Annotated in this window: 48 protein-coding genes and 3 pseudogenes (2 of these 51 cut by a window edge); 18 read left to right on the top strand and 33 right to left on the bottom strand. The window is 65.6% G+C overall.

Annotated features, from left to right (window positions below):
- On the top strand, positions 1-28 hold the 3' end of the coding sequence (locus M2437_RS02710) for a DUF4344 domain-containing metallopeptidase (RefSeq protein ID WP_253389301.1). The gene continues 854 nt to the left of window position 1, outside the view; the window shows 28 of its 882 coding nt (coding positions 855-882); the start codon falls outside the window, past its left edge; its stop codon occupies positions 26-28.
- 231 nt (positions 29-259) lie between these two features.
- On the opposite strand, the gene M2437_RS02705 is transcribed toward M2437_RS02710, so the two are convergent.
- From M2437_RS02705 to M2437_RS02695, 3 genes are all read right to left on the bottom strand, one after another.
- Complete coding sequence (locus tag M2437_RS02705; protein WP_253389300.1) at positions 260-1165, bottom strand: adenylate/guanylate cyclase domain-containing protein; 906 nt, start codon at positions 1163-1165, stop codon at positions 260-262.
- Positions 1166-1700: 535 nt separating this feature from the next.
- Positions 1701-2141, bottom strand: coding sequence for a Ros/MucR family transcriptional regulator (locus M2437_RS02700; protein ID WP_253389299.1), 441 nt, complete (start codon positions 2139-2141; stop codon positions 1701-1703).
- 385 nt (positions 2142-2526) lie between these two features.
- On the bottom strand, positions 2527-2880 hold the full coding sequence (locus tag M2437_RS02695; protein WP_253389298.1) for a hypothetical protein: 354 nt from the start codon (positions 2878-2880) through the stop codon (positions 2527-2529).
- A 215-nt stretch (positions 2881-3095) separates the two neighbouring features.
- Here M2437_RS02695 and M2437_RS02690 point away from each other — a divergent pair, with 215 nt between their 5' ends.
- The 4 genes from M2437_RS02690 to M2437_RS02675 all read left to right on the top strand — a co-directional run bounded on the left by M2437_RS02690 (position 3096) and on the right by M2437_RS02675 (position 9883).
- Entirely contained in the window at positions 3096-4157 is a 1062-nt protein-coding gene (locus tag M2437_RS02690) for an AraC family transcriptional regulator (RefSeq protein ID WP_253389297.1), read from the top strand.
- Positions 4158-4741: 584 nt separating this feature from the next.
- Positions 4742-5749: a 2-hydroxyacid dehydrogenase gene (locus M2437_RS02685; protein WP_015950068.1), complete on the top strand. Its 1008-nt coding sequence runs from the start codon at positions 4742-4744 to the stop codon at positions 5747-5749.
- A 3-nt stretch (positions 5750-5752) separates the two neighbouring features.
- A complete protein-coding gene (locus M2437_RS02680; protein WP_253389296.1) occupies positions 5753-8125 on the top strand; it encodes a glycoside hydrolase family 65 protein in 2373 nt (790 codons plus the stop codon).
- A 162-nt stretch (positions 8126-8287) separates the two neighbouring features.
- A complete protein-coding gene (locus M2437_RS02675; protein ID WP_056502821.1) occupies positions 8288-9883 on the top strand; it encodes an aspartate:alanine exchanger family transporter in 1596 nt (531 codons plus the stop codon).
- A 297-nt stretch (positions 9884-10180) separates the two neighbouring features.
- Here the strand turns inward: M2437_RS02675 and M2437_RS02670 are convergent, their stop codons facing one another.
- From M2437_RS02670 to M2437_RS02635, 8 genes are all read right to left on the bottom strand, one after another.
- Positions 10181-12466, bottom strand: a complete 2286-nt coding sequence (locus M2437_RS02670) for a glycoside hydrolase family 65 protein (RefSeq protein WP_253389295.1) — start codon at positions 12464-12466, stop codon at positions 10181-10183.
- Positions 12459-13187, bottom strand: coding sequence for an HAD family hydrolase (locus M2437_RS02665; protein ID WP_253389294.1), 729 nt, complete (start codon positions 13185-13187; stop codon positions 12459-12461). The genes M2437_RS02670 and M2437_RS02665 overlap by 8 nt, the downstream gene beginning before the upstream one ends.
- Before the next feature lie 30 nt (positions 13188-13217).
- Entirely contained in the window at positions 13218-15653 is a 2436-nt protein-coding gene (locus M2437_RS02660; RefSeq protein ID WP_253389293.1) for a phosphoketolase family protein, read from the bottom strand.
- Positions 15654-15794: 141 nt separating this feature from the next.
- On the bottom strand, positions 15795-16310 hold the full coding sequence (locus M2437_RS02655; protein WP_253389292.1) for a hypothetical protein: 516 nt from the start codon (positions 16308-16310) through the stop codon (positions 15795-15797).
- 194 nt (positions 16311-16504) lie between these two features.
- Positions 16505-16738, bottom strand: a complete 234-nt coding sequence (locus M2437_RS02650; RefSeq protein ID WP_015950075.1) for a hypothetical protein — start codon at positions 16736-16738, stop codon at positions 16505-16507.
- A gap of 264 nt (positions 16739-17002) precedes the next feature.
- Positions 17003-18085, bottom strand: a complete 1083-nt coding sequence (locus M2437_RS02645) for an AraC family transcriptional regulator (RefSeq protein ID WP_253389291.1) — start codon at positions 18083-18085, stop codon at positions 17003-17005.
- A 542-nt stretch (positions 18086-18627) separates the two neighbouring features.
- Positions 18628-19056 (bottom strand): hypothetical protein, encoded by a 429-nt coding sequence (locus tag M2437_RS02640; RefSeq protein WP_253389290.1) that lies wholly within the window; start codon positions 19054-19056, stop codon positions 18628-18630.
- A gap of 20 nt (positions 19057-19076) precedes the next feature.
- A complete protein-coding gene (locus M2437_RS02635) occupies positions 19077-20165 on the bottom strand; it encodes an AraC family transcriptional regulator (RefSeq protein WP_253389686.1) in 1089 nt (362 codons plus the stop codon).
- Positions 20166-20314: 149 nt separating this feature from the next.
- On the opposite strand from M2437_RS02635, the gene M2437_RS02630 reads away from it, so the two are divergent.
- The 3 genes from M2437_RS02630 (at position 20315) to M2437_RS02620 (ending at position 22153) form a co-directional block, all read left to right on the top strand.
- On the top strand, positions 20315-20653 hold the full coding sequence (locus M2437_RS02630) for a hypothetical protein (RefSeq protein ID WP_253389289.1): 339 nt from the start codon (positions 20315-20317) through the stop codon (positions 20651-20653).
- A 302-nt stretch (positions 20654-20955) separates the two neighbouring features.
- Positions 20956-21387, top strand: a complete 432-nt coding sequence (locus tag M2437_RS02625; protein WP_015950079.1) for a phospholipase A2 family protein — start codon at positions 20956-20958, stop codon at positions 21385-21387.
- 226 nt (positions 21388-21613) lie between these two features.
- Positions 21614-22153: a hypothetical protein gene (locus M2437_RS02620; protein WP_277570199.1), complete on the top strand. Its 540-nt coding sequence runs from the start codon at positions 21614-21616 to the stop codon at positions 22151-22153.
- Positions 22154-22364: 211 nt separating this feature from the next.
- Here M2437_RS02620 and M2437_RS02615 read toward each other — a convergent pair whose 3' ends face one another.
- The gene (locus M2437_RS02615) at positions 22365-24035 is read right to left on the bottom strand and encodes a SulP family inorganic anion transporter (RefSeq protein WP_253389287.1); all 1671 of its coding nucleotides are present in this window, start codon (positions 24033-24035) and stop codon (positions 22365-22367) included.
- Between the two features lie 514 nt (positions 24036-24549).
- Here M2437_RS02615 and M2437_RS02610 point away from each other — a divergent pair.
- Positions 24550-24976 (top strand): annotated as a pseudogene (locus tag M2437_RS02610) (hypothetical protein).
- Positions 24977-25155: 179 nt separating this feature from the next.
- Here M2437_RS02610 and M2437_RS02605 read toward each other — a convergent pair.
- Complete coding sequence (locus M2437_RS02605; protein ID WP_085856899.1) at positions 25156-25677, bottom strand: GNAT family N-acetyltransferase; 522 nt, start codon at positions 25675-25677, stop codon at positions 25156-25158.
- A gap of 431 nt (positions 25678-26108) precedes the next feature.
- Between M2437_RS02605 and M2437_RS02600 the strand changes: the two genes are divergently transcribed.
- The 3 genes from M2437_RS02600 to M2437_RS02590 are packed head-to-tail and all read left to right on the top strand — an operon-like array spanning position 26109 to position 28806.
- Complete coding sequence (locus M2437_RS02600) at positions 26109-27083, top strand: phosphate acetyltransferase (protein ID WP_253389285.1); 975 nt, start codon at positions 26109-26111, stop codon at positions 27081-27083.
- A gap of 3 nt (positions 27084-27086) precedes the next feature.
- On the top strand, positions 27087-28295 hold the full coding sequence (locus M2437_RS02595) for an acetate/propionate family kinase (RefSeq protein ID WP_253389284.1): 1209 nt from the start codon (positions 27087-27089) through the stop codon (positions 28293-28295).
- Between the two features lie 16 nt (positions 28296-28311).
- Positions 28312-28806, top strand: a complete 495-nt coding sequence (locus M2437_RS02590; RefSeq protein ID WP_015950086.1) for a hypothetical protein — start codon at positions 28312-28314, stop codon at positions 28804-28806.
- Positions 28807-29181: 375 nt separating this feature from the next.
- Here M2437_RS02590 and ppk2 read toward each other — a convergent pair whose 3' ends face one another.
- From ppk2 to M2437_RS02560, 6 genes and pseudogenes are all read right to left on the bottom strand, one after another.
- Positions 29182-30024 (bottom strand): polyphosphate kinase 2, encoded by an 843-nt coding sequence (gene ppk2 / locus M2437_RS02585; RefSeq protein ID WP_253389685.1) that lies wholly within the window; start codon positions 30022-30024, stop codon positions 29182-29184.
- Positions 30025-30065: 41 nt separating this feature from the next.
- A complete protein-coding gene (locus M2437_RS02580) occupies positions 30066-33257 on the bottom strand; it encodes an efflux RND transporter permease subunit (RefSeq protein ID WP_253389283.1) in 3192 nt (1063 codons plus the stop codon).
- A 5-nt stretch (positions 33258-33262) separates the two neighbouring features.
- The gene (locus M2437_RS02575; RefSeq protein WP_253389282.1) at positions 33263-34381 is read right to left on the bottom strand and encodes an efflux RND transporter periplasmic adaptor subunit; all 1119 of its coding nucleotides are present in this window, start codon (positions 34379-34381) and stop codon (positions 33263-33265) included.
- A gap of 259 nt (positions 34382-34640) precedes the next feature.
- A pseudogene (locus M2437_RS02570) lies at positions 34641-34840 on the bottom strand (hypothetical protein); the annotation flags it as partial.
- Positions 34840-35289: a DUF6691 family protein gene (locus M2437_RS02565; RefSeq protein ID WP_253389281.1), complete on the bottom strand. Its 450-nt coding sequence runs from the start codon at positions 35287-35289 to the stop codon at positions 34840-34842. The gene M2437_RS02565 and the pseudogene M2437_RS02570, both read right to left, overlap by 1 nt.
- A 3-nt stretch (positions 35290-35292) precedes the next feature.
- Entirely contained in the window at positions 35293-35718 is a 426-nt protein-coding gene (locus tag M2437_RS02560; protein WP_182569859.1) for a YeeE/YedE family protein, read from the bottom strand.
- A gap of 204 nt (positions 35719-35922) precedes the next feature.
- On the opposite strand from M2437_RS02560, the gene M2437_RS02555 reads away from it, so the two are divergent.
- Positions 35923-36129: a hypothetical protein gene (locus M2437_RS02555; RefSeq protein WP_253389280.1), complete on the top strand. Its 207-nt coding sequence runs from the start codon at positions 35923-35925 to the stop codon at positions 36127-36129.
- A gap of 9 nt (positions 36130-36138) precedes the next feature.
- Positions 36139-38079, top strand: a complete 1941-nt coding sequence (locus M2437_RS02550) for a heavy metal translocating P-type ATPase (protein WP_253389279.1) — start codon at positions 36139-36141, stop codon at positions 38077-38079.
- A 107-nt stretch (positions 38080-38186) separates the two neighbouring features.
- On the opposite strand, the gene M2437_RS02545 is transcribed toward M2437_RS02550, so the two are convergent.
- The 9 genes and pseudogenes from M2437_RS02545 to M2437_RS02505 form a co-directional block, all read right to left on the bottom strand.
- Positions 38187-38510: an ArsR/SmtB family transcription factor gene (locus M2437_RS02545; protein ID WP_253389684.1), complete on the bottom strand. Its 324-nt coding sequence runs from the start codon at positions 38508-38510 to the stop codon at positions 38187-38189.
- 428 nt (positions 38511-38938) lie between these two features.
- Positions 38939-39919: an ABC transporter ATP-binding protein gene (locus M2437_RS02540; protein ID WP_253389278.1), complete on the bottom strand. Its 981-nt coding sequence runs from the start codon at positions 39917-39919 to the stop codon at positions 38939-38941.
- Between the two features lie 8 nt (positions 39920-39927).
- Entirely contained in the window at positions 39928-40767 is an 840-nt protein-coding gene (gene ntrB, locus M2437_RS02535) for a nitrate ABC transporter permease (protein WP_003599381.1), read from the bottom strand.
- A gap of 4 nt (positions 40768-40771) precedes the next feature.
- Positions 40772-42133: a CmpA/NrtA family ABC transporter substrate-binding protein gene (locus M2437_RS02530; RefSeq protein ID WP_076640609.1), complete on the bottom strand. Its 1362-nt coding sequence runs from the start codon at positions 42131-42133 to the stop codon at positions 40772-40774.
- 165 nt (positions 42134-42298) lie between these two features.
- Positions 42299-43633 carry an FAD-dependent oxidoreductase gene (locus M2437_RS02525; protein WP_253389277.1) on the bottom strand — a complete coding sequence of 445 codons (1335 nt, stop codon included), beginning with the start codon at positions 43631-43633 and terminating at the stop codon, positions 42299-42301.
- The gene (locus tag M2437_RS02520) at positions 43630-44823 is read right to left on the bottom strand and encodes an acyl-CoA dehydrogenase family protein (RefSeq protein ID WP_253389276.1); all 1194 of its coding nucleotides are present in this window, start codon (positions 44821-44823) and stop codon (positions 43630-43632) included. The genes M2437_RS02525 and M2437_RS02520 overlap by 4 nt, the downstream gene beginning before the upstream one ends.
- A gap of 60 nt (positions 44824-44883) precedes the next feature.
- A pseudogene (locus tag M2437_RS02515) lies at positions 44884-45436 on the bottom strand (OsmC family protein).
- A gap of 212 nt (positions 45437-45648) precedes the next feature.
- Positions 45649-47253 carry a sigma-54 interaction domain-containing protein gene (locus M2437_RS02510; protein WP_253389274.1) on the bottom strand — a complete coding sequence of 535 codons (1605 nt, stop codon included), beginning with the start codon at positions 47251-47253 and terminating at the stop codon, positions 45649-45651.
- A 355-nt stretch (positions 47254-47608) separates the two neighbouring features.
- Positions 47609-48625: a GlxA family transcriptional regulator gene (locus tag M2437_RS02505; protein WP_253389273.1), complete on the bottom strand. Its 1017-nt coding sequence runs from the start codon at positions 48623-48625 to the stop codon at positions 47609-47611.
- A 50-nt stretch (positions 48626-48675) separates the two neighbouring features.
- Between M2437_RS02505 and M2437_RS02500 the strand changes: the two genes are divergently transcribed.
- Positions 48676-49380 (top strand): DJ-1/PfpI family protein, encoded by a 705-nt coding sequence (locus M2437_RS02500; protein ID WP_015821797.1) that lies wholly within the window; start codon positions 48676-48678, stop codon positions 49378-49380.
- Between the two features lie 74 nt (positions 49381-49454).
- Here M2437_RS02500 and M2437_RS02495 read toward each other — a convergent pair whose 3' ends face one another.
- The 4 genes from M2437_RS02495 to M2437_RS02480 form a co-directional block, all read right to left on the bottom strand.
- Positions 49455-51023, bottom strand: a complete 1569-nt coding sequence (locus M2437_RS02495) for a solute symporter family protein (protein WP_253389272.1) — start codon at positions 51021-51023, stop codon at positions 49455-49457.
- Positions 51024-51033: 10 nt separating this feature from the next.
- Complete coding sequence (locus M2437_RS02490; protein ID WP_277570198.1) at positions 51034-51330, bottom strand: DUF485 domain-containing protein; 297 nt, start codon at positions 51328-51330, stop codon at positions 51034-51036.
- 105 nt (positions 51331-51435) lie between these two features.
- Complete coding sequence (locus tag M2437_RS02485; RefSeq protein WP_253389270.1) at positions 51436-52545, bottom strand: carbon-nitrogen hydrolase family protein; 1110 nt, start codon at positions 52543-52545, stop codon at positions 51436-51438.
- 102 nt (positions 52546-52647) lie between these two features.
- Positions 52648-53544 (bottom strand): LysR family transcriptional regulator, encoded by an 897-nt coding sequence (locus M2437_RS02480; protein WP_253389269.1) that lies wholly within the window; start codon positions 53542-53544, stop codon positions 52648-52650.
- Between the two features lie 665 nt (positions 53545-54209).
- Here M2437_RS02480 and M2437_RS02475 point away from each other — a divergent pair.
- Positions 54210-54914, top strand: coding sequence for a sigma-70 family RNA polymerase sigma factor (locus tag M2437_RS02475; protein ID WP_182569945.1), 705 nt, complete (start codon positions 54210-54212; stop codon positions 54912-54914).
- 214 nt (positions 54915-55128) lie between these two features.
- A complete protein-coding gene (locus M2437_RS02470; protein ID WP_015950104.1) occupies positions 55129-55338 on the top strand; it encodes a hypothetical protein in 210 nt (69 codons plus the stop codon).
- Between the two features lie 61 nt (positions 55339-55399).
- On the opposite strand, the gene M2437_RS02465 is transcribed toward M2437_RS02470, so the two are convergent.
- Entirely contained in the window at positions 55400-55696 is a 297-nt protein-coding gene (locus tag M2437_RS02465) for a helix-turn-helix domain-containing protein (RefSeq protein ID WP_012252820.1), read from the bottom strand.
- Positions 55697-56055: 359 nt separating this feature from the next.
- Here M2437_RS02465 and M2437_RS02460 point away from each other — a divergent pair, with 359 nt between their 5' ends.
- Positions 56056-57230 carry the 5' portion of a type I secretion system permease/ATPase gene (locus M2437_RS02460; RefSeq protein ID WP_253389268.1) on the top strand. It continues 589 nt past the right edge of the window, so the window shows 1175 of its 1764 coding nt (coding positions 1-1175); its start codon is at positions 56056-56058; the stop codon falls past the right edge of the window.

The raw sequence follows: 57230 nt of genomic DNA, 5'->3' as shown, positions 1-57230 counted from the left end.
GGCCTTCCGGTCTGCGTTCAAGTCCTGAGGAGCGCGGCGATGCCCTTCATCGACCCCTTCACCTGAATCTTCCTAGAGCCGTATCTGACCCCATTGCATCAGGACGGCGGCTCTCGGTCTTTGTTTCAACGCGCATTCTTTCGACGAATCGGTGACCACTTCATCGGAATGCGTTCTGGAGCCAATGCAGATCAGGTTGGATCATATGCATCGAAGTGTGCTTTGCTACGCGGCGCTGAAACACGGGTCATGTCGCCCCTTAATCTTCACCGATCGACCGGTGCAGCCCCACAACTTCCAGCGCCTCGCCACGTCCGCGCAGAGAGTGCCGTCCGAGGTTGGTGACCGTTACGCCCTCGGGTAGCGGCCCGAGGCGGGCGAGAAGTTCGGCCGAGACGACGACAGGCTCATCGAGCGCTTTTGCCAGGCTCTCAAGTCTGGACGTCGTATTGATAACATCGCCGAAGTACGTGATTTTGTGCCGGTCTACGCCAATCTCACCCGTCATCACCGGCCCGCAGTGAAGCGCGGCGCGGAACCGGGGCACCTCGCCGAACCTGCGACGCCATTCCCCTGCGTCTTGCTCGACCTGGTCGAGGAATGTGAACAGGCAGCGGATGGGAGCCGCATCCTCCAGATCCGGGCCCATACGCCACGTAACCAACGCCATATCACCCACGTAATCGTCCATCGAACCCCGATAGAGTTCGACAGGTCTGGCGAGAACTTCGAAGGCGTGACCTAGGTAGAGCATCGCTTCAAGGTCGCCACGCTCCTCTGCAAAACGCGTTGAGCCGATAAGATCGAGAAATAGGAAAACCCGCTCCTCACGGCGTGGCTTATGGTAACGCCCAAGTAGGAAGCTCATGAACATCCGCGGTCCAATCAGGTCGCGCATGCGGAGGACTGCCACGAGGAGTGCCGCTGTGACGAAGGCGTAGGTGAGTTTTTGCGCGGTCGGAGCGACGTCGAGGATTGGGGTACTCGCAATGCCGACCGCCCATAGAACGGTTCCGGCCACAGTCGTTCCGACGACGAATGTGCAGCCGAAGATCAAGAGTGTGGCGGCAAAGAAGATCGGCGTCGCCGCCCGCCGAACGCGGGCACGCAGGCCGGGCAAAAGTTTTCCGCGCTCGTAAAGAAACAGCGTGAGGCTGAAAAACATTCCATAGATTGTATTGATGAAAGGGCGTCCGGTCTCGAAGGCCCCCGCGAAGACCCATCCAGCGCATGCCCCGAATATCGCGACCGCAAGGAAAAGCGGGAGCGCGCGTCTGGCCACGGCGACTGCCGCCCAGCTCTTCATGCCAGCACGACGGAGAACGTTGCTTCCGCTTCCTCGCGCCGTTCGACGTCCTGGCAGGACAGGCTGATTAGGTGCGGAAAGGGGGGCGTGGCTGCATTGTCCATTCAACGGATCATGACGAGCCCAGAAACGTCTGCAACCCACCGAGGCTGTCGTCACATCGCCTCGCACAAGGCAAACCCTCTCTGGATCGTCGGACCGTCGTTTGCTGGAACCCGATCTTCTTCTCGGTCAGCATGAACCGCCGCACGATGGGGCTTCGCAAGATGAACCGTCCGATGTGTGAGACACACTCGCTGGACTGGTGTGGATCTCAGGGTGCGACAGCCTCGGCGGAATGGTTCGCCCACGCGCCGACAGGGACGCCGCGACGCGCTTTGACGCGCGCCAGCGCTTACAGGCCGGAGCGAGGCTGCTCGGTCGCTGCCTTGGCACGGTCCGGAATGCCCAACCCTAGCGCCTTGGCAATCTCTGAACGGTCTCGGCTATAGGATGCGGCCACCATCGGGTAATCGGCTGGCAGGCCGAACCGCGCGCGGTAGCTGTACGCGTCGAGGCCGCGGCTGGTCAGATGCCGCTTGAGCGTCTTGTAGGGTCTGCCGTCGATGAAGCTGATCAGCGCGTCCGGCGTAATCGACTTGCGGACCTCGGCCGGCGTTGGCCTTGCACTCTCCGGAGCGGGCGGTGCCGTCGTCGTACCCAGCGAAAGGAGCGTTTGGTGCACGGTCCTGATTAGGTCCGGCAGGATGGCTCCGGGAAGACGATTGTTGCGCACGTAGGCGATGATGATGCTTGCCGTGACGGCTTCCAGACCGCAGCTGTCGTCGGTGACCATGCAGGTTCCCATCCCTTTTCGACAAGGCCGGCACGCCGCCATCCCTCGGCCGCGACCAGCGTATTGAACCACCGCTGTCCGTCGGGCCCGCATGGCCCGAAGCCGGCTTCCATGGACCGGGAGCCCGTGAGCGCGGTGTCGTGAAGTCGGCCGGACAACCGAACCAGGACAGCGACGGGCCGGCCGTCCGTTAAGCCCGCAGTCCAGCCTCATTCGGGCTGCCCACGTGAGGCGGGATGGCTTGCAGAACGATGGTCTCGAGCCGTGCCCGACCACGTTGGGTCGGATCACGCCTCTATCCGTTTGTTGTGCCGCGCTTTCTTTCGACGAACCGGAACCCACTTCGTCGGAAAGCGCTCTAGCGCCCTGCTGCGTCCGCGCAGGGCTAGCCCGAGCTTGGCGGTGAACATCCAAAGACCGCCTCTCGTGCATCCTTCATGAGTTCGGTCGTCGCGGCCTCTGCCTCCTCCAGATCGTTGCAGGCCATGCTCTCGACGGCGTGACCGCGTGCCCGATCGTAGAGTTCGACCCGGAGCGCCACACTCTCAGGCGGCGCGTCGGCTGCCAGTGTCTCGATCAAGCAGATCTCTCGGGTGCCGAACCGGGCGATCACGGCCATCTTGGAGCCGTCCGCCCGCGCGGGCAGCAGGATCAGCCGGGTGTAGGCCTGGACCAATAAGCGCTGCGGATCGAAGGCGCGGGTAGACCAGGGGTCTCGCAGGCAAACAGCGGGCATCATCGATTCTGTCGCATGAAGGCGGATAGATCTCGTCCTGCTGGATTGGACGTGTTTCGCGCCCAAGCTGGGGCCGACGAGGTCAGGAGACTGGCGGAGACTGCTCTTGGACCAGCCGCATCCGTATCAGGGACATCTGCGGCTCGTCCTGCTATCTTCGGCCAAAGTGCTGGTACCTCATGCCATTCACAGCCAACCTCACCGCGACGAAGCAGGAGGTGCGTTCGCGCGCGGCGGCGCCGTCCATGCCCCCGAGCGCCACGGGCGCGCTGGCCCGGCTCGCGGTGGCTCGCGCGGCTGCGTCAGGGATTGATGTCCAGCCGTGCCTGTCCAAGGCCGGTCTGAGCGACCACCAGATCAAGAACCGGCACGCTCGCATCGGTGCGACAAACCAAGCCGCGCTCGTCGGTCTGCTGGCCGAGGCGCTCGAGGACGACCTCTTCGGTTTTCATCTCGGCCAAAGCTTCGAGCTCGGTGAGATTGGGCTGCTTTATTACGTGATGGCCTCCGCCCCAACGCTGCGTGACGCGCTCTGTCGGGCGGAGCGCTACGCCGCGATCACGAACGAGGGTATCGCCCCGATCTACAGCCAGAGCGGTGAGGTCCGCGTCTCTTATGTCGGGCTAGCTCGGCACGCTGCGCGGCATCAGGTCGAGTTCTGGATGACGGGTCTCGTCCGGGTCGCCCAGCAATTGACCAGCCTGCGACTATCGCCAATCCACCTGACCCTGTGCCATCCACGCCACGCGGGAGCCCGCGAGATCGAGGCCTTCCTCGGCTGCGCCATTGCGTTCGATGCCCTGGCGGACGAGGTTCAATTTCCCTCTGCCGCGGGGAACGCGGTCCTGACCGGCGCCGACCCCTACCTGCACGATCTCCTGCTCGGGTACAGCGAAGAAGCGCTCGCCCACCGTGTCCGCTTGGCGGAGAGCCTGCGTACGCGGGTGGAGAACGCGGTGATGCCGCTCCTGCCGCATGGTCGGCCGCGCATCTCCGAGATTGCACGGGCACTGGGCACAAGCCAGCGAACCCTGTCCCGCCGCTTGACCGAAGAGGGGCTCAGCTTCGAGAGCGTGTTGGAAGAGATGCGGCGGGACCTTGCCCTGCGCTACCTTCGGGACACGCGTCTTTCGATCTCGCGCATCGCTTGGTTGCTGGGGTTCCGGGAGGCCACCGCCTTCACCCACGCCTTCCGGCGCTGGACGGGCCGGTCGCCGACGGAAGCGCGGGTAGAGCGGGACCGGGCCCTGAACCCGTCGCCTCCGCAGCGGTCCAATTAAGCCCTTCGGACGGCAGCGGTCAGATACTGAGCTGTGTAACCTCGGTCAGACCATCTCCCAGCAGACCCCGACCACCGTCGCACGGTTTTGAAGCCTGCTGTAGGGCAAAGTCGATCGGCGCAGTCGTGAAGAGCCTGCGAGGCATGGCATCCGCCCTCCTTCACGGTTCAGAGTGCCGAAACCTTGCGCCGGGCGCGGACCGTTTTGCTGAGCCAGGGCGAGATGGCACAGTCCTGGTCAAATGTCCCGACTGATCAAGCGTAGAATTTTGCACACCATAAAATGAGACTGCAAAAGGAGACAATCCGTTTCCTGCCGTTGACCGTGCCGCGGAGGCTCCGGCCTCGCTGAGGCTGTGGCAGTAGCGCTAGGCAACCAGTCCAACAGATATTTGTTACAAATCTCCATTCGATTTGCGAATTTCATCACTTTGCACGCCGACGGGCAGCCTCCGGATCCTGACTGGTGGTGCAGGAGACTGCGCGGACAACTATAGGAACACGATCTCTCCGAATTAATTGGAAGTCTGAAAACGGATTTACCAATTCGTTTTGGCACCGGAACATGCAAAAGGAGGCATAAGCATGCGAGTTGCAGTGTTCAGTGCGAAAAACTACGAGCGCGCGCTTCTCGATGATCTGAACGTCGGCCAGGAGCATGACCTCACGTATTTCGATGCCTTGCTCGAACCAGGGACGGCCTCACTGGCAGCTGGGTTCACCGCAGTCAGCGTCTTCGTCAATGATAGCGTCAACCGCGATGTTTTGAGGCAGCTCGCCCAGGGGGGAACGAAGCTGGTCGCAACGCGATGCACGGGCTTCAACCACATCGACTTGGAGGCCGCGGAGGAATTCGGAATCCGAGTCGTGCGCGTCGTCAACTATTCTCCGAACTCCGTGGCCGAATTTGCAGTCGGATTGCTGCTGGCGCTCAATCGCAAGGTCCACCGTGCCTACAATCGGACGCGCGAGGGGAACTTCAGACTCGATGGCCTCATGGGGTTCGACCTTGTCGATCGTACCGTGGCAGTGATCGGCACCGGAAAGATCGGGACCATCTTCGGACGGATCATGGCTGGCTTCGGATGCCGGGTGATCGGGTTCGACGTGCATCGGTCGCCCGAATTCGAAAGAATTGGCGGACGCTATGTCGACGCTGCGGGCGTCGAAGAGGCGGACGTCATCTCCATGCATTGCCCCTTGACGCCCGAAACCTATCACATCGTCGATGCGCGAACGCTTGGGCGCGTGAAGAAGGGCGCACTTCTGATCAATACGAGCCGCGGCGGCTTGATCGATACCGACGCGGCGATCGATGCACTCAAGTCCGGCCGGTTGGGCGGGCTGGCCATCGACGTCTACGAGCAAGAGGCAGAGCTGTTCTACAGAGATCTGTCGAGCACTGTGATCCCGGACGACGTCATCCAACGCCTCATCTCGTTCCCCAATGTCATCGTCACGGGACACCAAGCGTTTTTCACCCAGGAAGCGCTCGAGACGATCCTCGGCACGACGCTCAAGAGCATCTCTGAACTCGAGGCGGGTCACCCTCTCACAAACGAAGTTGCAGCTCCGAGACGCTTGCAAGGATGACCGATGCTGCGCCCGCGCTATGTTCCACCCGAAGATATTTTTCCGCCAAACCCCTGGGCATTTGAGGCCGTCCAATACGACGCACGTCTAGCGCAAGAATTGACGGGCCAAGCCGAGACGATGTTTGCCCTGTCCAACGGGTATCTGGGCATCCGCGGTTCAGTCGAGGAAGGTACTCCGGCTCAAGAGGCCGGCACCTATCTGAGCGGATTCTACGAACACCGCCCGATTTCCTACGGTGAGCATGCCTACGGCTTCCCAACCGTGGGCCAGAGCATCTTGAACTGCCCGAGCGGTACGGCCCTGAAGCTCTTCGTCGAAGACGAGCCGTTCGTCGTTCCGCAAGCCGAGATCCTGTCGTATAGGCGGAGCCTCGATCTGCGAGCCGGCACGCTGAACAGAGATGTTCGCTGGGCTTCGCCGGCGGGCACGCGCCTGCATATGCGGACGGTGCGTCTTGTCTCACTCGCGCATCGGCACCTCGCTGCCATCGCGTTCGTCCTCACGGCAGAAGATGCCGACGTCGAGATCGCGATCTCCTCGGAACTCGAAAACGCTCCGTCATCGACGGCCGACATCGCGGACCCCCGCCTCGCGGCGAGCCTTGCCGGGCGTGTCCTGCACCCCACGGGATTTCAAGCCGAGGGGATGCGCGCCATGTTGAGTTACCGGACTGAGAGCTCCGGGTTTCACCTCGGCTGCGGGATGGACCACGCGGTCTCCTCGGAGAGCTCATATTTCACAGAGCAGGTTTGCAGCGACGATTTCGCGGCCGTAACGATCCGCTGCAAACTTTCGCGAAACAAGCCGATCGTGATTTATAAATATATGAGCTATCATTATTCAGACAATTCTGCTCCGGCGCGGATCTTATTCCAAACGGCCCTAACCCTGGACCGCGCGCTCAAGAGTGGATTTCAGGAAATCGTCGAGCGCCAAAGGAGCGATGTCGAACGATTTTGGGCGCGAGCCGATGTTGCGGTTGAGTGCGATAATCCGAGAACTCAGCAGACGATCCGCTGGAACCTCTTTCAGCTTCTGCAGGCTTCGGAGCGATCGGAGGGGCACGGAATCGGCGCCAGAGGCCTGACCGGAAGAACCTATGAGGGGCACTATTTCTGGGACACGGAAATATACGTGCTGCCATTCCTGATTTATACGAATCCGGCGATCGCACGTAGTGTTCTAAAATTTCGCTACGACATGCTGGACAAGGCGCGGGCGCGGGCGCGCGAATTGGGTCACCGTGGGGCGACTTTTCCCTGGCGAACCATCAACGGCGACGAAGCGTCGGCATATTATGCTGCGGGAACGGCTCAGTATCACATCAATGCTGATATCGCGTACGCCCTGCAAAAGTATGTGAACGTTACCGGCGACGACGAATTCCTCTGGAGCTATGGCGCAGAAATTCTAACGGAGACTGCCCGTCTGTGGTTCGATCTTGGCTTCTTCTCCGAGTCGAAAGGAGGAAAATTTTGTATCAACGGCGTGACTGGGCCGGATGAATATACTGCGATCGTGAACAATAACTGTTTCACGAACCTGATGGCACGAGAAAACTTGCGCTACGCCGCGCAAGTGGTTCGCGATCTCAAGCGCATGCACCCCGATCGCTTCCATGCGTTGGCCCAACGCACTGGTTTGGACAGTTCCGAACTGGCCGATTGGGAGGACGCATCCGAAAGGATGTACCTGCCCTATGACGAGCGTTTGAAGATCCATCCTCAGGATGATGATTTTCTGGATCTCGAGAAATGGGATTTTGCGGCAACTCCAGAAAACAAATATCCACTCCTACTGTACTACCACCCCTTAAACCTCTACAGATCACAGGTCATCAAGCAGGCTGATACTGTGATGGCCATGTTTTTGCTCAATGAGCACTTCACCCACGAAGAGAAAAGACGAAACTTCGAATACTACGATCCGCTTACGACACACGATTCATCTTTATCGGTTTGCATTCAAAGTGTCGTAGCAAATGAAATCGGTCTGCCGCATAAAGCAATCGAATATTTCAATTTCGCCGCGGCAATGGATATGTCGGATATCGGCGGGAATATGATGAACGGCGCTCACGTCGCCGCAATCGGCGGCACGTGGCTTGCCCTCGTCTACGGCTTCGCAGGACTTCGCGACAGCAAGGGCTGCATTTCGTTCAATCCCGTCCTCCCGAAGGAGTGGTCCCACCTGAGTCTTGTCCTGACCGTAAGAGGGCAGAGGTTTCAGATCGAGGTTGATCCTAACTCTGTCATCTACACTCTTCTCAGCGGAGAGCGGCTGGAGTTCTCGCATGTTGGCGAGGATCTCGTTCTTTCCTCCGCGGAGCCGGTGATCACGCGCCCGACCGGTCAGGGGCGGCCGGACGCTTAAAAGCCGAATGAGTCGGCCTGACAAGGCCTTGAACCGATCATGATCAACGGGCCGTCTCATCGAGCGATGGGTCGGCGCCGACCCGTCGAGCAAATGACAGGTGCGGGACAATACTGGGATCCTCGGTATCAGCGAGGCGCGCACTGAAGTGGGAGTCCTTCCATGATGGCCTCAGTCAGCGAGCTGGTCGGGACGCAGCCGATCCTCGCACTCTTCCTCGCCATCGGCCTCGGTTATGCGGTGGGGCAAATCAGTATTCTGAACTTTTCCCTCGGCGTGGCGGCCGTGCTCTTCGTCGGCTTGCTGATCGGTGCCCTCGCCCCGAAGGCCCAAATCACCGGTCCGCTCGGTTTGGTCGGGCTGATCATGTTCCTCTACGCGATCGGGATTCTCTACGGGCGCCAATTCTTCGAGGGTCTGTCGGGGCCTGGGCGTATCTATAACGTGCTCGCGACCGTCGCAGTCGTCGCCAGCCTGCTGGTGGCGCTCGGCCTCGGCGCTATTTTCGATGTGAAACTCGGCCATACCCTCGGCATTTTCGCCGGTTCAATGGTCAGCACCGCTGCGCTGCAAGCCGCACTCGACACGATTGGGAACCGGGACCCCTCCGTCGGCTACTCGGTCTCGTATCCGTTCGGCGTGATCGGCCCGATCCTCTGCCTCTATTTCATGACGCGCCGGGCGAAGCCGGTCTTTCCGCCGAAGCCCTCGCGCTTCCACCTCGGCGAAGTGACACTCGAACGCCTGCCGTCCTCTGGCGCGACGCTCGGCGCCGTCATGGCGACGCTTCCGGCTGGCGTGCAGATTGCCGGCGTGCGGCAGGAGCACCATAACCGGCTGCCGGATCCAGACCTCGAACTGCATGCCGGTGACGCGCTTCTGATTGCGGCCGATCGCGCCGCGGCGTTGGACGAGGTCGCCACGGCGCTCGGACACATCGACCAGGGCAGACTTGCCAAGGATCGAAGCGATATCACCTACCAGCGCTTCTTCGTCTCGAAGTCGGCCCTGACCAGCGTGAGATTGGCCGACCTGCCCATGCCGCCGGATGTATCGATCCGCATTCTGCATGTCCGACGCTATGACGTGGACCTCATGCCCTCGCCGGACTTGATGCTGGAGTTGGGCGACCGGGTCGGCGTCATTGTGGCATCCGAGCAGGTGGTTGCCGCGCGGGCGCATTTTGGTGATACCCTGAAATCAGCCGCGGAATTCAGCTATGTCTCCGTCGGCCTCGGCATGGTGCTCGGCGTCCTTCTCGGCCTCTTGCCGATCCCGGTACCGGGCGTGGGCACCGTCACGCTCGGCATCGGCGGTGGCCCCCTCATCGTGGCGCTGATTCTCGGCAGGCTTCGGCGCACCGGGCCGCTCAGTTGGGTCATGCCACTGCCCGCCAATATCGTGCTGCGGAATTTCGGTCTGACGCTGTTTCTGGCGACGGTCGGAATCAATTCCGGCCAGGCTTTCGTCACCACGGTAGCGCAGACCGGGCCGCTGATGCTGCTGATCGGCGTGGCGGTGCTGCTGACCACGGTCGCGATCGTATTGCTCGTCGGCTTCTACCTGCTCAAAATCCCGTACGACGACCTGCTCGGTGTGGCCTGCGGTGCCACCGGCAACCCTGCCATTCTGGCCTATTCGTTGCGCATCGCGCCAACTGACCGGCCGGATATATGTTACGCGATGATCTTCCCTTCAATGACCATCGTCAAAGTACTCAGTGTGCAGATCATCGGCCTTCTCTCTCTTTCTGGGTGACTGTCTACCGGTGTAGCGTAGGGGCCTGCACCTTTATTGCGGAAGACATCGCAGCATGTGAGGGTTCGGCTTGGCAGCCAAGCCCGGGGGGCCTTTCGACGCTGACGCGCTTTCCGACGAAGCGGACGCCGGTTCGGCGAAGGAAAGCGTATTGAAACGAAGGTCTAGAGACGCCGGCCCGATGCCATCAGGTCGGATACGAATCGAGCGCGGCGACCTCGTTGGCTTACGGCGGCTGAGTGGCCTGGCGCCGTAGAGCGTGCCATCGGCGTCCGGCACGTCGCGAGACGCCTTCGACTACAGCTCGAACCGCAGTGGCGATCCAGGTGTCAGGTGCTGCGTCACGCCCGCGACCGTGACGTCCATCCCGTCTCCGTCCATCAGCCTGGCCTCCAGCAGAGGGCGGCTGACGCTGAGCCCGACGGATCGACCCCTCCACCAGACTTTGAACGAAAGGGTATCCCACTCAGGCGGCAGCTTGGGATCGAGCTCCAGCGTGTCGCCCGCTAAGTTCAGGCCGGCGATGCCCAGGATCGCCGCCTGCCACAACCCGCCAAGTCCGGCGATCCGAACGCCGCCGGCGCTGTTCGGATCGAGATCGAGGTCGAGAGACGCGGTCTCGCGCATGTATCGAAGAGCCGTGTCCGAGGCGCCCAGACGCGCGGCCACGCGGGCATGCATCGCGGCGCTCAAGGAGCTGCCATGCGCACAGCGTGGCTCGTAATGGCGGAAATTGATCTCCGCTCCCTGTCCGGGAAATTCTTGGGGCAACAAGGCGATCAACGCGACGACGTCGGCTTGCTTGATCACTTGCGAGCTTTGCGTCTGCTCCCGGCCGATGACCACATCGATCGGCAGTGCATGGTCGACATAGTCCGCGACGTTCAGCTGCTTGAGTCCGTGGAAGCCGGCGAACTGCTCGTACAGTCCGGTCGCGGGGTCGAGGCCGGTGACGATCCGCGCGACCGCGTCCCGCCAGTCATCGAGTTCCTGGTCGTCGAGCGCGAGCTTGTCTCGAAGCGCCTGGGCACGGTCCGGCCAACCCTCGCGCAACAGCTCGAGCGCCTCCAGGGCACAGCCGATGTTCCACCGCGCCATCACGTTGGTGAAGGCGTTGTCGTCGACATCCTCATGGTACTCGTCCGGCCCGATCACATGGCGGATGTGGCGTCGGCCATCCGCTTCGGCGACGGCTCGGGACGCCCAGAAACGCGCCGTCTCGAGGAGGATTTCCGCCCCCGCATCGCGGAAGAAATCGTCGTCGCCGGTGGCACGCCAGTACTGCCACACCGCATAGGCGACGTCGGCGCTGATGTGGTGCTCCATCTTGCCAGTCAGGATCTCAATCGGCTTCCCGTCAGGCCCCAGCACCGAGTCCGGCGTGGTCTCCTCGCCGGTGTCGGCCGATTCCCATGGATAGAGCGCGCCTCGCCAGCCGCCGAGCGTCGCCTTGGCCCGTGCTCCGGGCAGCGTATGGAACCGGTACATCAGCAGCGCGCGCGCCGCTTCCGGCCAGACCGCGGTGTAGAACGGCAGAAGATAGATCTCGGTGTCCCAGAAGACGTGTCCGAAATAGGCATCGCCGGTCAGCGCGCGTGCACCGATCGAAACCCGGTCGTCGCTCGGGTTCGCGGCGCTCGTCAGGTGGTACACGGCAAACCGCAGCGCGCGCTGCAGGTCATCGTCGCCGTCGATGACGATGCCGCTGTCGCTCCAGTGTGCATCCCAGGCGGATTCATGAGCCTTGAGGATCGCGCGCCAGCCCACCGACGTGCTGCGCGCGAGCGTCGCCGCGGCGCGGGGCGCAGGATCCTCTTCCCATCGCTCGGCGCGAGCGACGGCGACGAGGCGGGCGAATTGCGCCACCTGGCCAGCCTTCGAGCGCCAACGCCAGATCCAACGCAGCGGAAATGGGCGCTCGGGGTCGGCCAAGGCGCCATCAAGATGCAACGATGCGGCACCCGCCATCGCGACGACCTTACCGGTCCCCTCGGTGCGCCACGCGCCGAGGTCGTTTTCGAGACGCACCGGCTCCATACCGACGCCGGCTAGCCCGAAGCTCGCTTCGAGGCGGACGTCGATGTCGTCGCGGTCCAGCACGATCTGCTGAAGCTGTAGTCCCACCGAGCGGTCCGCCAGCGACAGGAGGCGCAGCTCATGGCCCTTCGCGGTCACCTGCGCCGGTGTCCGATGCGTCCATTCGGAGAGAAGCACGCCGCGCCGCATGTCGAGCCGCCGCATGCCATGAAGAATCTCGCCTTCGCGCACCACCAGCGGCTCCCCATCGAGGATGAGGCGGATCCGCGACCAGTCGGCGACGGGCACGAGCGCCGGCACAGGCGGCTCGGTGTTGGGCATGTCGAACAGCCCGGCGACGTAGCAGCGCGGCCACGAGGCCCATCGGATGTAGCCGAGCCAGCTCACCCAGGTCGGCCCTCGGCCCGTCGAGCGCGCGGCACGCATGCCGAGGAAGCCGTTGCCGAGGGCAAAGCGGGATTCGACCGCGCTCTCCGTGAGCACGCTGTAGCCTTCGTGCGTGAGAACCCAGCCGGGCTCCTGTGTCGGTCGAAGCACCTCAAGCATCTGCAACGGGCTCCGTGACGGCTCGGGCGCGCAGCGTGCCTGCGCCAAGGGCGGCGATCTCGACCTGGTCGAGGCTCGTCACGACGAGATCGGCGCCCGCTTCGCGCAGCAGGGCTTCGTCGCCGAGGCGGGCAATCCCGAGCGCGGTCATCCCGCCCGCCCGCGCCGCCGTGATGCCGGCAGGCGCGTCTTCGATGACGACGCACTGCGACGGCGGCGTACCCAGAGCTTCGGCTGCGAGCAGGAACAGCGCGGGATCCGGCTTGCCCCTCGGCACGTCACGGCCACTCAGGTCGGCGTCGAACAGCGACAGGAGCGTGCGCCCATCCGGCAGCTTCAGCCGGGACAGCATGGCGGCGGCGTTTTTCGATGAGGAGGCCAGCGCCAACCGTAGCCCGGCCGACTTCAGGGCGGAGGCGAAGCGAAGGGCGTCTGGAAACACCTCGAAGCTACCCGCCTCGATCAGCTGGTCGATGAGAGCCTGCTTCCTGTCCGCGTACTCTGCGGTCCGGGCCGCAGCCTCAGGTCCGCCAAGCCGCTCCAAAGCCTCCCGAGCGCCTTCGAGGCGCGGCTTGCCGGCGACGTTGGCTTGATAGAACGACGTGGTGAAACCTGCCGGGTCGGCGAACCCTGTCAGCGCCTCGCGCCACGCGCGCTCGTGCGGCGAGTCCACCAGCACACCGTCAACGTCGAAGATCGCCGCGAGGAGAGCCGGTCTCAAAACGCACGACGCCAGTCGAAGCGCCCCTCCTCACACATTGTCACTCTCCGTCGAGCCGAGACCGCGCGTCGTCGCCATCGGGCTCCAGGACCAGCCGGATACTTCCGGCATGTCGTCGCCGTGCCGATGAATGTACGCGCGATGGTCGATCAGCTTGTCCCGGATCGCCTGCTTGGCGTAGGCCGCCCGAGCGGCCAGGCCCGGCACCCGGTCGATGACATCGCTGACCAGATGGAACCGATCCATGTCGTTCATCACGCACATGTCGAACGGCGTGCTCGTCGTGCCTTCCTCTTTGTAGCCACGCACATGGAAGTTGCTGTGTCCGTGACGTCGGTAAATCAGCCGGTGAATGAGCCACGGATACCCGTGAAAGGCGAAGACGACCGGCTTGTCCGTCGTGAACAAGGCATCGAAATCCTGATCTGACAGGCCGTGTGGATGCTCCGTGTCGGGCTGCAGCTTCATCAGGTTCACGACGTTGATGACGCGCACCTTGAGATCCGGCGCATGGCAGCGGAGGAGGTCGACGGCCGCGAGCGTCTCAAGGGTCGGCACATCCCCGCAGCACGCCATCACGACGTCCGGCTCGCTGCCGCGGTCGTTGCTCGCCCACTCCCAGATCCCAAGCCCGGCCGTGCAGTGCTTGACCGCCTGATCCATCGTGAGCCACTGGGGTGCCGGCTGTTTACCCGCGACGATCACGTTGACGTAGTTGCGGCTTCGCAAGCAGTGATCGGTTACGGAAAGCAGACAATTCGCATCCGGCGGCAAGTAGACACGAACGACCTCGGCTTTCTTGTTCACGACATGGTCGATGAAGCCTGGATCCTGATGGCTGAACCCATTGTGATCCTGACGCCAGACGTGGCTGGAGAGAAGGTAGTTCAACGACCCAATGGGTCGCCGCCACGGGATATGGTTGCAGACCTTCAACCACTTGGCGTGCTGATTGAACATCGAGTCGATGATGTGGATGAAGGCCTCGTAGCACGAGAAGAAGCCGTGCCGACCCGTCAGCAGATAGCCTTCGAGCCAGCCCTGACATTGATGCTCGCTCAGCATCTCCATCACGCGGCCGTCATGCGCGAGGTGATCATCCCATGGATACGTCTCGGCCACCCAGGCGCGGTTGGTCACCTCGAGCGCGTCCTGCCAGCGATTTGAGTTATTCTCGTCCGGACTGAAGAGCCTGAAGTTTCGCGCTTCGGCGTTCAGGTCCATGACGTCGCGAAGGAAGCGTCCCATCACGCGTGTGGACTCGGCGACGGCGGCACCGGGGGCGGTCACCGGTATTGCATAATCGTGAAAATCCGGGAGCCGAAGGTCGCGGAGCAGAGTGCCTCCATTGGTATGCGGATTGGCGCTCATGCGGCGGTCGCCCTTCGGGGCAAGCTCGGCAAGTTCGGAGCGAAGCCGGCCGCCTTCGTCGAAGAGCTCGGCGGGCCGATAAGATTGCATCCAGTCTTCGAGCATGCGCACATGGGCCGGATTGTCGTGCATCTCGCCCATGGGCACTTGGTGCGAGCGCCAGTAATCCTCTGTGCGCCGTCCATCGATTTCCTTCGGACATGTCCATCCTTTTGGCGTCCGAAGAACGATCATCGGCCAGAACGGCCGGCCCGTAAAACCTTTGTCGCGCGCATCCGACTTGATCCGCCGAATGTCTCGCAGGACAGCATCCATGGTGGAGGCCATGCGCTGGTGCATCTCGGCCGGATCATGTCCTTCCACGAAGTAGGGAGTGTACCCGTACCCACGGAAGAGATGTTCAAGCTCCGCGTGGCTAATTCTGGCCAGTACAGTCGGGTTCGCAATCTTGTAGCCGTTGAGGTGGAGGATCGGCAGAACCGTCCCATCACTCACCGGGTTGAGAAATTTGTTCGAATGCCAGCTGGTGGCAAGAGGCCCGGTTTCGGCCTCGCCATCGCCGACGACGCAAGCGACGATGAGGTCGGGGTTGTCGAACGCGGCGCCGTAGGCGTGCGAGAGGGAATAGCCCAGCTCTCCGCCTTCGTGCATCGAGCCCGGTGTTTCGGGAGCCACATGGCTCGGGATGCCGCCTGGGAAGGAGAACTGCTTGAAGAGGCGCTTCATGCCCTCAGCATCGGCGGAGATGTTCGGATAGACTTCGCTGTAAGTCCCCTCGAGGTATGCGTTGGCGATCAAGGCAGGACCGCCATGCCCCGGCCCTGTAATATAGATAACACCAAGATCATGCTTTTTGATCAGACGATTCAGGTGAACATAGATGAAATTCAAACCCGGAGTGGTTCCCCAGTGGCCGAGCAGACGCGGCTTGATGTGCTCCTTGGTCAGCCGTTCCACCAGTAGCGGGTTGTCGTAGAGGTAGATCTGACCGACCGACAAGTAGTTTGCCGCCCGCCAATAGGCATCGATCAGGGTCAGCTCGGATGTCCGCGCCGTGCGCTTGGGCTGCCGCCGAGCTTTGAGGATCGCGTCCATTTGACTGCCTCGCTTCGGTGCTGGGTCGACTCTGGCGCGAAGCGGCGGGCTTGCTCCGGGTGGAGGCCTTGGGCATCAGCATGCCGCACGCTTCCGGCTGCGGTAGCGCGTCGTTTCGCCAAAGACCGGATGCGCGGCGCCTCAATACGGGGCACAGGCGCCGGCATACGCATCGTAGTAGGCGTAGGGCCCGCAGCCTCCGTAGCCGCTCCGATACCCGTAGTAGCCAGCGGCGGCGGCTGCACCGACCCCGGCCGCGGCAAGCCCGTATCCATAGGGACGATAGCCACCCCAACCATAGCCGCCACGGACAACGTAGCCCCGGCCGACCCGACCGCCACCCCAACCGGGCCGGCCGGCAATCGGACGTCCCGCTCCCCAACCGGGCCGGCCGGCAATGGGACGTCCCGCCCCCCAACCGGGGCGTCCGGCAATCGGGCCTGCAGCCCCCCAGCCTGGCCGCCCAATTCCGCCGCGGAAACCGCCACCGTGGAAACCACCACCGCCGCGGAAGCCACCGCCGCGGAAGCCACCGCCGTGGAAGCCGCCGCCGCCGCGGAAGCCGCCACCACCACCGCGGAAGCCGCGCGCATCGGCCGCCACACCGGTTAGGATCAGGGCCGCGAAGGCGGCCGATGAGATCAGGAGCGCTTTCATGAGGTCGTCTCCTAGCCGGAGGACACCAAGTCGAGGTGAGCCAAGTCGGATTCGGTCGTGCGACGACGCAGTGGGTCCGTACAGCATCAACCTTTTGGTGCAGAGAACGCTAGCACCGGGCCGGGCGCCTCGCTTGATCTGACAGGACAGGCACAAATCACGATGCGGCGCACTCTAAGAGAAGCCAGCAGGAGTCAGATGCTGAGCTGTGCAACCTCGATCAGGACATCCTCAAGATAGGCCTTGATTCGGCCGATCTCGGTCGCGCTCGGCCCCATGATGCTGAACCCGATCAACTCGCCGCGCGCATGTACCCTGCGGATCAGGGATTCCGCTTTCGTAGCCACCTCGCGCTCGGTCTGCGCGCGGAGGATGCTGCCCGTCTCGGTGGTCGTGATGCGAATTTCGAAGCCAGGCTTTTCAATCATGACTTCACCATGAAACAACCAGCCTGAGGCAAAATCTTGTCCATTAAGATGAAGGAAAGCTCTCCTACATCATTCTATATCATCGGCAGATCGAGGCTTTGGGCGCCATTCTCCCGGCGGATGGTCGGAGGAGAGGGATTTGCCTGATGATTACGCTCAGATCCTGCTCGCTTATCACGCTCGTCGGCATCATGAGCGCACAGGCACAGGCACCGGCACGAACGCACTGCCTTATCCGAGCCTTCTGCCGAGGAGGGGAGGATCTTATTGATGCTCCTCGCGCTTCGTCTCGGAGTGGTTTCCCTGCCTCCATGAACTGGGCGTCATGCCTGCCCAGCGTCGGAAGGCGTGCGTGAAGGCGGCGGGCTCCGAGAAGTCCAGGACGGCCGAGATCTCCGTCATGCTCATTCTGGTATCGGCCAAGAGGCGCTTGGCCACCCGGAATTGCGCCTCATTAGCAAGCTGCTTGAAGCTTGTCCCTTCGGCTCTCAAGCGGCGGCTCAGGGTACGGCGACCGAGCGACAGGCGAAGCGCCGTCTTCATCACGTCGCAACGCTTCCGGATCACCTCGGCGCGCAGGTGCTGACGAAGCCCGTCCTTCAGCGTGGAGGGTCGTGCCGATTCAAGCCGGCGGATACGATCCTCCACTCTGCGGCGCAGGACCGGATCGGCTCCGGCGATGCGCCGCTTGAGGAGGCTGGCCGGGAAGACCAAGGCGGCCGTCTCCTGATCGAACCGGACGGGTGCTCGAAAGAACTGGCTATAAGGCGTCGTGCTGCTCGGAGCAGAACGCGGCAGCAACACTTCCAACGGGGCCCAATCAGACCCGCACAGCGCCCGAAGGATGTTTGTCGCTGTGGCCAGCGCCCGATCCGAATGGTGGACAGCACCCTCGGCTCCCGGCTCATACGGGCAGTAGGTGAGGACGGCCACGTCGTTGTCGATGCCGAGGCCGACCACCGCACCCCGATTCAGCATGCCCAAATACGCTTCGAGAGCCCGCAAGGCATCGCCGATGGTATCCGAGTTGCCCAACAGCAGGCCGAGAAGCCCGAGGGAGGTGATGGTGGTCCTTTGCCCGATGAGGAGCCCCAAATGAGGGCAGCGGGTGCGCTCAACCGCTATGGCAATCAGGCGACCGAGGGAGCTGTACGGGACGAGCTTGCCATGACACTCGAAGAGCCTCGGATCGAGCCCTGCCTCGACCATGAGGGTGTCGGGATCTGCTTCGAGTTCAACCAGGACGGCGTAGATTGCTTGAGCGACCCTGAGGTGCGCCAAGCCGACAGGAAGCAGGTTCTCAGGTGGGCTGGGGTATCCGGTTGCCAAAGCGGCACAAGAGAACATAGCAAGTTCCTCCTATTCGGGGGCCAAGCTGATTCGGATAACTCAGGTTAACTTTGCGAAATTTAGTGCATTCGCGATGGATCTTCTTGATCGAAACGGTCATCGCGTTCGTGAAAACGTGACTGCCCCAGTCGGCAGCCATAACCTGGCCGTTGTACAAACTCAGATTGCGTGTGGATGGTGGGGTGAGCGATCGGCGCTGAGCGGCCGATCGGACGGCGGCTTCTGCCGCAAGTGGATAGTAGCCGGGCAACGAGCGCGGACTGATACTACTATGATGTGCTAGTTACTATTCGGACACGACATAATTTTTACGGAAATTTCTTGAACATCACCATTGATCTGTGTGCCACGCAGCTTCGCATTGAAGCTCGCGCGGCAATTTTTGCATGAGACCGATCGTCGATGGCGTGAAATCGACGATCCGCTGCGCCTCGAGGCTACCAAGCTCAACAGTTTCGCGGATCAGGGGAAGAGATATCTGCGATCTCAATCGCCGGAAGCGGATCAACTCAATAAAACTAGCTTTCCATTGCTGCGTCTCATTTCGAGCAGCGTTGGTAGCCTGTGCCCGCCGGGTCTTGCTCATTGTAATAGCGTTTGAGGGGGCCGTTCGGCTGAGGCATCATGTAAACCCTGACCTCCTGGGCGGCCACGGCGTTCGCGCAGTCGAGAACGAGAAGCTGGCGGTCCCCGGTCGGTCGAACAGACTTGATGCTGCACGTCGCCATGGGGGTCTTCAGGCGCTTTCCCGAGACGATGAAGGCCGGAGCGAAAATGTCGATCGGCTTCTTGAACGCCCCACCTTTGCCCGCGGATGAAAAGACATCCGCACAGTCGCGCCCTTCCAGTACCCAAGCGCCCTGATAGGCAGACAAACCGGGTCCTGCTGCCAACGCGTCCGGCACACTAGCCGAGGCTGCAAGGCTTAGCCCGAGTCCTGCGACACCCATGAGACGTGCCGTTCGCATCACCACCTCCTGCGTAAGCTCTATCGGACCGGCTGCTGTGTCTGTGCGGAGTAGGAATTTTCGTCCTGCTCTCGACCAAGGCACTTCGACTGATGCTCCCGCCGCCATGTACTGGGCGCGAAGCCTGACCAGCGTCGGAACGCATGGCTAAAGGCAGCGGGCTCGGAGAAATCCAAGGCCGCCGAGATCTGCGCCATGCTCATTCTGGTATTGGCTAGGAGCTGCTTGGCGACTGAGAACTGCGCTTCGTTAGCGATTTGCTTGAACGTCGTGCCCTCGGCTTTCAGCCGACGACGCAGGGTACGGGGGGGGACCAGCCGCAGTCGCGCCACGTGCGCGGCCTTACAGCGCTGCCGCATCACCTGGGCTTGGAGGTACTCGCGAAGCTTGTCCTTCAGCGTGGAAGGCTGTTCGGCCTCAAGCTTGCGGATGCGATCCTCAACTCTCCCGCGGGCCGCCGGGTCCGCCCCCTTGATGCGCCGTTCAAGGAGTAGAGTTGGAAACACCAACGCGGCCGTTTCTTGGTCATACCGCACGGGCGCCCGAAAGAAGCTGATGTAGGGCGCTGTGTCGCGTGGCGCGGAGCGCGGCAACAGCACTTCTAATAGAGCCGCATCGGAGCCACCCAACGCCCGAACGACGTTCGTAATTGTGGCGAGTGCCCTCTCTGATTGGAGGGCCGTGCTCTCGGCTTCCGAGCCATAAGGACAGTAGCTGAGAACGGCCACCTCGCTGTCGATATCGAGTCCGACGACTGCGCCCCAGTTTCGCACACCAGCATGCGCTTCAAGAGCCCGCAAAGCGCCGCCGATGGTGTCCGAGTGGCGCATTAGCAGGCCAAGCAGCCCGAGCGAGGCTAATGTCGCGCGCTGTCCAACAAGGAGCCCGAGATGGCGACAACCCGTCCTGTCGGCTCCCAGAGCGATCAGGCGACCGAGCGAGGCGTATGGGACAGGGGTCCTGCCGACGTCGAAGGTCCGAGGATCAAGCCCCGCCTCGGCGAGCAGTTCGTCCAAATTGGCGCCCAGTTCGACGAGAGTGAGGTAGACCGCCTTCGCGACTCCGGGGCGAGTCAAGCCAATGAGAGATGGCCTCTCGTGCGATCCGATGTCTCCAACGACCGCGGGCGGGCGTTGGCGCGCAATTGAACCTGATTTCTCGGACGAAGACGTGATGTGCCCCCCCTGATTCGAGGCCAAGCCTGCGTACTTAGGCTTGTATTATTTAACATTGCAATGATCATTTCATACGAATTGCCTTGGGAGAGCGTTATTTTCATTCCCCTCGGGCACAAACTTCAATCACGCCACCATTGTCGTCGGATCGACGCGCCCGTCGTGAAGGCCACGGCAACCGCCCGGAATACGAGCAGGCTCCACGCCACCCACGTTGTTTCGACGAGGCCACGAAGGGCGACCGCTTCCGGGCCTATGTCACCGACAGCCTGTCACCTGTGTTGAAGCCTGGCGATACGGAGATCCCTAACAATCACGGTGCTCACAAGGTGGTGGGCAAGCGCGATGGCGTCCAAACTGCCGGCGTGCAGTTGCTGCTCAGATTTACGGCCATTTTCCCTGAAGATCATACATCAACTTGAAACCGTTTCGATCACGCAATCATAATTTGGCGGTTTTCCGTCACCCCCTAGATAAACAGCAGCACAAAGCTTGGAACTGACAGAATTAGCCGAGCCAACCAGTGGCTCGCTGCACATGCTCCACGACGCCGGAGAAATCACAGCATCCGTTTGCAAAGACTTCGCTCAATGTCCTCTTGGATCAAGCAACGCGATCGAGGCTGTCATACGACCCGAGCGACGTATTCTGGGGTCTGCCGTTCCTACGGACCGGCATCTCGGCGTGCCCCGGGCCGCACCCTCATGTCGCGAGGTCAAAAGCCATGACCCTTAGGATTTTACCGCCTCTTATACTTGCCGCGTGCCTGGCCTCACCCGCGCTTGCCCAGTCGGCAATTGACCGGGGCCAACCAGCGGCCCTCATTCACGGCAACTATTGCGGGCTCGGCAATAACGCGCCGCGGCCGCCGATCGATGCGCTGGATGCCGCCTGCGCGCGCCACGACGCCTGCACCCCTGCCGGCGGCCTGCCGTCGCCAGCCTGCAATCTGCGGTTCAAGCGCGAGACGGCATTCATTTCGCGCGATCCGCGACAGCCCGACGACCTGCGCGCGTTAGCAGGCTTCATGTCCGCCAGCGCGGCTCTTTTACCCTTCGATCCGGTTGCCCCGGTCGTTGGCACCAGCATGCCGGCATCCGGTCCGTATGGACCGTATTCGCCCGGTCCATATCGGCCCGCCTACTACGCCTATTAGAGCCGTATCCGCCCCGATCGTATCCAGTCGGCGTCTCCAAACTGCTGTTGAGAGGCGCCGTTTTTAGACGAGCCGGTTCCCTTCTCGTCGGAATGCGCTCTTGCGTCGTCGCGGAGCCCGCCGGCTGCCAACAAGGATCGGGCTGGCGCCTGCGGATGATCGCGATCCTAAAATCAAGCAATCCGAGGATCGTCGAAACACCCAATACCGCTCAGTGGGTGTGAGCATGGAGGATGCGATGCAGAAATTTGCTTTGGTGTCGCTGGCAGCACTCGGAATGGGTGCGCTGATTGCCGCGGATACCGCTGAGGCCCGTGGTGGCTTTGGCGGCGGTGGCTTCCGAGGCGGCGGCTTCGGCGGTGGCGGTTTCCGCGGCGGCGGCGGCTTTGGCGGCGGATTCCGGGGCGGTGGCTTCAGCGGTGGCGGTTTTCGCGGTGGCGGTGCCGTCGCTGGCGGCTGGCGCGGCGGCGTTGGCGGCTATCGCGGCGTGGCCGGTGGCTACCGCGGCGGTTTCTACGGCGGGCGCGGCTTCTACGGGGGGCGTGGCTACGGCTACCGCGGGTACGGCTATCGGGGCTACGGATACGGCGTCGGTGCGGGTCTCGCTGGTCTTGCGGTCGGCACGGCCGTCGGAGCTGCGGCCAGTAACTATTACGGCGGCTACGGCTACGGCTACGACAATGCCGGCTATGGTGGCTACGCTCCCGCCGCCTATGGCTCAAGCTATCCCGCTTACGGATACGGGGGCTGTACCTGCGGCTACTAATTCCACCGCATGAACGCCGGGCCACTCGGCGGCGGCGGCCATGCGGCGCGCCATGCCGGTGGCGGCTGCCGTGGCCTTCACGAGGTGCCCGCGCCGATCCGACGACAACGGCGACGCCCTCGCCCCTCCCGTCGGCCGTCGGCCGTCGACTGGGAATCAGATCACGCTACGCGAGACAATCCCAGCTGACTCAGCGAGGTCGCTGACATTTCTAGTCAGGCGTTGAGGACGCCAGGAGCGCCTTGTAGCGCTCGATGGCGGTTCGCGCGTTGAACAACAGGCGGTCCGGTCCGAGTTCCTGATCCAAACCGGCGCGCCGCACCATGTTCAGGACGTCAGGGTTGAGGCCTACGAGCCAAAACGTCATGCTGGTCCGCCGTGCCCCATCCCGCAGCATCTGCAGCGCCGAATACTCGATGTCGGGCACACGGCTGAGGTCGAGGGCGACGATACGCGGCTTGTGCTCGGCAATGAGCGCCCGGATCCGGTCTGCCACGTTCTGCGCGTTGGCAAAGTACAGGCGCCCCTCCGGGCGCAGGATCAGGAGGCCGACGAACGTCTCGTCATCGGGATGCTCCGGCGAAAGGGGGCGCAGCACATCTGCGCCGTGCTTGCGGGCGATGACAGAGATGCGGGGATGGGCCGTTTGGAGGCCCAGGCCGACCAGCGAGAGGACGATGGCGACGGTGATACCCTGAAGCGTCCCGAAGACGAGCACCCCGATCCCCGCCACGATTGCCCAGTGGAACTCCATCCGCCGCACTTTGAAGATGTCCCGGAACTCCGCTGGCTGGATGAGGCTGGCCGAGTAAACGATCACGACCGCCGCGAGGGTTGCCTGCGGCAGGAGGCCCAGGACCGGCGACAGAAGCAGCATCGTCGCGAGGGCAAGCGCGGCCGTCACGAATGAGGCCGCCTGCGTCCGGCCTCCGGCGGCCCGCACGACCCCGGTCTGCGATGCCCCGCCGCCGGCCGGCATCGCCCCGAGCAAGGCTCCCCCCAAATTCGCCGCGCCCGTGGCGACCAGTTCACGATTGGCATCGATGGGCGGATCTCCCGAAGCCACGAAGGCCCGGCCCGCGGCGATGCTCTCCGTGAAGCTCATCAGGGCGATGCCCATGGCGCCCGGCAGGAGCGCCTGGACAAGCGTCAGGTCGGGCATGCTCACGGAGGGGAGGCCCCGCGGGATCTCCCCGACCGTCGCGACTCCCCATGCGTTGAGGCCGAGCAGCCAAGAGGCCGCAATGGCGGCAGCGACCGTGACCAGCGGAACCGGCGAATGGGGCCTGAGGCGCTCAGCGCCGACGAGGACGGCCAGCGTCACCCCTGCGACAGCCAGGGTCGGCAGCGACGTCTCGGGGAGGTGGCGAACGAGACTCGCGAGATCGATGAAGAACGATTGCTTCGCGGGATGGAGCCCCAGGAGCTTGGGAGCTTGATCCAGCAGGATCACGCAGGCGATTCCGGCCTTGAACCCGGTCAGGACCGGCACGGAGATGAAGCTGGCGATGAAGCCAAGCTTCACCAGCCGGGCTCCGAGCAGCAGCGCGCCGACAAGGGCCGTCAGCGTCGCTGTGGTGGCAACCAGCCGCGCCGGATCGCCATCCGGCACCGCGCTGCCGATTTCGGCGGCTGTCAGGATGGCCAGCGTCGTCGTCGAACTCACGCTGAGGACGCGGGACGAGCCCAACAGGCCATAGATGAGCGTGGGAACGAAGGCGGTGTAGAGGCCGACCGCGACCGGCAGCCCGGCCACCGTAGCAAAAGCCATCGCCTTGGGGAGGACGACGGCCGCGGCGGTGAGCCCTGCCACAATGTCGGAGCGGAGTTTCGTCGGCGCGTCGGTCGTGGAGGTCCGCGTCGTCGATCCGAGGCCCGTCATCTGCGCTCCTCCGCGTCCGGTTCGGTCACTGGGGCCAAACCGGGGGGTGCTCCGTCGTCTCCTACGGGAGCCGCCGAGTTGCGCGGCCTCAGCCAGTTCTCTGCGGCCGAGGTCGGCAGCGTGGATGCGAACAGCCGGGCAGTCCGTTCGCCGCCGACGATGATCTCAATGCACGCCTTCGTCTAGGTGGAATAGGGTTCGCCGAACTATCTGGAGAGATGACGTCGGTCGATGAACCGAAAGCAGGAAGCCGCTCATGGGGACGACAGGGCCGGGAAGAGACCAGCGCGCAGCCAGAATGATCTCGCCGCAGCGATACACGAAGCCAGTGATCGGCGACCGCGTCGGCGAGCAGGTTTCACCGGCTGTCCTCCGGGATCAAGCAACGCTGCAGACTCGGTAGTACGAACCGGTCGACCAGGGTTTGGGACCCGAGCAGGTTACGGGTCCGGTCACGCCGGCGGGGACTGATGCGCCTCACCTCCATGTTGTCCTCCTGCGAGGAAACAACGTCATGAAAACTCTCCTGATTGCGTCTGCGGCTTTCGCGGCCCTGATCCTGACCAGCGTCACGGCAGATGCGCGCGGATTCCGTGGCGGCGGAGGCGGAGGCTTCCGGGGTGGCGGCATCCATGGCGGCGGCTTTCACGGTGGCCGGGCGGGCGGATTTCCGCGGTGGGGCCGGTGGCTATCGCCGGGGCGTGGCCGGCTATCGCGGCGGTTATGGTCGCGTCGGCCGCTACGGTCACAGAGGGGTCGGCCGCTACGGCTACGGCTATGGCCGCTACGGTTACGGCCGGTATGGGTACCGTCCCGGATACGGGCTCGCCGCGGCCGGGGTCGGAGCTGCAGCGGCCGCCGGTTATTACGGCTCGAACTACGGCGGGTGCGGGCGATACGCCTTCTACGACCAGTATTCGGGCACTTGCCGCCCCTACTGACCGACAAGCCCAGGAGATTGCGTCCGGATTCGGCGTCTCTGGCCCGTGTTTCGACGCGCATTTTTGACAAATCGGTTTGCACTTTGTCGGAATGCGCTCTCGGTCACGGGCCCGCAGCCGCGTGCCCGTAATGACGGTCATCCGTGCCAAATCTCATGGGCTCGCGAGTTGAGGCGTGCTCAGGTTAGCCGAAGTACCAAGTGGACCGCGTCCGCCTCGCGTCGGCTGCTCAGCGGTAGTCCGGTTCGCTCGAACAGCTTCAGCATCGGAGCGTTGTCGGGCAAAACCTCCGCCGTCAGTTCCGTGAGCCCTGCCGCCCGGGCGATGTCCACGAGGTGCCGCACCAGCGCGGCACCGATGCCGCGCCGCTGATATTCGTCGATCACGGTGAACGCCACCTCGGCCTGACCCGGCCGCGTCGCGACATAGCGAGCGCCGCCGACGATCGCCTGCTCGCCATCCTCGTCCGCGGTCGCGACCAAGGCCACCTGCTCCCTGAAGTCGACGTTGAGGAAGAACGCAATCTCCTTGTCGGTGAAGTGGCGCTTCGCAGCGAAGAAGCGGCGATAGAGCGATTGGGCGCTTGTGTGGTCGATGGCTGCCAGCATCCGCTCCCGGTCATCCGGCCGAAGCGCGCGGATCTCCAAGGCGCGCCCATCGCAAAGACGCTCGACGGCCGAGTAGCATGACAGGTCTCCCATGACATCGCTCCTTTCGGGATTGCCGCCGTCGGCTGTCACGCCGCCATCTTCGATGGAAAGTTGACGCTCGTCATCTGAGTTGCAAGCGGCTGTCCCGGCAATAGTGCACAAATGTTCTTCAGCCAGAATGAAGACCATCCCATAAGACAGGGTGCGCCGTTGTTGCGGAGGTGACCCAGAACACGCCGCGGCGCATATCGTTGTGCATGATCAAACGCCGGAAGATGGTCCGAGGAGAATTCGGATCGCCTACGCGGCCAGCGCCGTCGGCCGCCGATCCGTCCCGTCCGATCAAGCCGCCTGATCCCAAGAGCGTATGAGTTGGCGGTCCTCGTCTCCGCGGCGCAGGCGACGAGGCACCTGTGCGAGGGCCACGCCCGTCGCACAGGACCGCTCCGGATCCTTTCCTTGAACTGTCAGAGGAGGCCAGGGTGTCGATTGCGACCATCGAACAGGCAGCGGTCGAAACCCGCGGACACGAGAAATACGACCGTCTGATCGTGGCTGCCCAGGCGCTGCCGAGGCTTCAGGTCGCCGTCGTCCATCCCTGCGACGCGGCCACATTGGGGGCGGCGCTCGAAGCTTCCGCGCTCGGAATCGTCGAACCGATTCTGGTAGGCCCACTGGGAAAGATCGCCGCCGCCGCGGTTGCACTCGATGCGGATATCGGCGCGTTCCGGCTCGTCGACGCCGGTCACAGCCACGAGGCCGCTCAGAAGGCCGTTGCTCTCGTGCGCGCCGGCGAGGCCGAGTCCCTCATGAAGGGGAGCCTCCACACCGACGAGTTGATGGCTGCGGTGGTGCGCCGGGACGGCGGCCTAAGGACGGCTCGCCGCGTCAGCCACTGCTTCGTCATGGACGTGCCGGGCCATGCGACGCCCCTGATCATTACGGACGCCGCGGTCAACATCGCGCCCTCGCTGGAGGAAAAGCGCGACATCACGCAGAACGCCATCGACCTCGCACAAGCCCTTGGCGTCGAGTCGGTGCGGGTCGCCATCCTGTCGGCGACGGAGAGCATCAACGCGAAGATGCCCTCGACCCTCGATGCCGCGGCCCTCTGCAAGATGGCCGACCGGGGTCAGATCACCGGCGGCATCCTAGACGGCCCTCTTGCCCTCGATAATGCCATCGACCCCGAAGCGGCACGGATCAAGAAGATCCACTCACCGGTGGCCGGCCAAGCCAACGTTCTCGTGGTCCCCGATTTGGAAGCCGGCAACATGCTGGCCAAGAGCTTGACCTTCCTGGCCCGTGCGGACGCGGCCGGGATCGTGCTTGGGGCTCGGGTCCCGATCATCCTGACGAGCCGGGCCGACTCTCGGCTCACGCGTCTCGCCTCCTGTGCGGTCGCCTCACTGTTCGCCGCCGCCCAGCGCGCCTGCCGGCCCCTTCCGGAGGTCTAGGCGATGACCTCGGTCCTGCTTGTACTGAACGCAGGCTCTTCGAGCCTCAAATTCCAAGTGTTCGCGTTCGGCGGGACCGCGGATCCACGCCGCATCTTCAAGGGTGTGTTCGAGGAACTCAGCGGTTCGCCCCACCTGCTGATCCGGGACAGCGCCGGGACGGTTGTCGCCGACCAAGCCTTCCACCGTGAAAGCCTGTCCGGCCACGAGGAGGCGCTCCTGCACGTGGCGGCTTGGTTGCGTGAGCATTGCAGCGGCTTCCGGCTCGCCGCCGCCGGGCACAGGGTCGTCCATGGCGGAAGGGCCTATAGCAGGCCGGTGCGGGTGGACGAGGAGGTGCTGGAGGCGCTGGAGCGCCTAGTACCGCTCGCTCCGCTTCATCAGCCACACAACTTGGCGCCGATCCGGATCCTCCGGCGGCGTTTCCCGGACCTCCCCCAGATTGCCTGCTTCGACACCGCGTTCCACCGCAACCAGCCGGAAATCGCACAGCTTTTTGCCCTACCGCACGCGATGACCGAGGCGGGGGTGCGCCGCTACGGCTTCCACGGCCTGTCCTACGCCCACATCGCCTCGGTCTTGGCGCAGTACGACTCCGCCCTTGCCACCGGCCGCGTCGTCGTCGCTCATCTCGGCAATGGCGCCAGCCTGTGTGCCCTGGAGCGCGGGCGGAGCATCGCGACCACGATGGGCTTCTCCGCACTCGACGGACTGCCCATGGGAACGCGCTGCGGTAGCCTGGATGCCGGGGTCGTCTTCTACATGATGCGGGAGATGAAGCTCTCCCCGGAGGAGGCAGAGCGGATGCTCTACACGCAATCGGGCCTGCTCGGGGTCTCCGGCCTGTCGCACGACATGCGCAGGCTCCGTTCCCTCGCGGCGACCGATCCCGATGCGCAGCGGGCCATCGATCTCTTCGTCTACCGGATCGAGCGGGAACTCGGCTCATTGGTGGCGGCACTCGGCGGCCTGGACGCCCTCATCTTCACCGGCGGCATCGGTGAGAACGACGTCGCCACACGGGCCGAAGTTCTGCGGGGAGCCGCCTGGGCCGGTTTCGAACTCGACGCGGCGGCCAATGCTTCCGGCGGCCCGCAGGTGACCCGAGGGCCCGGTCCCGCTGCCTGGGTCATTCCGGCGGACGAGGAGATGACGATCGCGCGCGGAACGTGCGAAGCGCTGGCCCAGGTCCAGCGCGAACCGGCCTCATGAACAACAGGAGTTCGCCATGGAAGCGCTGAAGACGAATCCACAGACCGAACACGAGCTTGGCGACGAGAGCTTCATGTCCGCCGCCGAACTCGGCGCTTATACGGCCAAACTGAAGGCCGCGAAGGCCCTGCAGACCGAGGATCGAGCCGAAGAGGCGCGGGCCGAGCTCATCAAGGCTCTGTCCGAGACCATCGAGGTCACGCCAAAGAAGGTGCACGAGATCATGACGTCGCTCATATACAAGCTCCGGATCGCGGCCGAGCAGGGCAAGAACGAACTTCTCGTGATGCGTTTCCCGAACGTGATGTGCAGTGACGGGGGACGGGCCATCAACAATTTCGAGAGCGGTTGGCCCGAGACCCTGACCGGACGCCCGCGTCAAGCTTTCGAGTTCTGGCGGGACCGCCTGCAGCCGGCCGGCTACGGTCTGAAGGCCGTGATCGTCAACTTTCCCGACGGCATGCCGGGTGACGTGGGCTTCTTACTCACCTGGGAGACACGCAGCGCATAGGTTCCACCGCCCTTCAGGATGGCAGCCATGACCGCTCGATCACGACGGGCTTGAGTCCGAGAAGGCGGGCAGGCCGTTGCGCCGCGTCTTCGACGAGGGGCTGGTTGTCGGCGCGCCGGTTCCAATGGCTGGCCAACTCCGCGCCGGTGCGCCGCGAAGCTCTCCTGGGCATCGGTTGCGAGCTGACCGGCATGACCATCGACGTCGAAGATGGCTAAGAGTGCCTCGCGAGACGCCCGGTCACGGACGGCCCGCCCTCTCGCACCGACGGCGCAGCGAGCGTTTATTGAGAGACACTCCGCATCATGCCCTGCCGGCGCTCGGCCGCGCCTCAACCGCGGGGTTGCCCTGGATCCTCCCGGCGCGATCCCAACCTCAGTACCGTTCGGTGACGAAGCGCCTGTTCCTGAGGGTATCGTCGTACGCATCCTCCTTGCTGCGCTTCGGCAGCATCACCGCATCGTGCTTCTGTTCCCTGTAGGGGATCAGGCAGAGGAGGTGAGTGATGCAGTTGAGGCGCGCCCGCCGCTTGTCGTCGGAGCGGACGATGTGCCAGGGAGCGTCGTCAGTGTCGGTGGCCGCCAGCATCGCGTCGCGCGCCTTCGAGAAGGCGTACCAGCGCTCGTAGGATTCGAGGTCCATCGAGCTCAGCTTCCACTGCCGGAGGGGATCCTCGATCCGTGCCAGGAAGCGCCGCTTCTGCTCCTGCTTTCCAACCTCCAGCCAGAATTTGATGAGTTGGGTCCCGCCATCGACGATGAAGCGCTCGATCCGCGGGCAGAGGTCGAGGAACCGGCGATACTCCGCATCGCTGCAGAAGCCCATGACACGCTCGACGCCAGCGCGGTTGTACCAGCTACGGTCGAAGATCACGATCTCGCCGGCCGCCGGGAAATGCTCGATGTAGCGCTGGATGAACATCTGGGACTTCTGCCGGTCCGTTGGTGCCGGCAGCGCGACGACGCGGAACACCCGGGGGCTGACCCGCTCGGTGATGGCCTTGATCGTCCCGCCTTTGCCGGCCGCATCGCGGCCCTCGAACACGATGATGATGCGGGCGCCGGTTCGCTTGACCCAGTCCTGCAGATGGCACAGCTTGACCTGCAGGGTGTGCAATTCCCTCTCGTAGTCCTTTTTCTTGAGCTTCTTGGCGGTCCCGGCCTGGGGCCGACCCGCATCGGGCTTCGTGGTCGGGATGACCTGCTCGATATCGTGCATCGTCATGCTCCCACCTGCCCGCATCGAAGGGGTCGATCGCATCACTCGGCCGGCAAGTGCTTCGGGGCGCCGCTTGCGCCTTCAGCCGGCGGTTCCGCCCGCTGTTTCGCTCCCTTGCGGCTCATGAGGCTCCAGGCCCGCTCGCGCAGGCCCTGAAACAGGACGTAGAGTGGCGGGATCACAAAGATGCCGAGGAATGACGCGGCGATCATGCCGCCAAAGACCGGCGTCCCGACATTGCGTCGCGCGAGCTGCGAGGCTCCGACAGCGATGACCAGGGGGAGCAGGCCCAGGATGAAGGCGAAGGAGGTCATCATCACCGGGCGGAAGCGCAGGCGCGCGCCTTCGGTGGCAGCCTTCTGAAGCGGAACGCCCTTCTCCCGCTGCTCCTTGGCGAACTCGACGATGAGGATGCCGTTCTTGGCAGCCAGCCCGATGAGCACGATCATGCCGATCTGCGCATAGAGATCGAGGGTGAGCTTGCCCCACACCATGGACGCGTAGGCCCCGGCGATCCCGACCGTGACCGACAGCAGCACGGGGACGGGGATGGTCCAGCTCTCGTAGAGTGCGACCAGAAACAGGAACGCGAACAGGACCGCGAAGCCCAGGATGATGGCGGTCTTGCCCTCGGCCCGCTTCTCTTGGAACGCCGTGTCCGTCCACTCGCCGCCGAAGCCCGCAGGCAGGGTCCGGGCCGCGACGCCGTCCATGGCGGCGAGCGCCTGACCGGACGAGACGCCCGGCGCGGGCGAGCCCTGGATCGTGACGGCGCGAAGGTTGTTGTAGCGGATCAGCGCCGGCGGCCCCACCACGATCCGGACCTCCGCGAGCGAGCGCAGCGGCACCATCTCGCCGTCCTTGTTCCGCACGTTGATCCGATAGATGTCGTCGATCTTGGTCCGGTCTGCGGCCTCCGCCTGAACCTGCACCTGCCAGGTACGGCCGAACAGGTTGATGTCGTTGACGTAGTAGCCGCCGAGCGAAGCCTGTAGCGCTTGAAACACGGCGCTCAGGGGCACTCCGAGAACCTGCGCCTTGTCACGATCGATATCGAGATAGACCGATGGGTTCGTCGCCGAGAAGGTGCTGAACACGCGGTTGAGCTGCGGATCCTGGTTCGCTGCCACGACCAAGCCGCGCAGGACTTGAGCGAGCTCCTTCGGATCGCCACCGCGCAGATCCTGCAGCACGTAGCTGAAGCCACCGCCGGTGCCGAGGCCGATGATGGGTGGAGGGGCGAGCGGTACGACGGTGCCTCCGGGGATCTCCCGGAATTGCTGGCCGAGGCGCGCAATCATGGCCGCCGCTCCGTCCGCGACAGCCTTGCGCTCCTCGAACGGCTTGAGGGTCACGACCAGGAAGGCCGCGTTGCCCTGGGAGTAGTTGTCGATGAAGTTGAGGCCGATCACCGAGGTGGTGTCGGCAACCGCATGCTCCTGCCGCAGGATCTGTTCGGCCCGGGCCACGACCTCGGAGGTCCTCCCGACCGATGCGCCTTCCGGCAACTGCACCACGACGAAGAAGGCGCCTTGATCGTCTTCGGGCAGGAAGCCGGTTGGGGTTCGCTTCGCGAGTTCGGTCGCGCCGTAGGCCGCGGCGCCGGCGAGCACGAGACCGAGGATCGAGAAGCGCACGATGCGCGCCACGGCGGCACCATAGCCGTTGCTGACCCGGTCGATGGAGCGCATCACCATGCCCATGATACCCCGACGAGGGCCGTGGTGCGGGCGCAGCAGCACGCCACAGAGAGCCGGCGACAGGGTCAGCGCGTTGACCGCCGAGATGAACATCGAGACCGCGACCGCGACGGCGAACTGGCGGAAGAGCTCGCCCGAGATGCCGGGCACGAAGGCGACCGGCACGAAGACCGAGAGCAAGACCAGCGTGATGGCGATGATCGGGGCGGTGATCTCGGCCATGGCCCGCTTCGTCGCGTCCCGGGGTGACAGCTCCGGGTGCTCCTCCATCACGCGCTCGACGTTCTCGACCACGACGATGGCGTCATCGACGACGATCCCGATGGCGAGCACCAGGGCGAGTAGCGAGACCGAGTTCGCCGAGTAGCCGACCGCCTTGAGGACGATGAAGGTGCCGATCAAGCTGACAGGCACGGCCAGCGTCGGAATCAGCGTGGCGCGCAGGCTGCCAAGGAACAGGAACACCACGATCACAACGAGCACGAAGGCCTCGACCAGGGTCTTCTGCACCTCGTGCACCGTTTCGGTGATGAAGGCGGTCGGATCGTAGGTGACCTTCCAGGCCAACCCCTCGGGGAAGGTCTTCGCCAGCTCTCCGACCCGCCTCTCGACCTCTTTCAGGGTCGAGAGGGCGTTGGCGCCGGGTGACTGGTAGATCGCGATCACCGTCGCCGGGCTGCCGTTGAGTCGCGTCTCACGGTCGAGATTGGCCGCGCCGAGATCGACTCTCGCCACGTCGCCGAGGCGCAGCACCGACCCGTCCGGGTTGGTGCGCAACACGATGTTGCGGAACTGCTCCGCGGAGGTCAGCCGCCCTTGCGTCTGGATGCTGAGCTGAAGCTGCTGCTCGTCCGAGATCGGCCGTGCACCGATCCGCCCGACCGGCGCCTGCACGTTCTGGGCCTGGATCGCCCCGATGACATCGCCCGTGGTCAGGCTGAGCCCGGTGAGCTGGTCGGTGCGCACCCAGGCTCGCATCGCGTAATCCTGCGGGCCCCACAGCGTCGCATCGCCGACGCCGGGCGTGCTCTTGATGCGGTCGAGCAGGTTGATCGTGACGTAGTTGGAGATGAAAAGCGGGTCTTGGGTCGATTTTGGCGAGTAGACCGCCAGGACGCCGAGAAGGGCCGAGGATTTTTTCTTGACGGTGACGCCCTGCTTGCGAACGTCCTCGGGCAGCTTGGCGAGGGCGATCTGGACGCGGTTGTTGACGTTGACCGCATTGATGTCGGGATCGGTGCCGAGCTCGAACGAGCCGGTGAGCGTGTAGCTGCCGTCGTTGCCGCTGACGCTCTTCATGTAGATCATCTTGTCGACGCCGACGACCTGGGACTCGATCGGCTGCGCGACCGTCGATTCCACCACGTCGGCGGATGCGCCCGGATAGGTCGTGGTCACCGAGACCTGCGGCGGCACGATGTCGGGGTACTGCGCCACCGGGATCGTCAGGAGCGCCAGCGCGCCCGCAATCGAGATGACGATGGCGATCACCACCGCAAGGCGCGGCCGATCGACGAAGATGGCGGAAAACATGGACGTCAGATCCTGCTGGCCGTCTCGCTGACCGGGGTCGCCTGAACGAGGATCCCGGGCCGCACCCGCTGCAGCCCGTCGACGATGACGACCTCGCCGCCCGAGAGGCCCTCCGCGATGACCGCGTCCGTTCCGGTGCCGCCAGGCTCTGGTTTGACGCGCCGTATCTTGGCCCGGCTTTCCTCGACGACGAACACGTAGACGCCGCCCTGGTCGGCGATGAGGGCGGATTGCGGCACGACGACCTTCTGCTCCGGCTGCCCGGCCTGAAGGTTGACGCGCACGAGTTGCCCGTCGCGAAGCGCACCGGCCGGGTTCGGCATCGTGGCGCGCACGACGACCGTGTCGGTCGCGCGGTCGACGCTGATGTTGACGAAGTCGACCCGGCCGACCTGACCGTATTCCGAGCCGTCCTGAAAACGGATCCGGACTCCGATCTTGCTTCGGTCTGGGCGCGCCCCGCCCTGCTGGTAGCGCAGGAACTCGCGCTGACTCACCGGGAAGGTAACGTAGATCGGATCCTGGCTGACGATCGTGGTGAGAGCGCCGCTGTCGGGCCCGACCACGTTGCCCTTGGTGACGCTGGTGCGGCCGATCTGGCCGGAAATGGGCGCGAAGATCTGCGTGTAGCCGAGATTGATCCGCGCCGTCTGGAGGCTCGCCTCGTCGCCCATGACGGCGCCCTTCGCCTGGTCCCGCGCGGCGCGGGCCTGATCGCGGGCTACGACGGTCCCGGAGCTTTTATCGAGTAGGTCTTGCGCCCGCTGCAACTGGATGGCTGCCAGAAGTTCGGCAGCCCTGGTGCGCTCGAGCGCGCCCTCGGCCTGCTTGACCGCGGCCTCGAACAGGTCCGGCTCGATCCGGTAGAGCGGCGCCCCCTCCTTGATCGGCTCTCCCTCCTTGAATTGGACGGCATCCAGAAAACCGACAACACGCGCGCGCACCTCGACACGACCGACCGCCTCGACGCGGCCGACGAAATCGAGCGCCTGATCGATGGCCTTGCGTTGGGCGAAGGCCGTCCCGACCGGGACTGCAGCGGGCGCGGCCGGCTGCGCCTGCGCCTGCAAGCCGAGCCCAGCGACGAGGAGCAGGGCACACAACCGAGGGAGAAGGCGGAACATGGTCATCCCTCTCGTCGCCACCGTCACCCGATCAGGGCAGCTTCAGCCTCTTCTCGCAGAGTACGAGCACTCCGGCTTGATCAAACGGGACTGAACCGCTCCGGATTCCCTGGAGGCTCCAACTTTTGAGAGGATGGAGCCCGGACGAATAGAAGCACACCTTTTCCGCCTGAGGTGTCAGTCCGCTCCATCCTCCGTCGCGGACGCCTGCAAGCGAGAACGCGGCCGCGCATCGCCACTTCACGTTCCCGCTCCGCTATTGCGAGACGAGATTGCCCGCCGCGCTGACCGAGACCGCCAGGTCGCTCGTGCCGATGGCGACGTGCGGCGAGCTCACGCCGACTACGTAGGTCAGGCGAGGCACGCGAGGATCGAGCTGCCCCCGCCGACGAGGCCGAGGATCGCCCCATTGACCCCGCCCGGGCCGGTGGCGAGACCGGATGTGAGCAAGCCGGACATCACGCGTCAGCCGCTTGAACGGCCGTCGGCTTCGAGGCCGCGGAGGGCCCGAGGCGGAACAGCAGCATGCCGACGACCATGGCGGCCACGAAGGTTGTGGCGGGGGCCGGCGCGACCGTCAGGAGGGTCAAGGCGGGCCCGGGACACAGGCCAACCAAGCCCCAGCCGACGCCGAAGACCGCGGCACCGGCGAGCAGGCGCGGGTCGAGGTCGCGCCGGGTCGGGATCTCCAACCGGGACGCGAGCAGCGGCCGGCCGCGCCGCCGTGCGACGAGGGTGCCGGCGGCCGAGACCGCGACGGCGCCCGCCATGACGAAGGCAAGGCTCGGATCCCAGCGTCCGGTTACGTCGAGGAAGGCGAGGACCTTGGCCGGATTGGCCATGCCGGAGACGAGCAGGCCGAGCCCGAACAACAGGCCGACGGCAAATGCGGAAACGGCTCTGGCCATGGCTCAGGCTCCGAGCAGGTGACGCGTGACGAAGACGGTGAGGATGGCGACGGCCATGAAGGTGCCAGTGGCGGCGAGGGAGCGGGGCGAGCCGCGACCGATGCCGCAGACGCCGTGGCCGCTGGTGCAGCCGGCCCCGAGGCGCGCGCCGAACCCGACCAGCAAGCCCGCGACCACCAGGAGCGGGAACGAGGCATCGACGGTCACCGGCGGCAGGCTTCCTCCCAGGCCGACGTAGACCAGCGGTGCCAGGACCAGACCGGCCAGGAAGGTGGCCCGCCATCCCGTCTCGTGCGAGGGCGGGGCGAGCAGACCGCCGAGGATGCCGCTGATGCCGGCGATCCGTCCGTTCAGAAGCAGGAACAGGGCAGCGGCGGCGCCGATCATGACGCCGCCGAGGGTGGCGCTGAGTGGCGTGAAGCCGTCCATGGTGATCTCTCCCGAACTGCCACAGGGACTTACCTGCGAGCGCTATGGGCTCCGTATGCAGGCTGCGGGACCGCTTAGGCCGGATGTCCCCGCATCCAACCGAGCTATAATTAGATGACACTTAATTAGCAATATCTAATTTACCATGAAGATGGAGAGGCCCGACGATCCCTGGGACGGCGGAGCGGGTTTCGCTTCACACAGGTGCGCGACAACCAGCGCATTGCTGCCGAGTTCGATGCGAGCGTCCGCTGGCATGCAGAGCACCCGCAAGGCAGCGGCAGCCTGCCGCGCGAGTTCGATGCGACGCAGGACATCGAGCGGAAGCCCGAGGCCAAGGCCGCAACGCTGGCACTCTCCGGAACGGGGAGCATGGCCCCATCTTGCCTCGGCCGAGCTGGTCGCGTTTGATCGCGTGGCATGCCTGTTCCAGCGCCCATCGACGCGACCCGCCCAGGATCGACGACCGCGAGAGGCCAAGCGGCTGCGGATGGCGGCTGGTGGCGGCAAGCGCTGCACCGATGGCAGGCGGCGCTTCCGCTCGCGGGGCTCTGCGCCGGGTTGGCCGCACAAGCGCTCGGCGCGCCGGACTTTGCCTTTTGGGCCTGGACCGTCCCGACCCTGGTCGTGCTCGCCAGTCTTGTCCGTGAAGTCGTCACGAGCCTCTTGAAGGGCGATGTCGGCCTCGACCTCGTCGCGCTCCTCTCGATGAGCGGCGCCATCGCTCTCGGGCAGCCGCTTGCCGGCGTCGTCATCGCCCTGATGTACGCGGGCGGTCAGGCGCTCGAAGCCTTCGCGGCGGGACGTGCGGCCCGGGAGATGACCGCACTGCTGTCACGGCAGCCGCGCACCGCGCACCGCGAGGACAGCGCAGGCGTGCACGAGGTGCCCATCGACGCGGTCGTCCCGGGCGACCGCGTGCTGGTTCGGGTCGGCGACGTCGTCCCTGTCGATGGGCGCGTCGTGGCCAGGCGCGCCGTGCTCGACCAAGCGAGCCTCACCGGCGAGGCGCTGCCCGTCATCCACGAAGCGGGAGGCGCTGTGCTCAGCGGCTCCGTCAATGTCGGGACACCCTTCTCGCTGGTGGCCGAGCGCCGGGCAGCGGAGAGCACCTATGCGGGTATCGTTCGCCTGGTCGAGGCCGCGCGCGAACAGAAGGCGCCGATGGTGCGCTTGGCCGATCGCTACGGCCTCGCCTTCCTCGCCGTCACCCTTGCCCTCGCCGGCGGCGCCTGGGCCGTCACGCAAGATCCGCTGCGCGCCCTCGCCGTCCTCGTGGTCGCGACGCCGTGTCCGCTCATCCTCGCGGTTCCGGTCGCCCTCGTCTCCGGCCTGTCGCGGGCGGCCGGGAGCGGGGTGCTGATCAAGGGCGGGGGCGCCCTGGAAACGCTGGCCGAGGTCAGCGTCCTCGTGATCGACAAGACCGGTACGCTGACCCATGGCACGGCCCATCTCTCGGCCATCGAGGCCTTCCCGCCGTTCGGCGAGGCAGAGGTGCTTCGGCTCGCCGCCTCCCTCGATCAAGTCTCCGCCCACCCGACGGCGCGGGCTCTTGTCGACGAAGCTCTGAGTCGGCGGCTCGACCTCGCGCAGCCGGAACGAGCGGAGGAGGTGCCGGGGGAAGGCGTAACGGGCTCGGTCGGGGGCGCCTCGGTCACGGTCGGGGGGCCGCGCCTGATGCGCAGGATGGGGCTGACCTTCCCGACCGAGGAGCAGCCGGTCGCGGCGAGCGGTGCGGCGGCGACGGTGCTCGTCGCCGTCGATGGCCGCCCGGCGGGCAGGCTGCACCTGACGGACCCGCTGCGGGCGGACGGCGCCGTCACGCTGACGGCCCTGCGGGCCTGCGGCATCCGGCGCATCGTTCTCGCGACGGGCGACCGACGCGCGATTGCGGAGGCGCTCGTCGCGGGAGCGCCCGTCGATGCCATCGCCGCCGACCTCGATCCGGCGGACAAGACCGCCGTGGTGGCGGCCGAGCGGGCGCGCGGTCCTGTGATGATGGTCGGGGACGGCGTGAACGACGCCCCCGCGCTGGCCGCGGCGGATCTCGGTGTGGCGCTCGGCGTGCGGGGCGCGGCCGCGGCGGCCGAAGCGGCCGACGTGGTCCTGCTCGTCGATAGCCTCGCCCCGCTTCCGGGCGCGATCCGCATTGCCCGCCGGGCCAAGTTCATCGCCCTTCAGAGCGTTTGGGTCGGCCTCGGCTTGTCGCTCGCCGGGATGGTCGCCGCAGCCTTCGGCTACCTGACGCCGCTTCAGGGCGCGCTGCTGCAGGAAGCCATCGACGTCGGGGTCATCCTCAACGCCATGCGGGTGCTGGCTCCAGGGCCGGCTGAAGCAGCGCCCGAGATAGCGGCAGCCTGATACTGTTCGCGTCCAACCCGCACGGCTCCGGCGACCCGCGGGTGCGCCATGAGTCCGTATGCGTCATCGGCGGCGCTGCGAGCGGAGGGGTGCGGTGCCCGGCACGCTCAGCCGATCTCCGGGCAGAAGATGTCCTTCAAGGTCGCGAGCAGCCGGGCGACCCTGGGATCCTCCAGTCGGTAGTACAGGGTTTGGCTCTCGCGCCGAAACGCGACCAGCCCGTCCTCACGCAACTTGGCGAGGTGCTGCGACAGGGCCGATTGGCTGAGCTCGACCGCCTCGCTGAGGCTCCTCACGTCCATCTCACCGCGGGCGAGCAGCAGGCACAGGATGAGCAGGCGCTTCTCGTTGGCAAGGAGCCGCAACAGGCGCGCAGCGTCGGCCGCCTTGTCCTGGAGGCGCAGCAGATCGGTCGGCGTAACGGCATCCACGGGCTCGCAGTCCATAACGTTAGATCCACCTTGTTTAGGTGGTTCTAATATACTTTCAGCGAGCCGTCTCAATGCGCTCCGATCCCAATGTGAATTTCGGTCCAGGCGAATGACCACAGCATCCGGCCGTGTGCCTCAGCGCTTCCGAACCACGGTTTCACATCCGGTTCGCCTCAAACTTCAACAGCGGACCTGAGCGCCTGCCGTGGATCGGACCGACATCCACAGTGCCACCACTGGCGGCGGGCCAGAACCCACATCAGAGCCTCGAACAGCCCCTTCGCGATCCAGCGCCGGAACCGGCCGTCGATTGTGCGCCAGGACCTGGCGCGCAGGCGTCGCATCCAGACGACCCGGTGGAGCGGCTCGCTCCGGGAAGCGGGCTCGCGGATGCCGGGGAGCCGACCCGCGAGGGGTCGGCGCCGAGATCAGGCTCGCCGGGCCGGCGGCTCGGCGGCGATTGCGGCGGCGTCCGCCTCGCTGAGCGAGGGGCGCACCACCGGCGGATGGCGGGGGTCGTAGCCCTCGGGCATGGCGTCCCGCAGGGTGCGGGAGCGGGTCACGAGGAAATCGATCAGGTGGTTGCGCAAGGCGTAGTAGCCCGGCGCGTGGTGAAGCTGGGTGCGGTCGCGGTTCTTGGGCAGCGGGTTCTCGACGATCTCGGCGACCTTCGCCTCCGGCCCGTTCGTCATCAGCACGATCCGGTCGGCGAGATAGATCGCCTCGTCGACGTCGTGGGTGATCATGAAGACCGTCTGCCCGGTCTCGACGCAGATCCGGCGCACCTCATCCTGCAGCGTGCCGCGAGTGAGCGCGTCGAGCGCCGAGAACGGCTCGTCCATCAGCAGGATCTTCGGTTCGATCGCCAGCGCCCGGGCGATGCCGACGCGCTGCTTCATGCCGCCCGACAATTCCGACGGACGCTTGTGCTCGGAGCCGGCCAGACCGACCGTGGCAATCGCCTTGCGGGCGCGCGCCTCGATCTCGGCGCGCTTCGCCTTCCGCCAGCGCGAGGACACCGCGTAGGCGACGTTGCCGAGCACGCTGCGCCAGGGCAGCAGGGCGTGGCCCTGGAAGATCACGGCGCGGTCGAGACTCGTGCCGGTAATGGCCTGCCCGTCAACGATGACGACGCCCTCGCTCGGCGCATCGAGCCCGGCGAGGATGTTGAGCACCGTGGTCTTGCCGCAGCCGGAATGGCCGATCATGCACACGAACTCGCCGCGGCGCATCGGCAGCCACAGGTTCTCGAAGATCGTCGTGGCCTTGCCGCCCGGCGCCGGGTAGCGCCGGGCGATCCCCTCGATGGAGATGAATTTATCAGACGTCGACATGCGGCTGGTCCCGGCATCAGCCGTTTGGGAAGCGGAGCGGCGGGCGCGCCGCGCGAACGGAAGGAGCGTGCTCATGGGTCGCTTCACTCCGGGAAGGTGACGAGGCGCTGCGCACGCGCCAGGAGCTGGTCGAGGACCATGCCGACGAGGCCGATCACCAGAATCGAGGTGATCACGTTGGTGATCGAGAGGTTGTTCCACTCGTTCCAGACGAAGTAGCCGATGCCGGTGCCCCCCACGAGCATCTCGGCGGCCACGATGACGAGCCAGGCGATGCCGATCGAGATGCGCATGCCGGTGAGGATCGTCGGGGCCGCCGCCGGCAGGATCACCGTGAAGGCGCGCCGAACCGGGCTCACCTCCAGGGTTCTGGCGACGTTGAGCCATTCCTTGCGCGTGCCCGCGACACCGAAGACCGTGTTGATCAGCATCGGCCAGATCGAGCAGATGAAGATCACGAAGATCGCGGACAGGCTCGAATCCTTGATCGTGTAGAGGGCGAGCGGCATCCAGGCGAGAGGTGAGACGGGTTTCAGGATCTGGATGTACGGGTCGAGCGCCCGGCTCATCAGCGGCGACATGCCGATGAGGAAGCCGACCGGGATCGCCACCAGCACCGCGAGGCCGTAGCCGAGCGCCACGCGGCCGATCGAGTAGGCGAGCTGGATCCCGATGCCCTTGTCGTTGGGCCCGCGGTCGTAGAACGGGTCCTTCAGGTGCTTCCAGATCGTCGCCCCGACATCCAGCGGGCCGGGCATGGCCGACTTGCCCGTAGTGGCCGCCTGCCCCATCAGGGCGGCGTATTCCGGGTCCATGGCCTCGGTGCGGGCGGTGCCGCTGACCGCGATCTGCCAGCCGAGCAGGATCAGCGCGAGAAGCGCGAGGGAGAGGACGCCGGCGCGTAGCGAGAGCGTGCGTTGCATGGCTCTAGCTCGCACGCTTGATCTTGAAAGAGTCGAGGTATTCCTCGGGCTTGGCCGGATCGAAGGTCTTGCCCATCACCACGAAGGTCTTGGTGGTGGCCTCCGGCGGGGTCAGTCCGTCCTGCTGCATCAGCTTGGCGGCGTCGGTGGCGCGGTAGACCTGTTTTGCGACCGCCGCGTAGTCGACATCGCCCTTGATCTGGCCCCAGCGCTTCATCTGGGTCAGCGTCCAGATCGCGAAGCTCTCGTAGGGGAACGGGTCGAAGGCGACCCTCTTCGGGTCCTTCTTCACGCTGCCGAGCCCGTCGGCATAGGTGCCGGTGAGGACCTGCTCCACCACGGTGAGCGGCTGGTTGAGGTAGTTCGCGGGCGCGATGGCGGCGGCGATCTCCTTGCGGTTCTCCGCCTTCGAGGCGTAGGCGGTCGCCTGGAGGATGGCGCGCAGCATCGCGGCCGTCGCGTTCGGCATGTCGCGGATCGTGTCCTGCGCCACGGAGAAGGAGCAGCAGGGATGCCCGTCCCAGATCTCCTTCGACAGGATGTGGATGAAGCCGACGCCGTCATAGACCGCGCGCTGGACGACGTTGTCGGGCGCGAGGAAGCCGTCGATGTTGTCGGCACGTAGGTTCGCGACCATCTCGGGCGGCGGCACCGAGCGCAGTTGCACGTCGGTGTCGGGATCGATGCCGTGCTCGGCGAGGTAGTAGCGCAACAAGTAGTTGTGGTTCGAGTAATCGAACGGGATCGCGAGCTTGAAGCCTTTCCAATTCTTCGGGTCGCGATTGTCTTTGTGCTTATTCGCGAGGCAGATTGCCTGCCCGTTGACGTTCTCGATCGCCGGCACGGCGAACGGAACGGGATTCGATCCGAGCCCCATCGTGATGGCGAGCGGCATCGGCGCCAGCATGTGGGCGGCGTCGTATTCCTTGTTCAGGGTCTTGTCGCGCACGACCGCCCAGCCGGCGGTCTTCACGACATCGACGTTGAGGCCCTGCTTTTCATAGAAGCCCATCGGCTTGGCCATGATGATCGGCGTGGCGCAGGTGATCGGGATGAAGCCGATCTTGAGGTCGGTCTTCTCCGGCTTGCCCGCTTCGGCGAAGGCCTCGGCCACGAATTTCGTCGGCAGGAACTGGCTGACGGCCGCCGCCGCCGTCGCGAGGCCGACGCTGCGCAGGAAGGCGCGGCGCTCCGCCTGATGCGGAAACAGGGCCCGCATCATCGTCGCCTCGACGGCCCGCTCGATCGCGGCGTCCCCGCTCGGCAGGGCCGCCTCATGCGCGGCCTGGGACGCGTGCGAACCGCAGGAGCAGCCGCCGCGTGCGAAGCGGCGTTTGGCATCGAAGGGATTGTCGAACGGGGCCATCGCGGTCTCCGGCAGGGCAAGTAAGAATTTCTCAGCAACAGTCGCGCCAACCGCTGGAATTTTTTATTCCTGCTTTTGGGTCAGCGACTTGCCGCCTGTGGGGACGGCTCGGTCGGTTCTTGCGCCTTCGACAATGTCGATCCTTTGTCGACATTGTCGGCAGGCTCAGGCCGCGAGCCAGGCGGTGACTTCGCCGCCCTGTCTCTGCTCCATCGCGAGGCGGTGCTCGCTCTCTTCGACGACGTGCCAGGGGCGGTCGGCGACGGGGGTGCCGTGCAGTGCGATCGGGGCCGAGCGGGTCTTCAAGCGGATGACCGGAGCGGCGTGCGCGTAGCCCGGATAAGCCCGGCCGAGGATCGCGTGCGCGATGACCGCGGCTTGGCGGGCGATGGGCTCGATGAAGCGGCAGGGCCGCCCCGCGATGCTGATGCAGTCGCCCAGCGCGAAGATGTCAGGCCCGCTCGTGCGCAGGGTCGCCGGATCGACGACGATGCCGCGGTCGAAGGCGAGGCCCGCTCCCCGGACGAGGCGCGAGGGCGTGGCGAGGCCGGTCGCAGCGATCACGGTCGCGGCGGCGAGGCTCGTCCCGTCCGAGAGGGCAAGCGCGACGGTGCCGTCCGGCCGGCGGCTCAGGCCGCTCACGAGGCTCGCGCCCCGGTAGCGGACACCCACGCCTTCGAGGCCCGCCAGCAGGCGCCGTCCGGCCTGCTCCGGCAGGAGTTCGGGCAGCGGCAGCGCCTTGGCCCCGAGAAGCGTGACGGCATGTCCGGCGCGGGCCAGATCCTCGGCCAGTTCGCAGCCGACCATGCCGGCACCGATCACCGCGACCGTGCGGGGGCCGCGGGCGAGCTCGGCATGGAGCGACGACCACGCGGCAAGGTCGTTGACCCGCCAGCACAGGGCGGGGTCGAGGCAGGCCGGCAGCGCCGGCCGCGCCCCGTGGGCGAGGACGAGATGGGTGTAGGGAAGTGTGCCGCGCGTCGTGCGTAAGGCGTGGCGCTCGGGCGAGAGGCCGACCGCGACCGTGTCGGCCATCAGGCGCAGAGACAAGCGTGCCGCCGCCGCGGCGCCCGTCTCACGGCGGAGCGCGTCGGGTGTCAGGCCGCGCCCGAGGGCCACCGAGAGTTCCGGCTTGTGGTAGAGGCTGCCGTCGCACGCGCTTACTAGGGTGATCGGCACCGCCGCATCCTCGGCCCGGATCGCCTCGGCGACGCTCCATCCCCCCATTCCGCCGCCGACGATCACCACGCCGGGCCGGCGCTGCGGCACCGTCGGGGCCGGTACGGGCGCGACAGGCGCACGCCGCTGATAGGGCTCGAAATCCGACTTGGTGACGCCGCAGATCGGGCAGGCCCAGTCATCGGGAATGTCGGCGAAGCGGGTGCCGGGCGGCAGGCCACTATCGGGGTCGCCCTCGCCCTCGTCGTAGATCAGGCCGCAGGCCCGGCAGAGGAAAAGCTGCCAGGGGCCGAGGCCGTCGGTGGGCTCAGGAAGGCTCATGCCCCGCCTCCTTCGGTCACGGTGGGCAGCGTCTCCCGCGACAGCCGGGCCATCTCCCAGCGCAGATGCTTGATCGCGGGGGTGACGATGGCGACGAAATGCGCCTCACGGATCCGGCGCTGGGGCGCGGCCGACATCAAGTAGCCCCGGGCGCCCTGGTGCAGCAGCGCCGATTGCGAGGCGCGCAAGGCGAGTTCGGAGACCTGGGCGCGGGCGTCGAGAACGTCGATCAGGTAGTCGGTGGCACCGTCATAGGGCGTCTCGGCGAGCCGCATCACGCGGGCGCGCAGCTCGGCGAGTTCGGCCGCGATGGCGTCGGGTCGATCGTCGAGGAACTGATTGACGTGGCCCAACGCCTCCTCGACCGCCCGCATGGCATCGAGGCTCCCCTCGGCGACGCCGAGGCCCATGCCGCATTGAAGCAGGATGAAGGCGCTGCGGATGCGTCCGATGAAGGGGCGCGCCGGATCGGCGATGAGGTCGTCATGCCCGACGAAGAGATCGTCGAGCCGAACCCCCCAGGTGCTGGTGCCCTCCATGCCGGAGAAGTGCGGGCAGGGCCGCAGCTCGGCGCGGTCGCAAGCCAGCACGAACATGATCTCGTGGCTGATCGTGTCGTTGGCGCCGACGACACCCGCGATGGCGCCGCAATACTGGCCCGGCCCGATATGGCTGACCCAGGGCAGCATGCCGCTGACCCGGTAGCCGCCGGGGACGCGACGGGCGCGCAGCAGGATCGGCTCGATCCCGGCGAAGGCCTTCATCGGGTTGGAGAGCGCCGTGCCTCCGAAGCTGCGGCCCGCGGCGTGATCGTCGAGCACCGCGCCGGTCAGGGCCGGGTTGCCCGACTGCTCCAGGTACAGGCCGCACACGTCGTGGCACCACATCAGAAAGCCGGTGGCGCCGCAGGCCCGGCTCGCCGCCTGCATGGCCGCCACCGAGAGGCCGAAGCGCCCCCCGTGCCGGTCGAGATGCACGGCCAGTGCGCCCGCGCCGCCGAGCCGGCCCAGGATCTCGAGCGGGTAGGCGCCGCGGTCGATCTCCGCCGCCGCCGCGCTCAAGGGACCATCGGCGATGGCCTTCGTTCCGGCGAGGACGGCCTCGTCGGTCCAATCGGGGCGGTTCGGCGTAGCAGGCGGCACCGGCCCGACGGAATTATCCGCCAACCGCAGAGCGAGGGCGCTCGACATCGTGCAGTCTCCTCAAGGATCGGGGAAGGCGGCGGGACCGTTCGATCCCGCCTGAGCGAGTCAGCCAGCCAAGCCGATCTTGAAGGCGATCGGGTTCCGCATGGAGTTGGCCACCGGCGAGTAGACATTCGCGTGGCGCACGATCTCGTCGAGTTCCTGGCGGCTCGCATCGCCCTCGATGGTCACGGCCACGCGGATTTCCTGGAATCCCATGTCTTCCGGCCGCTTCTCGGCGCCGCCCGCGCCCCAGGCGGCGGGGTTGCCGATGTCGCCCTCGAGATGCAGTTCGAGGCGTGAGAGGCGCACCTGTTTCCAAGTCGCGACGGCGGTGATGCCGACCGCGAGGCAGCCGCCGAGGGCCGAGAGCACGACCTCACCCCGGCGCCGGCGCCGTGTTCTCGCCGAACAGGTGCAGGGGCTCGTCCACTACGACCGGCTGGTGGTCGCCGACATAGCTGAGGGTGCGGTACTGCCCGTCGACGACGGTGTGCACCTTGTTGGTGCCACGCGAGCCGGGATTGCAGCGGCCTTTCTCGGCGAACTGCATCAGGCCGTCCCGGTCGATCGGACGCAAGTAGGTGGTGACGGTGGTGGGGGCGGCGCTCGCGCTCATCGGTAACTCCTGTTCGTGCCCTGCCTCCGTCTTCGTCGGGGCCGGCTCGGAGGGACTTGCGCAAAGCGGGTGCCAAATCGGCCGCCCGTGCGACTATTTCATATTTCTGATATTTTTCAGTGTTTTAGCGAATATTTGCGAACATCGATTCCAGATGAAACGTCGATGAATGTCGACACTTTGTCGACATTGTCGGGATTGGCGGAGCCGGGTCAGGGGGCCGGCTGGAGCTTGCGCCAGCGATAGGAGAATTGGCGTTCGGTGAGCCCGAGCCGCTGGGCCGCCCGCGTTTTGTTGCCCCCGGCCTGGGCCAGGGCCATGCGCAACTGTTCGTGGCCGTGCGAGTCGGCCGGCAGGTAGGGGCGCACGGTGCCCATCGCGCGCAACGCCGCTTCCCGTTCGGGCGAGAAGAACGGGGCCGAGGCGGGAGCGAGCAACGGGGGCGCCGTGACGACGGCGCCTTCGAGCATCGGTCGCACGTCCTCGACGTCCAAGACACCTTCGCTCGCCAGCAGCACGAGCCGCTCGATGAAGTTGGCGAGCTGGCGGATGTTGCCCGGCCAGGACTGGCGGGCGAGATGCGTGACCGCGCCCTGGGTCAGGTTGACGTTGCGCTGGTTGTTCTGGTTCGCCTGGGTGAGGAAGTGCAGCACCAGATCGGGGATGTCGCTGCGCCGCTCCGCCAGCGGCGGCAGGGTGATCGGCACGACGTTGAGGCGGTAGAACAAGTCCTCTCGGAAGCGGCCATGGGCGACCTCGGTGGCGAGATCCCGGTTCGTCGCGGCGACGAGGCGCATATCGACCCGGATCTCGCGCTTGCCGCCGAGGCGCACGACCGTTCCCTCCTGAAGGGTGCGCAGCAGCTTGGTCTGGAGGACCGCCGGCATCTCGCCGATCTCGTCGAGGAAGATCGTGCCGCCGCTCGCCTGCTCGAACCAGCCGGCCCGCGCATCGACGGCCCCGGTGAAGGCGCCGCGCTCGTGCCCGAACAGCTCGGATTCGAACAGGCTGTCGGGGATCGCCGCGCAATTGACCTTGATGAAGGGCCGGTCGCGCCGCGGGCTCGCGAGATGGAGCGCCCGGGCGAAGAGTTCCTTGCCGGTTCCGGACTCGCCGAGCAGCAGCACGCTCGCGGTCGCGCTCGCGACCTTCTCCACCTGAGCGAGGGCGCGCAGCAGCGCGGGCGAGGTTCCGATGATGCCGTAGCGGGCGCGCTTGATGCGCAGCTCGCGCGCCAGCATGTCGTTGTGCTCCTCGAGCGCCCGCGTCTTCTGCTCCACCCGCTCGTTCAGGGTCAGCAACTGGCTGACCATCGTGGCGATGATGCGCAGGATGGTGAGATCGTCCGAGAGCGCCCGCTCCCGGTGGCGGATGCGGTGGCAGGCAATGGCGCCGACCGTCCGGTGATCAACGCGGATCGGCAGTGCCAGGAACGACACGGCGCCGCGGGGAAGCTGCGCCCGCGCCACCGCCCGCCCGAGGAAGGTCGGGTCCTTGTCGATGTCCTGCACGATGATGAGGTGACCGTCCTGGATGACGCGTCCGGTGATGCCCTCGCCCGGCGCGTAGCAGCCCCGAGCGACCTCCTCGCGGGTGAGCCCATAGGCGTAGGCAATGCGGTGTCCCTTGCCGTCGGGGTCTTTCAGGACGATCCGTCCCCGATTCAGTCCCACGATCTCGGACAGGAGATGCAGCATCTCCCGCGCGACCTGATCCAGGCGCAGGCCCTTGCCGATCAGGTTCATGACCTCCTGGACGAGGAACATCTCCTGCGTACGCCAGTGTGTGCTCGACGCGCCCTTGAGGCTTCCATCCATTCCGCGGCGCACCCCAGGTTCCTGATTGGCGCCTCAGCAACCTGCAAGCTTCGTGCAAAGATCGGCGCACATCCGAACCGGCTGATCCACGGAGACGCGCCGATCAGGCATAAGTAGCCGAAATTGCATGCCTCTGAGCCCATCTCGATAGGGCAATGCGCTCGGATCCGAGGCCGCTTCGGAATTTAAGCGTCGATCGACTGTGCGGAAACGAGGAGTGCGCGGCCGATCAAGAAGAGTGCGAACGCTTGATCCATTCCTGACCTTGCTCCGCCAACTCCAAGGAACCGCTGGGCGCCAGGGGCGCCCGTCCGCTACGAGGCTCGGGCTCGGCTGAGAGAACGTCCGGCGCGGCTCACGCGAAGGCCTTGATCTGCGGATCGATGCCAAAGCGGGAGCGATAGTCCTGCGGCAAGCTCGCGAGCAGACGCAGGAAGCTTCGGCGCATCGTCTCCTCGGACGCAAAGCCACAGTGGTGCGCGATCCGCTTGATCGGCCGATGGGTCTCCGCCAGCATCTGGCGGGCGGCCTCGACCCTCAACCGTTCGACGGCTCTGGCCGGCGTAAGCCCGGTCTCCTTGAGGTAATGCCGGCTGAAGCTGCGCTCACTCATCCCCGCCGCCGCAGCCAAGGCCGAGAGCGACAGGTCTGCGCCGAGATTCACCCGCATCCAGCGATGCAGCGCGTCGAAGCGGTCCCCCTCCGTCTGCAGCGACAAGGCCGCGCTGAATTGCGCCTGACCGCCCGGACGCTTGAGGAAGACGACGAGGTAGCGTGCCACGGCCAGCGCCGTCTCACGGCCGAGATCCGCCTCGACGAGCGCCAGCGCAAGGTCGATCCCGGCCGTCACGCCTGCGGAGGTCCAGACGGGGCCGTCGCGCACGAAGATCGGATCGGCCTCCACGTGCACGGCGGGGAAACGCCGGGCGAAGGCGTCGCAGTACGACCAATGGGTCACGGCCCGCCGGCCATCAAGGATGCCCGAAGCCGCCAGGATGAAGGCGCCGGTGCAGACGGAGGCGACCCGTCGCGCCTGCGCGGTACGCCGACGCAGCCATTCGATCAGTTCGGGATCGCCGGCCGCCGCATCGACGCCGGGCCCGCCGGCCACGATCAGGGTATCGACCGCCTCCGGCATCGGCGTCAGCGGCTCCGCCGCGAGCGCGAGGCCGGCGGAGGACGCGACGGTGCCGCCGCTTTTCGCGACCACCCGGAGCCGGTAGGGCGGCCCCTCTGCGTCGCGGGCGGCATGCTCGTTGGCGGAGGCGAAGACCTGAAGTGGACCGGTGACGTCGAGCACCTGCACGCCCGGAAAGGCGAGCACCTCCACGGACCGCACCGGTTTTGGCGGGAAACGAGGGTTCTTTGGCATCCGCGCCAGAACCTGCCCGAGTACCCTTCGGCTGTCCACCGGAGGCAGACATGATCCCGCCCGACACTCACCTGGAAATCGGCTCCCTCTTGTTCGAAGGCGTTGACCAGATCGATCTCACCGGCCCGTTCGAGGTCTTGTCGCGCATCCCGAACGCGACCTACCGCGTCTACGGCAAGACGGCCGAGACGGTCCGGGACGTTCGCGGCCTGAAGCTGACGCCGGACGCGGCGATCGAGGACGCGCCGCAACTCGACGTGCTGCACGTCCCCGGCGGTTTCGGCCAGGAGGATCTGATGGAGGACGAGGCCGTCCTCGCCTGGCTCCGCCGCCAGGCGGGCGGCGCGCGGAGCGTCTTCTCGGTCTGCACCGGCGCCCTGCTCTGCGGGGCCGCGGGCCTCCTGAGAGGCCGCCGCGCCACGACCCACTGGGCCTCGTTCGATCTGCTGCCCTACTTCGGCGCGATCCCCGTCGACCAGCGGGTGGTCGTCGACGGCACATGGGTGTTTGCGGCGGGCGTCACGGCCGGGATCGACGGCGCCCTGCGGTTGGCCGCGGAGCTGCGCGGCGAGGACGCCGCGAAGGCGATCCAGCTCTACATGGCCTACGCGCCCGAGCCGCCCTTCGACAGCGGCACCCCGGAGAGGGCGCCGCCGGCCATCCTCGAACAGGCCCGCGCCGCGGTGGCGGCGATCACGGAACGCCGCACGGCCACCGCCCGGCGCGTCGCCGCCCGGCTCGGCGTGCAGCCTTGAGCGGCCGACACCCGAACGCCCATGGACGGGGCGTCCTTCGACGCCCCGTCCATGGGTAGTCCCGGGCCGAGGGTTCAGCGGCCGGCGTAGGCCGTCCGCGACGCACCGAACATGATCCTCCGGCGCATCTCCTGGAAGGCGCTGTCGGCCGCATCCTCCTTGGTCACGAGCGAGACGCCAATCGCCACCAGGAAGGACAGCGGCATGCTGATGAGGGCCGGGTTCTTCATCGGGACGAACCACCAAGCCTGCGAGACCTCCGCGAGGCTCCGCCCCAGCACATCGACCTGGATCGTGGGGGAGAGGCTGATCAGCAGCAGCGAGGCGAACGTGCCGACCAGGATGCTGGCGACCGCGCCCGCCGTCGTGAACCGCTTCCACGTGATGGACAGCAGCAGGGCCGGGAAGTTGGCGGCCGCGGCGACGGCAAAAGCCAGCCCTGCCATGAAGGCGACGTTCTGGCCCTCGAAGACGATCCCGAGCACTACCGCTAGGACCGCGATGGCGACCGTCGCGATCCGGGCAACGGTGAGCTGCTCGCGCTCCGGGGCATGGCCATTGCGGACGACGTTGACCCAGAGATCGTGGCAGACCGTGGCAACACCGGAGAGCGTCAGGCCCGCGACGACCGCCAGCATGGTCGCGAAGGCGACGGCGCAAATGAAGCCGAAGAACCCGTTACCGCCGACCGTGAGGGCGAGCAACGGTGCCGCCATGTTGCCGCCGCCGCCCGCCTTTGTGACAGCCTCGGGCCCGACGAGAACCATCGCCCCGAAGCCGATCACGAAGACGAGGAGGTGGAACGAGCCGATGATACCGGTGGCGTAGAGGATCGACATCCGGGCCTCCTTCACATCCGGCACCGTGAAGGCGCGCATCAGGATGTGCGGCAGCGCGGCCGTGCCGAACATCAGCCCGACGCCGAGCGAGATCGCGTCCCACCCGCTTCCCGCGACCTTGGAGCCCGGCTGGAGCACGCGTTCGCCGTACTTGTCGGCGGCCGCCGAGAACAGGCGCAGCGGGTTCATCTCGAAATGGGCGAGCACGAGGAGCGCCAGAACGAGGCCGCCCAGCGAAAGGAGCACCGCCTTGATCACCTGAACCCAGGTGGTCGCCAGCATGCCGCCGAAGATGACGTAGATGAGCATGGCGGTGCCAACCACGATGACCGAGGCGGTGTAGGGCAGGCCGAACAGAAGTTTGATCAGCGAGCCCGTCGCGACCATCTGGGCAATCAGGTAGAGCAGGATCACGGTCAGGGTGCCGATGGCGGCGGCCATCCGCACCGGGCGCTGCCGCAAGCGGTAGGCGACGACGTCGGCGAAGGTGAACTTGCCCAGGTTGCGCAGCGGTTCGACGATCAGGAACGAGATGATCGGCCAGCCGACCAGGAAGCCGATGGAGTAGATCAAGCCGTCGAAGCCATGCGACGTGATGATGCCGGCAATGCCCAGCAGCGCGGCCGCGCTGAGGAAGTCGCCCGCGAGGGCCCAGCCGTTCTGCCAGGCCGTGATCTGTCCTCCGGCGGCGAAGAACTGCTCCGTGGTGCGCGTGCGCCGGGCGGCCCAGTAGGTGATGCCGAGCGTCAGCGCCATGAAAATGAAGAAGAACGTGACGGCGAGGGGATTGTTGGCGGCCTGCATGGTTCGCTCCTCAGCTCATGATGCGGCGCACGGCCGGGTCGTAGAACCGGTTCGCCCAGACGACGTAGACCAGACAAAGGACAAACGATCCGACGATCACTCCCGCACCGAGCAGGATGCAGAGCGACAAACCGGGCATCAGGATCGTGCCCATCGCAGTCTTGGCGAAGGCTAACATCGTCATGAACCCGAAATACATCGTGATCATCACGAGGCTCAGCACGATCGCCACGCGCGATCGCGTTCGCGACAGTCGTGCGATCGCCTCGGCCTCCTCGCGAGGGGCCACTCTATCGGGTGAAAGCATGCTGCACCTCCGTCCATGCGTGCGGGATCTTGCGAACACTTCCGGGAGGCCGAAGCCTCCGAGCCGGCGCGGCGTCGCCTTGAGGCCCGGCCGCGCCCAAACCTCTCAGTGGCCTGCGCGGCGAAGCGGCGGGACCGACGCCGGCTCACCGAGGCCGGGCTGTGTCCGAGCGCCATCCGGATCGACGGCCTCGAGCCCATCGACGCCGTCGGCGGCGACTCCCGACGGCCGGACGGCCGCGTCGAAGTTGATCGGCTCGCGCGGCGTGCGGTCGACATGGAGGCGGAAGATGTCGAAGCGGTTGTAGTAGCCGACGACGTCGTGGAACTGCTTGGGCTCGACGCAGGCCTCGACGTCGATGTCGGCGTAGACGATCGTTTCGTCTCCCTGGTGCGGCTCCACGACGTGGGAGCCGGTGGGGTCGAGGACCATGGACACGCCCGCGGGGGTTCGCTCGACGAGTTCGGCGAGGGCGGCGTCCCCGTCGCAGAGGGTGGCCCTGGCGGCCGCGTCGAGGACGGCGGAGCAGACGATGTTGAACACCTTGGCCTCGAAGGCATGCGCCCCGGCGCGAATCTCGATGGCCCGTTTCAGGTCGTAGGCGGCGCTCTCTCCCGGCGGGCGGGTCGGCCAGGCCGGCGGGTAAGTCGAGATATGGACCTGCTCGCCCTGCGCCATCAGCGTGTACCGGGCCAGCGGATTGGTGTTCTCACCGCAGATCAGCATGCCGACGCGGCCGATCTCGGTGCGCGTCACGCGCAGGCCCCGGGCGTCGCCGTTCGCCCAGATGAGCTTTTCGTAGAAGGTCGGCACGAGCTTGCGATGGTGGTTGAGGATCGCCCCGTCGCGCCCGATCAGCACGTTCGCGTTCCACAGGCAGCCGACGCTGGCTTCGGTGCTCTCGCTGAACCCGAGCGAGACGAGCACGCCGTGGCGCCGGGCGGCGGCGCGGACCGCGCCGATCTCCGGGCCGTCCCAACGCACGGACTGGGCCGCGAGGCGCTTGAACAGATCGTGGTTGTGGATCGGAGCCCGCAGAGCCGCCCAGAGCGGGAAGCCCGGCATGTAACCCTCCGGAAAGACCACGAGGTCGGCGCCCGCGCGGGCAGCCTCTCCGATCAGCGCAACGGCCTTCTCGGCGGAGGCGGTGCTGTCGAGGAAGACCGAGGCGACATGGCAGGCGGCCGCCTTGAACTTCGGGTATTGGACGGACATCGACACGGCTCCTGGAACGGGATGCCGCATTTGCAACAGAGGCCGTCCGCGTCGCGAAGGTGGAAAATCCGCAACGCCCGCTGCATTCTTGCCGTGACCTGCCTAAAACCGGTTCAAGTACGCTGCCTCCTTTGAGAACAGGTCGGCCAGGAAGCGGGTCACGGCGCGCATCCGGCCGGCATGCTCGATGTCCTCGTGAACACCGAGATAGAGTTCGCGCTGCACCACCACATCGTCCGCCAGGACGGGGATAAGCGCCGGGTTGGTTTTTGCTGAAAAAAGCGGCAGCAGGCCGAGCCCCGCCCCTGCGGCGACGGCGGTCTGCTGGGCCGCCATGCTGGTGGAGCGGAAGACCACGTTCGTCGGTTTCAGGACTTCGAGCAGCCAATGCACCGGCTCGATCGCCACGAGATCATCGACGTAGTCCACGAAATCGTGGTCCTGAAGGTCGGCGCGCGTCGTCGGGCGGCCATGCGTGGCGAAGTAGCGTTCCGCCCCGAACAGGGCCAAGCGGAACTCGCCGACCCGCCGCACCTTGAGGCGCGGGCCCTGGGGCGGCACGAAGGACACCGAGATGTCGGCCTCGCGCTTGGTCAGGTTGATGAGGTGCCGCTCGGTGACGAGTTCGACCACGATGCCGGGCATGGCGGCGGCGAACTCGGCGAACTTGGCCGACAGGTAGAAGGCGGCGATGCCTTCCATGCTGGCAACACGCACGCGTCCTGCGGGCTCGGCTCCATCGGAGAGGCCGAGTTCGTCCGGCACGGACAGCATCTTCTGTTCGATCGCCTCCGCGATCACGAAGAGCTTGTGGCCGGCCTCGGTCAGCAGGAAGCCGTCGGAGCAGCGCTGGAACAGTTTCGTGTCGAGCCCCCGCTCCAACTCCGCAATGCGACGACTGACCGTCGTGTTATCGACCTTGAGCCGACGCGCGGCCGGCATCAGCCGGCCGTGCCGGGCCAACTCCAGGAAGAAGGTGAGGTCGTTCCAATCGAACATGCGGTGATCTGAGGTGAGGCACGGTTCGGGCCAAAGTTCTCCGCCAAGTTTCTCCATCGCGGCAGGGGAAGCAACCGGCTGAAACCTGGCCCGGCGTCGGAGAGCTGCGAGGCCTACTTCGGCCGAAGGACACCTTACGCCACCTCAATCCGCTTCAGCTCCATGTGAAGAATGGGCTCTTCCTGCTGCCGTGCGGCTGTCCACGGCGGCAGCAGGCCACTCAGCGCACTCGCGAGGAAATCGCAGCCCCAGCGCAGGCCATCTACCTCAGCGAGCGCGGCCAGCGCTCCGTTTGAATGTCTTGCGTATTGTCGTAGCACGCGAGCGCCGCGCCGCAGTGTGCCAGGATGGCGCGGAGATCCTCGACGCAAGCCTCTGCCTCCGCGAGCGTGAGCAATCCGTTGCGCCAGTACGCAGCACCCGATGCAGCCACGACGACGACCGCGAACCGACCATCCGGACAGTCAACGACTCGATACGTCACCGGGCATGTCATCACTTCGACCGTGCAAGCTCTCAACGCTACTCCGAGCGCAACCCCGAACGCGCCGACGGAATGGATCGATCCCCGAGGTTTGCGAGTTAGATGTTCACTGTACGGCGGAAGGAGCTGGCTCAGGCATCTCTCTGCCGCTCGCTCCGAGAAGGAACGTGGGTTGATCGACATGCTGATTGCAAGCGGACTCGGTCCGGTTTGCTCGGATCCGGAAGGGAAAGCGGGAGCTGCCAGGCTGCCCTTCGCGGTGCAGAAGCACATCGGAGCTCAGTTGCAGGCGACTTATCTCGAAATCGTCGTTTCAGGTGCACCGCAGCATTTGCTTGATCTCACGCGGGTTCTGGAGAGTGCTCTCGCGCCCCTGGCGAGTGAGCGCGACGCAGCCTTTCGCGCGGGGCTCACGGCAGCACTCCCGGCGCTGCAGGTGTTCGCGCAGTCGCTCGCTGGAAGTGCTGCACGGGCCGATGATCTCGTGCAGGAGGCCGTGCTGAAAGCGTGGGCCAATCAGGATCGGTTCGTGCCAGGCACGAATCTGAAAGCGTGGCTGTTCACCATCCTCCGCAATCACTTTTACACCGAGCGACGCAAGCACAGGCGTGAGGTGGAGGACGTGGACGGTGTCATGGCGGGCCAACTGGTTGCGCTGGCGGCACAGGAGCATGGCTCGGACCTTCAGGTCGTCCTGTCCTACATCGCGCGGCTACCGGCCCCCCAACGCGAAGCGCTGCTTCTCGTCGGTGCGCAGGGCCTGACTTACGAAGCAGCCGCGGAGGTCATGGGCTGCCAGACCGGCACGGTGAAGAGCCGGGTAAGCCGTGCTCGCTCCTACTTGATGGAGCAGCTGAGCATGTCTTCCACCAAGGTGCCGGCCTGAACTTCATCTTGCTCCGATTGGCACAAATCTGCTTCGAGCACCGGATGACGACGTCCGCGATCAGTGCGGATTTCGGCCGTGTCTCACATTGCGGCTGTCCACGCCTCGTTTGGAGCGGCTGGATACAGCGAAGTCCATAGCTTGAACTGCACGAACGGGCGACGCATGACAGGGCTGGTCTTCACGCTTCCAGCCATCGCTCTCCCTCGTGCCCATGCCTCGCCGCGCGTCGTATCGGATCCTCGAACGCCCTGACGGACGGTTCGACATCGCAGTGACGTTGGCCGGTGGTGGCACGCATTTCCGCGAGGGCTTGTCGACGCCGGCGGAAGTGCAAACCGCTCTGGCGATGCTGCGCGACCTGATGACAGCCTGTGGCGCCGTCCTTGTCGAAGCGGAGACGCTCAGCCTCGCGGCGGAATAGGCGCAGACAGCCAGCTTTCCGCGCGTTTCACGGCAAGAGTTGAGCCTGTATCGACGACGGGTCAGTCGCCGAAGAGGATCTCGAACGTCAGCGGATCGTAGAAGCGCATCAGGCTCTTCACGAAGTCTTTCGCATCCACTCCCAGGGCGTCGGCCCAGAGCCGGTACCGGTCCGGGGGCACACGGCCGCGTCCCGTCTCAAGCTGTGAGATGAAGGTGTAGTACTCGGCACCGACCAGCGCAGCCAACTGTCTCTGTGAGAGACCCTGCTTCTCGCGAAGGTCCTTCAGGAAGCGGCCACCTTCGCGGCGCAATTCCTGCACCTCCTCAGAGCCGAGACGTTGCTGATGGACATACAAATGTGCGGCTCCCGCCAGCGCTCAATTGCGAGAGCGCCGAATGGTACAGTGATTTCCATATGGCGCTCAGACAGCCAATGTCCAGTTGGCATTGCGTCCGATTTTCGACGGTCTCGGCGGCGCTCCTTGGAATACAATAAGCCTGCGCTAAGATTCATAAGCCGGCACGCGATGATGCGAGCCGGGGAAGCGGACGCGATGCGGCGGCACGAGTCACATTTTTCCGGGAATGAATCCCGGCCGACGGCCTCGAAGCGCCCCTTCCTGTTCCGAGGGATGGCGCTCTGTGGCCGGCATTCGCAGGCGGACGGGTTGGCCGCGCGATCCGGGCCACGTGAACCGGCGCGCCGGGAGGTGCCATGAGCGATCGTGTGGCCGAGTCCGTCTTGAAGGATGGGCTGCGGGCGATCCGCCCCGTTCTGGTGACGGTGTTCGTCTTCGCCTTCTTCACGAACCTGCTTCTGTTCGCCGGTCCCCTGTATATGCTGCAGGTCTACGATCGCGTCCTCTCGAGCCGGAACGAGGCGACGCTCCTCGGCATCACGGGCATCGCCGCCTTCGCGCTTGCCGTCTATGCCGTCCTCGAAATGCTTCGTTCGCGCCTGTTGGTGCGGGGCGGGATGATCTTCGATCGGAAGGTTGCCGGACCGGTCTTCGAGATCGTTCACAGGGCCGCATTGCTCAAGCCGCGCGCCGGGCACGAAACGGTCCTTCGCGATGTCGATGTCCTGCGTGAGTTCCTCACGGGCGGCGCAATCCTGGCGCTCTGCGACCTGCCCTGGGCCTCGCTGTTCTTGCTGGCCTGCTTCATCCTCCATCCATGGTTCGGCTGGATGGCGTTGCTTGGGGGCGGCACGCTCCTGGGACTCACGCTCCTGACCGATCTCACGACCCGGCGGCCCCTCGACGTGGCGAGCCAAGCCGCCCGAGAAGCGGGCGAGCAGGCCCGCGCGACCATGCGAGGGGGCGAGGTTCTGCGCGCCATGGGCATGCTCGGCGCCTTGCGGTCCCGGTGGCATCGGCGTCACGACGAGGCGATTCGGCTGCAGGCCCGGGCGAGCGATCGCGCCGGCCTCATCACTGCGGCGACGAAGTTCACGCGCATGTTCCTGCAGACGATGGTCCTCGGTGTCGGCGCCTACCTCGCCATCCATGGCGAGATCTCGGCCGGCTCAATGATCGCGGCCTCCATCATCATGGGCCGAACGCTGGCGCCCATCGAGGCGGTCGTCGGGCATTGGAAGAGCTTCACGGCGGCCCGGCGCAGCTATGCCCGGCTGGCGGACATCGTGGGGCGCATCGGCCTCGAACCGCAGCGCGTGATGCTGCCGCGTCCGCGCGGTCTGATCGAGACCGAGAATTTGGTCGTGGCGGCGCCGGGCTCGCCGACGGCCATTCTCCACGATGTGAGCGTGCGGCTGGAGCCCGGCAGCGTCGTCGGAATCATCGGTCCGAGTGCGGCCGGGAAATCGACCCTGGTCCGCGCGATCACCGGCGTCTGGCCCATCACCTCCGGCGCGGTGCGGATCGACGG

Origin of the sequence: Methylorubrum pseudosasae, assembly GCF_029504475.1 — a bacterium.
GTDB lineage: Bacteria > Pseudomonadota > Alphaproteobacteria > Rhizobiales > Beijerinckiaceae > Methylobacterium > Methylobacterium extorquens.
Note: the sequence above shows the minus strand (reverse complement) of the source record. Positions and strands in the feature narration are given on the sequence as shown.

What these genes read in the sequence shown, in the direction of transcription:
- M2437_RS02705 (WP_253389300.1), bottom strand. Translation starts at nt 1,165, where the DNA reads ATGTTTTTCAGCCTCACGCTGTTTCTTTACGAGCGCGGAAAACTTTTG.
- M2437_RS02700 (WP_253389299.1), bottom strand. Translation starts at nt 2,141, where the DNA reads ATGGTCACCGACGACAGCTGCGGTCTGGAAGCCGTCACGGCAAGCATC.
- M2437_RS02695 (WP_253389298.1), bottom strand. Translation starts at nt 2,880, where the DNA reads ATGATGCCCGCTGTTTGCCTGCGAGACCCCTGGTCTACCCGCGCCTTC.
- M2437_RS02685 (WP_015950068.1), top strand. Translation starts at nt 4,742, where the DNA reads ATGCGAGTTGCAGTGTTCAGTGCGAAAAACTACGAGCGCGCGCTTCTC.
- M2437_RS02680 (WP_253389296.1), top strand. Translation starts at nt 5,753, where the DNA reads ATGCTGCGCCCGCGCTATGTTCCACCCGAAGATATTTTTCCGCCAAAC.
- M2437_RS02675 (WP_056502821.1), top strand. Translation starts at nt 8,288, where the DNA reads ATGATGGCCTCAGTCAGCGAGCTGGTCGGGACGCAGCCGATCCTCGCA.
- M2437_RS02670 (WP_253389295.1), bottom strand. Translation starts at nt 12,466, where the DNA reads ATGCTTGAGGTGCTTCGACCGACACAGGAGCCCGGCTGGGTTCTCACG.
- M2437_RS02660 (WP_253389293.1), bottom strand. Translation starts at nt 15,653, where the DNA reads ATGGACGCGATCCTCAAAGCTCGGCGGCAGCCCAAGCGCACGGCGCGG.
- M2437_RS02655 (WP_253389292.1), bottom strand. Translation starts at nt 16,310, where the DNA reads ATGAAAGCGCTCCTGATCTCATCGGCCGCCTTCGCGGCCCTGATCCTA.
- M2437_RS02650 (WP_015950075.1), bottom strand. Translation starts at nt 16,738, where the DNA reads ATGATTGAAAAGCCTGGCTTCGAAATTCGCATCACGACCACCGAGACG.
- M2437_RS02645 (WP_253389291.1), bottom strand. Translation starts at nt 18,085, where the DNA reads ATGTTCTCTTGTGCCGCTTTGGCAACCGGATACCCCAGCCCACCTGAG.
- M2437_RS02640 (WP_253389290.1), bottom strand. Translation starts at nt 19,056, where the DNA reads ATGCGAACGGCACGTCTCATGGGTGTCGCAGGACTCGGGCTAAGCCTT.
- M2437_RS02625 (WP_015950079.1), top strand. Translation starts at nt 20,956, where the DNA reads ATGACCCTTAGGATTTTACCGCCTCTTATACTTGCCGCGTGCCTGGCC.
- M2437_RS02620 (WP_277570199.1), top strand. Translation starts at nt 21,614, where the DNA reads ATGGAGGATGCGATGCAGAAATTTGCTTTGGTGTCGCTGGCAGCACTC.
- M2437_RS02615 (WP_253389287.1), bottom strand. Translation starts at nt 24,035, where the DNA reads ATGACGGGCCTCGGATCGACGACGCGGACCTCCACGACCGACGCGCCG.
- M2437_RS02605 (WP_085856899.1), bottom strand. Translation starts at nt 25,677, where the DNA reads ATGGGAGACCTGTCATGCTACTCGGCCGTCGAGCGTCTTTGCGATGGG.
- M2437_RS02595 (WP_253389284.1), top strand. Translation starts at nt 27,087, where the DNA reads ATGACCTCGGTCCTGCTTGTACTGAACGCAGGCTCTTCGAGCCTCAAA.
- M2437_RS02590 (WP_015950086.1), top strand. Translation starts at nt 28,312, where the DNA reads ATGGAAGCGCTGAAGACGAATCCACAGACCGAACACGAGCTTGGCGAC.
- ppk2 (WP_253389685.1), bottom strand. Translation starts at nt 30,024, where the DNA reads ATGCACGATATCGAGCAGGTCATCCCGACCACGAAGCCCGATGCGGGT.
- M2437_RS02580 (WP_253389283.1), bottom strand. Translation starts at nt 33,257, where the DNA reads ATGTTTTCCGCCATCTTCGTCGATCGGCCGCGCCTTGCGGTGGTGATC.
- M2437_RS02575 (WP_253389282.1), bottom strand. Translation starts at nt 34,381, where the DNA reads ATGTTCCGCCTTCTCCCTCGGTTGTGTGCCCTGCTCCTCGTCGCTGGG.
- M2437_RS02565 (WP_253389281.1), bottom strand. Translation starts at nt 35,289, where the DNA reads ATGGCCAGAGCCGTTTCCGCATTTGCCGTCGGCCTGTTGTTCGGGCTC.
- M2437_RS02560 (WP_182569859.1), bottom strand. Translation starts at nt 35,718, where the DNA reads ATGGACGGCTTCACGCCACTCAGCGCCACCCTCGGCGGCGTCATGATC.
- M2437_RS02550 (WP_253389279.1), top strand. Translation starts at nt 36,139, where the DNA reads ATGCCTGTTCCAGCGCCCATCGACGCGACCCGCCCAGGATCGACGACC.
- M2437_RS02540 (WP_253389278.1), bottom strand. Translation starts at nt 39,919, where the DNA reads ATGAGCACGCTCCTTCCGTTCGCGCGGCGCGCCCGCCGCTCCGCTTCC.
- ntrB (WP_003599381.1), bottom strand. Translation starts at nt 40,767, where the DNA reads ATGCAACGCACGCTCTCGCTACGCGCCGGCGTCCTCTCCCTCGCGCTT.
- M2437_RS02530 (WP_076640609.1), bottom strand. Translation starts at nt 42,133, where the DNA reads ATGGCCCCGTTCGACAATCCCTTCGATGCCAAACGCCGCTTCGCACGC.
- M2437_RS02525 (WP_253389277.1), bottom strand. Translation starts at nt 43,633, where the DNA reads ATGAGCCTTCCTGAGCCCACCGACGGCCTCGGCCCCTGGCAGCTTTTC.
- M2437_RS02520 (WP_253389276.1), bottom strand. Translation starts at nt 44,823, where the DNA reads ATGTCGAGCGCCCTCGCTCTGCGGTTGGCGGATAATTCCGTCGGGCCG.
- M2437_RS02510 (WP_253389274.1), bottom strand. Translation starts at nt 47,253, where the DNA reads ATGGATGGAAGCCTCAAGGGCGCGTCGAGCACACACTGGCGTACGCAG.
- M2437_RS02505 (WP_253389273.1), bottom strand. Translation starts at nt 48,625, where the DNA reads ATGCCAAAGAACCCTCGTTTCCCGCCAAAACCGGTGCGGTCCGTGGAG.
- M2437_RS02500 (WP_015821797.1), top strand. Translation starts at nt 48,676, where the DNA reads ATGATCCCGCCCGACACTCACCTGGAAATCGGCTCCCTCTTGTTCGAA.
- M2437_RS02495 (WP_253389272.1), bottom strand. Translation starts at nt 51,023, where the DNA reads ATGCAGGCCGCCAACAATCCCCTCGCCGTCACGTTCTTCTTCATTTTC.
- M2437_RS02490 (WP_277570198.1), bottom strand. Translation starts at nt 51,330, where the DNA reads ATGCTTTCACCCGATAGAGTGGCCCCTCGCGAGGAGGCCGAGGCGATC.
- M2437_RS02485 (WP_253389270.1), bottom strand. Translation starts at nt 52,545, where the DNA reads ATGTCCGTCCAATACCCGAAGTTCAAGGCGGCCGCCTGCCATGTCGCC.
- M2437_RS02480 (WP_253389269.1), bottom strand. Translation starts at nt 53,544, where the DNA reads ATGTTCGATTGGAACGACCTCACCTTCTTCCTGGAGTTGGCCCGGCAC.
- M2437_RS02475 (WP_182569945.1), top strand. Translation starts at nt 54,210, where the DNA reads ATGCTGATTGCAAGCGGACTCGGTCCGGTTTGCTCGGATCCGGAAGGG.
- M2437_RS02470 (WP_015950104.1), top strand. Translation starts at nt 55,129, where the DNA reads ATGCCTCGCCGCGCGTCGTATCGGATCCTCGAACGCCCTGACGGACGG.